Origin of the sequence: Paenibacillus sp. B2(2019), assembly GCF_008370385.1 — a bacterium.
In the GTDB taxonomy this organism is placed as follows: Bacteria; Bacillota; Bacilli; order Paenibacillales; family Paenibacillaceae; genus Paenibacillus_AQ.
The window spans coordinates 173,014-230,684 of the sequence record NZ_VTZR01000012.1; the positions used below are offsets into that span (position 1 = coordinate 173,014).

The 57,671-nt window shown below is 43.0% G+C and carries 58 protein-coding genes and 5 tRNA genes (1 of these 63 running past the window's edge); 11 read left to right on the plus strand and 52 right to left on the minus strand.

Annotated features, from left to right (window positions below; genetic code table 11):
• The first annotated feature begins 68 nt into the window (after positions 1-68).
• Both PAENI_RS10340 and PAENI_RS10345 read left to right on the plus strand, forming a co-directional pair.
• Positions 69-1,016, plus strand: coding sequence for a DMT family transporter (locus tag PAENI_RS10340; protein ID WP_149645166.1), 948 nt, complete (start codon positions 69-71; stop codon positions 1,014-1,016).
• 12 nt (positions 1,017-1,028) lie between these two features.
• The gene (locus PAENI_RS10345; RefSeq protein WP_042124947.1) at positions 1,029-1,832 is read left to right on the plus strand and encodes a Cof-type HAD-IIB family hydrolase; all 804 of its coding nucleotides are present in this window, start codon (positions 1,029-1,031) and stop codon (positions 1,830-1,832) included.
• 225 nt (positions 1,833-2,057) lie between these two features.
• On the opposite strand, the gene PAENI_RS10350 is transcribed toward PAENI_RS10345, so the two are convergent.
• A complete protein-coding gene (locus PAENI_RS10350) occupies positions 2,058-3,818 on the minus strand; it encodes an ABC transporter ATP-binding protein (RefSeq protein WP_223178931.1) in 1,761 nt (586 codons plus the stop codon).
• A 322-nt stretch (positions 3,819-4,140) separates the two neighbouring features.
• On the opposite strand from PAENI_RS10350, the gene PAENI_RS10355 reads away from it, so the two are divergent.
• Positions 4,141-5,358: a sugar efflux transporter gene (locus tag PAENI_RS10355; protein WP_076284090.1), complete on the plus strand. Its 1,218-nt coding sequence runs from the start codon at positions 4,141-4,143 to the stop codon at positions 5,356-5,358.
• Between the two features lie 29 nt (positions 5,359-5,387).
• Here the strand turns inward: PAENI_RS10355 and PAENI_RS10360 are convergent, their stop codons facing one another.
• From PAENI_RS10360 to cysT, 5 genes are all read right to left on the minus strand, one after another.
• A complete protein-coding gene (locus PAENI_RS10360; protein ID WP_149645168.1) occupies positions 5,388-6,179 on the minus strand; it encodes an MBL fold metallo-hydrolase in 792 nt (263 codons plus the stop codon).
• A 209-nt stretch (positions 6,180-6,388) separates the two neighbouring features.
• On the minus strand, positions 6,389-7,456 hold the full coding sequence (locus PAENI_RS10365; protein ID WP_149645169.1) for a sulfate ABC transporter substrate-binding protein: 1,068 nt from the start codon (positions 7,454-7,456) through the stop codon (positions 6,389-6,391).
• A gap of 319 nt (positions 7,457-7,775) precedes the next feature.
• Entirely contained in the window at positions 7,776-8,840 is a 1,065-nt protein-coding gene (locus PAENI_RS10370) for a sulfate/molybdate ABC transporter ATP-binding protein (RefSeq protein ID WP_042124940.1), read from the minus strand.
• A gap of 1 nt (position 8,841) precedes the next feature.
• Complete coding sequence (locus PAENI_RS10375) at positions 8,842-9,639, minus strand: sulfate ABC transporter permease subunit (RefSeq protein WP_149645170.1); 798 nt, start codon at positions 9,637-9,639, stop codon at positions 8,842-8,844.
• Positions 9,636-10,451 carry a sulfate ABC transporter permease subunit CysT gene (gene cysT / locus PAENI_RS10380; RefSeq protein ID WP_042185592.1) on the minus strand — a complete coding sequence of 272 codons (816 nt, stop codon included), beginning with the start codon at positions 10,449-10,451 and terminating at the stop codon, positions 9,636-9,638. Before cysT ends, PAENI_RS10375 begins: the two co-directional genes overlap by 4 nt.
• A 206-nt stretch (positions 10,452-10,657) precedes the next feature.
• Here cysT and PAENI_RS10385 point away from each other — a divergent pair, with 206 nt between their 5' ends.
• Positions 10,658-11,059 carry a secondary thiamine-phosphate synthase enzyme YjbQ gene (locus PAENI_RS10385; protein ID WP_042185590.1) on the plus strand — a complete coding sequence of 134 codons (402 nt, stop codon included), beginning with the start codon at positions 10,658-10,660 and terminating at the stop codon, positions 11,057-11,059.
• Between the two features lie 141 nt (positions 11,060-11,200).
• On the opposite strand, the gene PAENI_RS10390 is transcribed toward PAENI_RS10385, so the two are convergent.
• The 3 genes from PAENI_RS10390 to PAENI_RS10400 form a co-directional block, all read right to left on the minus strand.
• Positions 11,201-11,782, minus strand: a complete 582-nt coding sequence (locus tag PAENI_RS10390) for a TetR/AcrR family transcriptional regulator (RefSeq protein WP_076284085.1) — start codon at positions 11,780-11,782, stop codon at positions 11,201-11,203.
• 4 nt (positions 11,783-11,786) lie between these two features.
• Positions 11,787-12,419: a YigZ family protein gene (locus tag PAENI_RS10395; RefSeq protein WP_076284084.1), complete on the minus strand. Its 633-nt coding sequence runs from the start codon at positions 12,417-12,419 to the stop codon at positions 11,787-11,789.
• Between the two features lie 131 nt (positions 12,420-12,550).
• Positions 12,551-13,906 (minus strand): glucose-6-phosphate isomerase, encoded by a 1,356-nt coding sequence (locus tag PAENI_RS10400; protein ID WP_042124930.1) that lies wholly within the window; start codon positions 13,904-13,906, stop codon positions 12,551-12,553.
• Between the two features lie 234 nt (positions 13,907-14,140).
• On the opposite strand from PAENI_RS10400, the gene PAENI_RS10405 reads away from it, so the two are divergent.
• Positions 14,141-15,040 (plus strand): NAD(P)-dependent oxidoreductase, encoded by a 900-nt coding sequence (locus PAENI_RS10405; RefSeq protein ID WP_149645171.1) that lies wholly within the window; start codon positions 14,141-14,143, stop codon positions 15,038-15,040.
• Positions 15,041-15,231: 191 nt separating this feature from the next.
• On the opposite strand, the gene ppnP is transcribed toward PAENI_RS10405, so the two are convergent.
• Positions 15,232-15,549 (minus strand): pyrimidine/purine nucleoside phosphorylase, encoded by a 318-nt coding sequence (gene ppnP, locus PAENI_RS10410; protein ID WP_042185578.1) that lies wholly within the window; start codon positions 15,547-15,549, stop codon positions 15,232-15,234.
• A 33-nt stretch (positions 15,550-15,582) separates the two neighbouring features.
• Positions 15,583-17,625, minus strand: a complete 2,043-nt coding sequence (gene tkt, locus PAENI_RS10415; RefSeq protein ID WP_076298280.1) for a transketolase — start codon at positions 17,623-17,625, stop codon at positions 15,583-15,585.
• A 302-nt stretch (positions 17,626-17,927) separates the two neighbouring features.
• Here tkt and PAENI_RS10420 point away from each other — a divergent pair, with 302 nt between their 5' ends.
• Positions 17,928-18,560, plus strand: coding sequence for a hypothetical protein (locus PAENI_RS10420; protein WP_042124922.1), 633 nt, complete (start codon positions 17,928-17,930; stop codon positions 18,558-18,560).
• Positions 18,561-18,626: 66 nt separating this feature from the next.
• On the opposite strand, the gene PAENI_RS10425 is transcribed toward PAENI_RS10420, so the two are convergent.
• From PAENI_RS10425 to PAENI_RS10490, 15 genes are all read right to left on the minus strand, one after another.
• Positions 18,627-19,406 (minus strand): GNAT family N-acetyltransferase, encoded by a 780-nt coding sequence (locus tag PAENI_RS10425; protein ID WP_149645172.1) that lies wholly within the window; start codon positions 19,404-19,406, stop codon positions 18,627-18,629.
• Between the two features lie 95 nt (positions 19,407-19,501).
• Complete coding sequence (locus PAENI_RS10430) at positions 19,502-23,332, minus strand: hypothetical protein (RefSeq protein WP_149645173.1); 3,831 nt, start codon at positions 23,330-23,332, stop codon at positions 19,502-19,504.
• Positions 23,333-23,345: 13 nt separating this feature from the next.
• A complete protein-coding gene (locus tag PAENI_RS10435) occupies positions 23,346-25,610 on the minus strand; it encodes a PKD domain-containing protein (protein WP_149645174.1) in 2,265 nt (754 codons plus the stop codon).
• A gap of 5 nt (positions 25,611-25,615) precedes the next feature.
• Entirely contained in the window at positions 25,616-26,281 is a 666-nt protein-coding gene (locus PAENI_RS10440) for a hypothetical protein (protein WP_149645175.1), read from the minus strand.
• 34 nt (positions 26,282-26,315) lie between these two features.
• A complete protein-coding gene (locus PAENI_RS10445; protein ID WP_149645176.1) occupies positions 26,316-26,813 on the minus strand; it encodes a hypothetical protein in 498 nt (165 codons plus the stop codon).
• Between the two features lie 20 nt (positions 26,814-26,833).
• The gene (locus tag PAENI_RS10450; RefSeq protein WP_149645177.1) at positions 26,834-27,214 is read right to left on the minus strand and encodes a hypothetical protein; all 381 of its coding nucleotides are present in this window, start codon (positions 27,212-27,214) and stop codon (positions 26,834-26,836) included.
• 15 nt (positions 27,215-27,229) lie between these two features.
• Positions 27,230-27,373, minus strand: a complete 144-nt coding sequence (locus PAENI_RS31805; protein ID WP_156113062.1) for a hypothetical protein — start codon at positions 27,371-27,373, stop codon at positions 27,230-27,232.
• 7 nt (positions 27,374-27,380) lie between these two features.
• Positions 27,381-27,590, minus strand: a complete 210-nt coding sequence (locus tag PAENI_RS10455; protein WP_149645178.1) for a hypothetical protein — start codon at positions 27,588-27,590, stop codon at positions 27,381-27,383.
• Between the two features lie 56 nt (positions 27,591-27,646).
• Complete coding sequence (locus PAENI_RS10460; RefSeq protein ID WP_149645179.1) at positions 27,647-28,516, minus strand: hypothetical protein; 870 nt, start codon at positions 28,514-28,516, stop codon at positions 27,647-27,649.
• Positions 28,517-28,527: 11 nt separating this feature from the next.
• The gene (locus tag PAENI_RS10465; RefSeq protein ID WP_149645180.1) at positions 28,528-29,577 is read right to left on the minus strand and encodes a hypothetical protein; all 1,050 of its coding nucleotides are present in this window, start codon (positions 29,575-29,577) and stop codon (positions 28,528-28,530) included.
• A 12-nt stretch (positions 29,578-29,589) separates the two neighbouring features.
• Positions 29,590-31,035: a P-loop NTPase family protein gene (locus tag PAENI_RS10470; protein WP_149645181.1), complete on the minus strand. Its 1,446-nt coding sequence runs from the start codon at positions 31,033-31,035 to the stop codon at positions 29,590-29,592.
• Positions 31,032-32,096: a CpaE/TadZ family protein gene (locus PAENI_RS10475; RefSeq protein ID WP_149645182.1), complete on the minus strand. Its 1,065-nt coding sequence runs from the start codon at positions 32,094-32,096 to the stop codon at positions 31,032-31,034. The genes PAENI_RS10470 and PAENI_RS10475 overlap by 4 nt, the downstream gene beginning before the upstream one ends.
• A 12-nt stretch (positions 32,097-32,108) precedes the next feature.
• Positions 32,109-32,849, minus strand: a complete 741-nt coding sequence (locus tag PAENI_RS10480; RefSeq protein ID WP_149645183.1) for an SAF domain-containing protein — start codon at positions 32,847-32,849, stop codon at positions 32,109-32,111.
• A gap of 178 nt (positions 32,850-33,027) precedes the next feature.
• Complete coding sequence (purU, locus tag PAENI_RS10485) at positions 33,028-33,927, minus strand: formyltetrahydrofolate deformylase (RefSeq protein ID WP_042193405.1); 900 nt, start codon at positions 33,925-33,927, stop codon at positions 33,028-33,030.
• Positions 33,928-33,992: 65 nt separating this feature from the next.
• Positions 33,993-35,102, minus strand: coding sequence for a deoxyribonuclease IV (locus PAENI_RS10490; RefSeq protein ID WP_149645184.1), 1,110 nt, complete (start codon positions 35,100-35,102; stop codon positions 33,993-33,995).
• A 172-nt stretch (positions 35,103-35,274) separates the two neighbouring features.
• Here PAENI_RS10490 and PAENI_RS10495 point away from each other — a divergent pair, with 172 nt between their 5' ends.
• Complete coding sequence (locus PAENI_RS10495; protein ID WP_042124904.1) at positions 35,275-35,739, plus strand: DUF2621 domain-containing protein; 465 nt, start codon at positions 35,275-35,277, stop codon at positions 35,737-35,739.
• Between the two features lie 40 nt (positions 35,740-35,779).
• Positions 35,780-36,685, plus strand: coding sequence for a TIGR01777 family oxidoreductase (locus PAENI_RS10500; RefSeq protein ID WP_149645185.1), 906 nt, complete (start codon positions 35,780-35,782; stop codon positions 36,683-36,685).
• 28 nt (positions 36,686-36,713) lie between these two features.
• On the opposite strand, the gene PAENI_RS10505 is transcribed toward PAENI_RS10500, so the two are convergent.
• From PAENI_RS10505 to PAENI_RS10570, 14 genes are all read right to left on the minus strand, one after another.
• Positions 36,714-38,369: a DUF6382 and FHA domain-containing protein gene (locus PAENI_RS10505; RefSeq protein ID WP_149645186.1), complete on the minus strand. Its 1,656-nt coding sequence runs from the start codon at positions 38,367-38,369 to the stop codon at positions 36,714-36,716.
• An 18-nt stretch (positions 38,370-38,387) separates the two neighbouring features.
• On the minus strand, positions 38,388-38,897 hold the full coding sequence (locus tag PAENI_RS10510) for an A24 family peptidase (protein WP_149645187.1): 510 nt from the start codon (positions 38,895-38,897) through the stop codon (positions 38,388-38,390).
• Between the two features lie 24 nt (positions 38,898-38,921).
• A complete protein-coding gene (locus tag PAENI_RS10515) occupies positions 38,922-39,914 on the minus strand; it encodes a TadE/TadG family type IV pilus assembly protein (RefSeq protein ID WP_149645188.1) in 993 nt (330 codons plus the stop codon).
• Positions 39,915-39,932: 18 nt separating this feature from the next.
• Entirely contained in the window at positions 39,933-42,191 is a 2,259-nt protein-coding gene (locus PAENI_RS10520) for a hypothetical protein (RefSeq protein WP_149645189.1), read from the minus strand.
• A gap of 60 nt (positions 42,192-42,251) precedes the next feature.
• Entirely contained in the window at positions 42,252-42,926 is a 675-nt protein-coding gene (locus PAENI_RS10525; RefSeq protein ID WP_149645190.1) for a TadE family protein, read from the minus strand.
• Entirely contained in the window at positions 42,923-43,111 is a 189-nt protein-coding gene (locus PAENI_RS10530) for a Flp1 family type IVb pilin (RefSeq protein WP_149645191.1), read from the minus strand. Before PAENI_RS10530 ends, PAENI_RS10525 begins: the two co-directional genes overlap by 4 nt.
• A 13-nt stretch (positions 43,112-43,124) precedes the next feature.
• The gene (locus tag PAENI_RS10535; protein ID WP_410477463.1) at positions 43,125-44,000 is read right to left on the minus strand and encodes a type II secretion system F family protein; all 876 of its coding nucleotides are present in this window, start codon (positions 43,998-44,000) and stop codon (positions 43,125-43,127) included.
• A gap of 10 nt (positions 44,001-44,010) precedes the next feature.
• Positions 44,011-44,814 (minus strand): type II secretion system F family protein, encoded by an 804-nt coding sequence (locus PAENI_RS10540; protein ID WP_149645193.1) that lies wholly within the window; start codon positions 44,812-44,814, stop codon positions 44,011-44,013.
• Positions 44,815-44,836: 22 nt separating this feature from the next.
• Positions 44,837-46,078 (minus strand): TadA family conjugal transfer-associated ATPase, encoded by a 1,242-nt coding sequence (locus PAENI_RS10545; protein WP_149645194.1) that lies wholly within the window; start codon positions 46,076-46,078, stop codon positions 44,837-44,839.
• Positions 46,071-47,234 carry a P-loop NTPase family protein gene (locus PAENI_RS10550; protein ID WP_149645195.1) on the minus strand — a complete coding sequence of 388 codons (1,164 nt, stop codon included), beginning with the start codon at positions 47,232-47,234 and terminating at the stop codon, positions 46,071-46,073. Before PAENI_RS10550 ends, PAENI_RS10545 begins: the two co-directional genes overlap by 8 nt.
• Positions 47,235-47,421: 187 nt before the next feature.
• The gene (locus PAENI_RS10555) at positions 47,422-47,856 is read right to left on the minus strand and encodes a DUF6526 family protein (RefSeq protein WP_149645196.1); all 435 of its coding nucleotides are present in this window, start codon (positions 47,854-47,856) and stop codon (positions 47,422-47,424) included.
• A gap of 36 nt (positions 47,857-47,892) precedes the next feature.
• Positions 47,893-48,801, minus strand: a complete 909-nt coding sequence (locus PAENI_RS10560; RefSeq protein WP_149645197.1) for a copper amine oxidase N-terminal domain-containing protein — start codon at positions 48,799-48,801, stop codon at positions 47,893-47,895.
• A gap of 74 nt (positions 48,802-48,875) precedes the next feature.
• Positions 48,876-49,295, minus strand: a complete 420-nt coding sequence (locus tag PAENI_RS10565; RefSeq protein WP_149645198.1) for a thiol-disulfide oxidoreductase DCC family protein — start codon at positions 49,293-49,295, stop codon at positions 48,876-48,878.
• A gap of 94 nt (positions 49,296-49,389) precedes the next feature.
• Positions 49,390-49,668: a hypothetical protein gene (locus tag PAENI_RS10570; protein WP_149645199.1), complete on the minus strand. Its 279-nt coding sequence runs from the start codon at positions 49,666-49,668 to the stop codon at positions 49,390-49,392.
• A gap of 339 nt (positions 49,669-50,007) precedes the next feature.
• On the opposite strand from PAENI_RS10570, the gene PAENI_RS10575 reads away from it, so the two are divergent.
• The gene (locus PAENI_RS10575) at positions 50,008-50,487 is read left to right on the plus strand and encodes a glutathione peroxidase (protein WP_042124801.1); all 480 of its coding nucleotides are present in this window, start codon (positions 50,008-50,010) and stop codon (positions 50,485-50,487) included.
• 174 nt (positions 50,488-50,661) lie between these two features.
• Here PAENI_RS10575 and PAENI_RS10580 read toward each other — a convergent pair.
• Both PAENI_RS10580 and PAENI_RS10585 read right to left on the minus strand, forming a co-directional pair.
• Positions 50,662-50,744, minus strand: a tRNA-Leu gene (locus PAENI_RS10580).
• Positions 50,745-50,827: 83 nt separating this feature from the next.
• Positions 50,828-51,193, minus strand: coding sequence for a helix-turn-helix domain-containing protein (locus PAENI_RS10585; RefSeq protein WP_149645200.1), 366 nt, complete (start codon positions 51,191-51,193; stop codon positions 50,828-50,830).
• Between the two features lie 229 nt (positions 51,194-51,422).
• On the opposite strand from PAENI_RS10585, the gene PAENI_RS10590 reads away from it, so the two are divergent.
• Complete coding sequence (locus PAENI_RS10590) at positions 51,423-52,046, plus strand: nitrogen regulation protein NR(II) (protein WP_149645201.1); 624 nt, start codon at positions 51,423-51,425, stop codon at positions 52,044-52,046.
• A 75-nt stretch (positions 52,047-52,121) separates the two neighbouring features.
• On the opposite strand, the gene PAENI_RS10595 is transcribed toward PAENI_RS10590, so the two are convergent.
• The 10 genes from PAENI_RS10595 to PAENI_RS10640 all read right to left on the minus strand — a co-directional run bounded on the left by PAENI_RS10595 (position 52,122) and on the right by PAENI_RS10640 (position 57,195).
• Positions 52,122-52,204 (minus strand) — tRNA-Leu (locus PAENI_RS10595).
• Between the two features lie 6 nt (positions 52,205-52,210).
• A tRNA-Glu gene (locus PAENI_RS10600) sits at positions 52,211-52,282 on the minus strand.
• 451 nt (positions 52,283-52,733) lie between these two features.
• Positions 52,734-53,192 carry a DinB family protein gene (locus tag PAENI_RS10605; RefSeq protein WP_076284052.1) on the minus strand — a complete coding sequence of 153 codons (459 nt, stop codon included), beginning with the start codon at positions 53,190-53,192 and terminating at the stop codon, positions 52,734-52,736.
• Between the two features lie 234 nt (positions 53,193-53,426).
• Entirely contained in the window at positions 53,427-54,032 is a 606-nt protein-coding gene (locus tag PAENI_RS10610) for a class I SAM-dependent methyltransferase (protein WP_149645202.1), read from the minus strand.
• Between the two features lie 19 nt (positions 54,033-54,051).
• The gene (locus PAENI_RS10615; protein WP_149645203.1) at positions 54,052-54,681 is read right to left on the minus strand and encodes a DUF3885 domain-containing protein; all 630 of its coding nucleotides are present in this window, start codon (positions 54,679-54,681) and stop codon (positions 54,052-54,054) included.
• Positions 54,678-55,205, minus strand: coding sequence for a hypothetical protein (locus tag PAENI_RS10620; RefSeq protein ID WP_149645204.1), 528 nt, complete (start codon positions 55,203-55,205; stop codon positions 54,678-54,680). The genes PAENI_RS10615 and PAENI_RS10620 overlap by 4 nt, the downstream gene beginning before the upstream one ends.
• A 179-nt stretch (positions 55,206-55,384) precedes the next feature.
• Entirely contained in the window at positions 55,385-55,831 is a 447-nt protein-coding gene (locus PAENI_RS10625) for an oxidoreductase (protein ID WP_149645205.1), read from the minus strand.
• 285 nt (positions 55,832-56,116) lie between these two features.
• Positions 56,117-56,205: transfer RNA gene (locus tag PAENI_RS10630), tRNA-Ser, on the minus strand.
• Positions 56,206-56,212: 7 nt separating this feature from the next.
• Positions 56,213-56,288, minus strand: a tRNA-Asn gene (locus PAENI_RS10635).
• Between the two features lie 154 nt (positions 56,289-56,442).
• A complete protein-coding gene (locus PAENI_RS10640) occupies positions 56,443-57,195 on the minus strand; it encodes an MBL fold metallo-hydrolase (protein ID WP_149645206.1) in 753 nt (250 codons plus the stop codon).
• 126 nt (positions 57,196-57,321) lie between these two features.
• Between PAENI_RS10640 and PAENI_RS10645 the strand changes: the two genes are divergently transcribed.
• Positions 57,322-57,671 carry the 5' portion of an Lrp/AsnC family transcriptional regulator gene (locus tag PAENI_RS10645; protein ID WP_149645207.1) on the plus strand. 82 nt of this gene lie beyond the right edge of the window, so the window shows 350 of its 432 coding nt (coding positions 1-350); the start codon lies at positions 57,322-57,324; its stop codon lies beyond the right edge, outside the window.

Genomic DNA, 57,671 nt, shown 5'->3' on the forward strand with positions numbered 1-57,671 from the left:
AATTTGGACAACTTGACCTTGTCGTTCTTACAAGGACGGCATTTGCCGAAGAGAGGATGACCTAAGAAGTGAAGCATTCCCGTATGGCCGATTTTAGCCTGCTACTTGTGGCGATGATGTGGGGATGCACCTTTCTGATTGTTCAAAATGCTGTCAAAGTGCTCCCTCCACTCGCGTTTAACAGCATCCGCTTTACAGGTGCTGCCCTGTTGCTGGCTCTAATCACTTTTATTTTTTACCGCAAGGAGTGGAAACAGCTAAGTTTCCGCATGGTACGCGATTCTCTGCTGCTAGGCCTTTTTTTGTTTATGGGCTATGGCTTCCAGACCATGGGACTTCTATATACAACCACCTCCAATACCGGGTTTATTACCGGTCTATCGGTCGTATTGGTTCCGTTTCTCTCTCTGGCGCTACTAAAGCATGCCATTTCACGTTACACTTGGTTCAGCGCGGCGCTTGCCGCAGTAGGTCTTTATCTGCTGACCTTCACCGGCTCTGCTTTGTCCCTGAATAAAGGCGATGCTTTGATCTTGCTCTGCGCCATAGCTTTTGCGCTACAAGTCGCATATACTGGCGTTTATGCACCTCATTATCCGGCGTTGCCGCTGGCAACCTTGCAGCTCGCCTTCGTTGGACTGTTCAGCATTGTCGCTTCGCTTATCTTTGAAGGAGCTGCACCACTGGCACACAGCGCAGAGCTTATCAAGGACCCGGACGTTCTCTGGGCACTTTTAATCTCTATTGGTCCTACCAGCGCTTTTGCTTTCTGGATTCAAACCGCCTGCCAGAAATACACTACGCCTTCACGGGTAGCCATTATTTATGCCACAGAACCTGTATTCGCTGTTCTGACAGGCTTAGCCTTTGGCGGAGAAACGCTTGGTATGTCCGCTCTGCTCGGTTGTGGTTGTATTCTGGGAGCTATGCTTATGGCAGAGCTGAGTCCGGAACCGGGTCAGAATCAACATAAGAAGAATTATTTTTCCAAATTACATTTATTTAGAAAGAGATAAGGAGAGAGACAAATGTACAAATTGATCGCGATTGATATTGATGACACTCTAATTAACGATGACAAGGAAGTAACACCCGCTACACAGACTGCGCTTGAAGAGGCTGTAGCCGCTGGCGTTGTTGTAACCCTTGCTACAGGCCGAGCTTATGCTTCTGCACAAGCCATTGCCCGTCAAACTGGACTTAACGTGCCAATCATCACTTACCAAGGCGCACTCGTTAAGAACTTGCTCGATGAAAAGGTACTCTATGAGCGTTACGTACCACAAGATGCGGTACACAAGCTGTTCACTTACTGCGTGGAGCATAATCTGCATTTGCAAACTTACATTGACGACAAGCTGTATGCCCGTGAAGACAACCAGAAGATCAAAGATTATACAGACCTGAACAAAACGCCATATTATATTGAACCAGATTGGGAGAAGCTTGTCCCACAAAAAACACCAAAAATGCTGATTATCGATGATCCTGCATTCTTGGATGAGCTGGCTCCAATTCTACGTGAATTGCTCGGCGATTCCGTGCATATTACCAAATCCAAACCACAATTCCTAGAAATCATGCATCATGAAGGAACCAAGGGAATTGCGCTTGAATTCCTAGCCAATCATTTTGGTTGTGATCTCTCCGAGACTATGGCTATGGGTGACTCTTGGAACGACCATGAGATGCTGGAAGCTGCCGGTCTTGGCGTTGCTATGGCGAACGCTATTCCTGCGCTGAAAGAAATTGCTGATTTCGTAACCCTAAGCAACAATGAAGATGGCGTAAAATACGCGATTGATAAATTCATTCTCAATAAAGTGAACTAAATCGGCTGAACTTAATAGTTTTATATACGTTAAACTTAAGATTTTTCTATTAAGGTAAGTGCGTGACTGCGGGGAATGTTTGGACTTCCACGCAGTCACTTTTCCCTTTTTAGAATGTTTTAAAGTTCAACTTATATAGAGTTAAAGTTCTATCTATATAAATTCACTTCCTTAAGCAAAAGGGTGTTGCTACGCCATATTTTATGACGTTGCAGCACCCTTTTGTTATTTCAGCAAGCTCGGTACTCCTGTAGATGCAAACTCTAATGCCTCTTGCTCACCCGCCCCAGCCTCTTCCTCTTCCAGCTGAGAATAGTACAAATCACGATATCTTCCTTCTGCTGCAAGTAGCTCCTCGTGGGTACCACTCTCCACAATTTCACTGTTCTCCATCACTAGAATGACATCAGCGTTCTGAATCGTTGATAGACGGTGAGCGATAACGAGTGTGGTTTTGTCTCCCATTAATTTACGAATCGCTTGCTGCACCAGCTTCTCCGATTCATTATCAAGCGCAGCAGTAGCTTCATCCAGCAACAAAATTGGAGAGTTCCTAAGAATCGCTCTCGCAATCGATAGTCGCTGGCGTTGTCCACCGGACAGGCGTGAACCTTCCTCACCGATATCTGTATCGAGGCCCTCCGGCAACTCCATTACAAAATCATAAGCGTTCGCTTGTCGCAAAGCTTCCAGAATTTCATGCTCATCTGCATCTGGATTTCCATTTCGGATGTTATCACGGATACTTCCTGTATAAAGCCCGGACTCTTGCGGCACATAAGAGAAGTGACTCCTAAGTTTAGCTAAACTCATCTCGCTTGTCTTCTCATTATTTAAAAAAACTTCACCCTCATCAGGTTCATATAACCCAAGGAGTACCTTAAAAAGTGTGGATTTCCCTCCACCGCTCGGCCCCACAATTGCCATTTGAGCCCCTTTGTGAAGCTCTAAGCTGATTTTGTTCAAACTACGTCTCTCCGCTCCCGGATAAGAGAAGGATACCGAGGACATGACCATACGCTCAAATTCAGGCTGTTTCGTAGCTGCTTCGGGTAAAGCCTCCACTTCTACAGGGCTATCCAACACTTCAAAGATCCGTCCCGCCGCCCCAAGTGATTGCTGCATCGAATTGATCAGTCCTGGCAATGCCGAGAACGGCATCACTAAATAATTCATGAGCTGGATGAAAGCAATCATCGCACCGACCTCAAGTGATCCTTTTGCCACAAAATAACCAGCCACGACCAGCGCCAGAAGAAACGTAAAGTTTCCCAAAAAAGAGGAGAATGAGCCAGTAGCTCCCTCAATTCTTCCCCGTTTTAATTCTTCGGAAGTGATATTCTCACTATGTTCCTGATATTGCTTCATTAGTCTGCGTTCAATGCTAAAGGATTTAAACACCATACTACTGCCTAGAATGTCATGTAAAAAGGAAGTAATCTTGCTCATATTAGTCTGAATCTTCACACTGTTCTCACGCATCGCTGAACCGAAGATTTTTCCCGTAAGGAACATCAAAGGCCCCATTGCAAAACAGATCAATGCCAGTAGCCAGTTAATATAGAGCAAATAACCAAAAGCCGCAAGAGCAAGCAAAGGGTTACGGATTAAATCAATCATTACCTCGCCGGTAGCATTACCCACAGATTGATTATCATTAGTAAAGCGGGACAACAAATCTCCGGAGTGATTACGGTCAAAATAAGACTGAGGAAGAGCTAAAGCATGTCGCATCATATCTAGCCGCAGTTCATTTCTGATCTTGGCTGAGATTTTATTTTTGAGATAGCGATCGAAAAAACCGTTGATTGCACTCACTAATAAGTAGATTAATCCGAATACAACCAGCCCTTTAAAAGCTTTCACATCAAGTCTAACCGCCGCATCCGTAATTACTGAGAGCAGCCAAGCAATCGTTAAATCCAGAACAATCCCAAATAAAGTCGTAAATAATAAAACCGTATATAAGAGCTTGTGCCTTAACATGTATGTACTTAATCTTGAGAAAACACCTTTCTGCTTCAAAAAAAATCAGCCCTCTCCCCTATTAGCTACTTATTACTCCCTTCCTGTCGTTGATAATTATTCTATATATGTAAATATAAGACGGCAATACTTTCTGATTATAAAGTATAAACATGATTCTGAATACCGAATGCAATAGATATCACAAAAGGAACATCAACTGTCCGAGATTTGCCCGAGTGATGCCCCTTAGCCAAATCGCATATATATTGTTGCTGTCTTTTTCATGTATACTAGAACCAGTTTGACTATCTTAGCAAAAATAGAGGAGTAACTTCACAACATGATCAAAAGACTTACTGCACTATTTTCAATTCCCTCTTATGCCTTACTCTTTTTATGTATGCTACTTCAGGGAATGGGGATTTCACTCAGTTCACCCTTCTTATCCATTTATTTCACGGAACAGCTTGGCGTATCTGTCGGATTGTTTGGTGTTTTTCTCGCCACCACGTTAATTGCCGGAATATGGATCAGTACACTAATCGGAAGACGCTCTGACCTCGGCTTAAATCGAAAAAACATTTACCTTGTTGCCACACTCTGTAATGCGCTGGCTTATAGCGGGTACTTGCTCATTCAGGATTTCACGATCTTGTTCATCTACATGATTGTGTTCACCGCCCTCGGTGCACCAGGGATGCCTCAATTGTTCGCCATTGCTAGAGAAGCAGTGAATAAGAGCAATTTTACGGATACTGCGTTTGCTAATTCTACCTTGCGTTCAGCTTTCTCTCTCGGCTTTATTACAGGTCCTTTAATCGGCACCCTGCTAATCGCTGCTGTTGGATTTAAGGGGATTTTCACGGGTACGATCGGAGTATTCCTGCTTGTTGCCTTACTCGTTTTCTTCTTTCTCAAATCAAATACAGATACAGAGCTGAGCAGCAACAAGGCTGAAGTAAAAGTGAAAACTTTCCGGCTCAGTCAGAACCGCAATATTCTGCTTCCTTTTCTGATTCTGATACTCATGTATGTAGCTCACTGGACGAGCAGCATCAATACGGCCCTCTTTATTACAAACAATTTAGGGGGATCGACAAGTGATGTCGGTCTAGTCAGCAGTATATGTGCTGCGCTGGAAATTCCATTTATGATTATGCTCGGTCTACTCAGTGCGAAGTACAGTAACCGAGCATTGATGATGTGCGGGGCCATTTTAGGAGGAGCATATTATCTCGTTGTCATTTTCTCAGGCGAGATGTGGCAGATGCTTGCAGCCCAAGTTCTACTCGCCGTTTTCGTTGCTGTGATATCAGCAATTGGCATTAGCTACATCCAGGATCTGCTCCCAAACATGCCTGGGTATGCATCCACTCTTTATTCTAATTCATCCACGATCGGTAGACTGATTGGGAGTCTTGTTGGCGGGGGCTTAGCCAGTATTGTAGGTTACCGGTATTCATTTGTGCTCTGTTTTATACTCATCATTGTTTCCTTAGTCATGCTTGCGGTAAGCGGACGTCACCCTTTAAATGAACCAGAACAATTAACTGTTTAATCCGTTTATTTCTACTTGCCCATTCTCTTCTAAAGTGAAGAGAATGGGTTTTTGTATATTGGAATTCTCATACCTGTCTGGGCTAGAGTAACGTTCTCCGGTAAAATATATGCTTCTCTCATATCTACATCATGCGACATATGGGTATACACTGCCTTTTTAGGCTTCACGATTTGCAGTAGCTCCGCTGCCTCCGTCATGTCGTACACAGAGCGAGTGGATAGCTCCGCCGCTTCGTAATAGAAGCTTGTACCAAGGACCAGCAAGTCCGCCCCATGCATCAGGCGTGTCTCCTCAGCCCCAAGAGATATGGAATCAGGACAATACACCCATGTATAACCCTCCTTCTCTAGCCGAAAGGCGTACGAATATCCATTCTTACCATGGTTTACTTTCCAGGTATCTATCTTCCAGCCGTCCAGTTCTATCCCTTCATCACAGGGAATCATCTCGATGTGATTTCGCAGCCAAGGGTATTGCCGTTCGATAATAGGAATAACTTCTGCTGGAGTATAAAGTTCACCCTTAATGCCCGTCCATCGACAAGCATCTGCCCATTCCGGTAGCCCACCAATATGATCAAAATGAGCATGCGTCACCAGCAGTCTTCGCATATTCCGAACTCCCTGCGCCTCCATCTGACGTCGCCAATCTGGCCCACAATCAATCACTAGAAAGTCACTGCCATTATCTATAAGTACAGACGAACGCAGCCTTGTATTGCTCCCATACTCCCTTGCTTCTGTGCAGGTCTCGCAGCTGCAATATATCCGTGGAACACCCATGGCATCCCCAGTACCCAAAAACACCAACGTATCCATAATCTATCTCTCCTTCAGTTCCCATCAAGGAAGTCTTAAATTATCATATGTCTATCTTAAAGATGCTCACCAAAATATCCCCACAAAGTGAAGCTTTGCTTCGATGCGTACCCAGGTACTTTGCGGGGGCCCCAAATATATACTTTCGTCAAAAAAGTCATCCCTTAAGCAGTAGCCCTGCTAGGATGACTCTATTTTTACACCTCTACCTATATTCCTGCAAGTACCTGATACCAAATTCCCCGCTTGGAATAAAGCGTGCTTCGCACCTCATCCCAGCCCCCTAAATAATTGATATCGAAGAGACCCGCTGGATCGGGGTAGCGGCTTTTGTTCTCCGCATAGACCTGTTTATCTACGGGACGAAAGCCATATTTTGCAAAGATCTCTTGTGCCTGTGGGGTCATCAAGAAATCAACTAATGCTTCTGCTGCCGCGCGTGTCCCATGCTTATCCGCATACTTCTCTACGACAGCCGCTGGGTTCTCAATCAGCATTGTATTTTTAGGAATAATGACTTCATATTTAACACCCTGAGCAATCCGGGCCAGCAGTTCATTCTCATAGGTGACAATGACATCACCCACTCCATACTCGAAGGCAGCCATAGATGCACGTCCGCTCTTATCCAAAGACTCCACATTGGCATGTACACTTTCTAAAAAAGCTTTCGCTGCTGCTGGATCCTTAACGCCCTCTTGCTCCTCTGACAGCTTCAGACCAGCCCCATAGATCGCGTTAATATCCCACTGCGCACCACCGGATGTTTTGGGATTTGGGTATAACACTTTAATCCCTGGCTTGGCTAAGTCCGCAAAATCGTGAATTCCTTTTGGGTTTCCCTCACGGGTACCAAGTGCGACTACCGAACGTGTCACCATGCCTTGTTCCCCCTGCTCTTTCCACGTTGGCGCTACGAGTCCAGCCTTAACCAGCTTCTCGACATCACCTTCCATGGCTAGCAGTGTAACATCCGCTTCGAACCCGCCTACGATTGCACGTGCCTGTGTTCCGGAAGCTTCATAGGACTGCTGAAAACTAATCTCCTGTCCAGTATCCGCTTTCCACTGTGCTGCAAATAACGGCAAAATATCTTCCATCGCATCCTTAGCCACACTGTATGCGCCAACGACCAGCGTAACATCCCCTTGCTTCGAAGGATCTGCCATCGTCGTAATCGCCTTCTCATTCCCGCAACCGACTGCTGCCAGCGTGAGTATGGCCAGCATTAGGGCAGCAAAACATCCGTGCAGTTGTCTGCTCCTTTTGAAATTCATTGCGGCCCACATCCTTCGAGATAATGATTTTAATATTTCCTTGAAAGTAGCTCTTTGGCTGAACTTAAAATTCAAGTAACCGACGTTCGGTATTTGCCGTAATTACGCGGAATGTTTGGACTTCCGGCCGCTGTTATGCTCTAATTTCTTGATTGGAACCGTATTACGGTTGAAATTAGAGCATAAAGGCGGTCGCTCCGCTCCTACAGTTCCAAACTTCCACTCCATTACTTCATACCTTCACATCAGTTCCTCTAATCCTAGCTCATCACATTCGCTACTTTCAAAAAAATTGAAAATCATTTTATTTATTTTTATATTAAATAAATATCGGCATCGGATCTTCTTTCAGGTTGTTCTCCTGGATCCAGCTTCGCTCATCATTAAACAAGTAGGCGCGGTGCACAAGGACTGAGATATCCTGTCCCGGCTGCAATGTTTCTTTCTCCAAAGAACGGTAAGTGACCAGTTTATGACCATTAACTTCAACCTCAACGAGCCATTCACTTCCACGGAAATGCAGATGCTTTACGACGCCTTTTTCCGTAGCTGAAGCCATCTTGAACTCATGCAGGTTACCAACTTCAATATACTCAGGACGAATCAGTGCTTTGGTAGGCTTACCGTCTCCAGCGCCTTTAAAGCCCTTCACCTCAGAAGCATCTTCAATCAGTGTCGACTCCCCGATAAAAGTTGCCACAAATGGTGTTTTAGGCTCCTTATAAATATCCCAAGGCGTACCCTTTTGTTCCAACTGCCCTTGGTTGATGATCATAATCTCGTCCGCGACTTCAATCGCTTCGTCTTGGTCATGCGTTACGAAGATGGAAGTGATACCAACACGCTCAATCAACTCACGTAGCCAAGCGCGCAGCTCCTGACGGATCTTCGCATCAATAGCTGCAAACGGCTCATCTAAGAGTAATAGCTGTGGTTCAGGCGCGAGTGCACGAGCAAAGGCCACACGCTGGCGTTGTCCACCAGATAGCTGATGCGGATAACGCTTCTCGAAGCCTTTTAACCCCGTAAGCTCTACCAGTTCCATAACACGATCACGAATGGCGGTTTTGCTGGCCTTTTTAACTTTTAATCCAAAAGCAATATTATCAAAAACAGTCATGTGCTTAAATAATGCATAGTTCTGAAAGACAAAGCCGATCCCGCGCTCTTGAGGAGGAAGATTGTTAACTGTCTGACCATGAAAAATGATCTCGCCATTATCCGGTGTCTCCAGCCCTGCGAGCATACGAAGAATCGAAGTTTTACCGCCACCACTCGGGCCGAGCAGTCCGATCAGATGACCTTTTGTAATGGTGAAATTGACGTCCTTGACCGCATGAAAATCTCCAAAATGCTTATTTAATCCCCGCACTTCAACATGCATATTACTGCACTTCCTTTCTTCTCTTGGTCCATTCCATCAATAACAGTAGACCTGCGGAAAATGCAGCCAGAACTAGCGCTATTCCTCCAGCAGCCGTTACATTAAAATTCTCAACATCCTGATAGACTAGCGTCGTCGCCGTCTGGGTTTTGTTCATAATGTTACCCGAGACCACGAGCACTGCCCCGAACTCACCTAGTGAACGAGCCACCGTAAGGATGACCCCATACACAACCGCCCAACGAATCGAAGGCCAAGTCACCTTCCAAAAAATTGTCCAGCCACGAGCGCCCAGTGTAGAAGCAGCTTCCTCCTGCTGTGAACCAATCTCCTGAAGCACCGGCATTACCTCACGCACCATTAAAGGAAAGGTTACGAACAAGGTAGCAATGATCATTCCAGGAATGGCATAGACGATCTTCAGCCCAATTCCTTCAAAAATCGCACCCAAGGCGCTATCCGGACCCAGCAGCAGGACAATCATCAGCCCGCCAATGACAGGGGACACAGCATAAGGCAAATCAACAATACTGTTAAGCAAGCCCTTTAGACGTCTATTTATCCAGTTCGCCCGGACAAGATACAGGGCCATCATAATTCCGAACAACGTATTTAATAACGTAACTACGATCACAACAAGCCCAGTCATCATAAGCGCATGCAGCGCTTCAGGCCTAGTCAGAGCATCCCAGAAACCACCAAATCCTTCACTAAAAGCACCTATAGCCATTTTCCCTAGCGGTGCAGCGATTAGCAGAAAAAACACCAAGTAGGTGAGTCCGATCCACAATTTTCTCATGAGCGTCTCCCCCGCATCTGCAGCATATTAATGAGCCAAAGAATGAGAAAAGATAAGGTCAAGAGAATGACAGAAACCGCTGCTGCGGAAACCGGATTATCACTTTCAACTTCACCAAAAATAAAAACAGAAGATACGAGTGTACGACCTGGAATATTGCCTGCTACGAGGACTACAGCGCCGAATTCAGCAAGTGCCCGCGAGAAGGCGAGCATTCCACCGCTGATCATCCCAGGAGCCATAGAGGGGAGAATAACATGCCAGAAGACTCTAGTTCCCTTGGCACCCATTGTATATGCCGCTTCCTCTTCGGAAGGATCAAGTTCCTCCAGCAAGGGCTGAACCGCTCGAATCACGAAGGGAAAGGTTACGAAGACCATAGCAATTACGATTGCCGGTTGATGAAAAACAATTTCAAAACCAAGCGCTTCTGCAGCCTTGCCGATAAGACTACCAGGTCCGAGCAAGAGCAAAATCATCAAACCGCCAACTGCCGTCGGCAGTGCAAATGGTAAATCCACAAGACTATTAAGCAATGCTTTACCAATGAATTGATAACGAATAAGAACCCAGGCAATCATTGTTCCTAAAAAGACATTAATTAAAGTAGCGATGATCGCCAGCTTTAAGGTTAACAGCACCGACTTCCAGGCAATCGGGTCGCTTATGCTTTCCACAAAATTACCGAAACCCAGTGAAAAAGAGTTGTAATAGACCCCAAGTATAGGCAACACAATCAATACTACAAAGTAGAGCAAAATTGTAGTTCGGAAACCCCAAGTCCAACCTTTGTGTCTAAGCAGCGAATTCAATGATTTTGCCCTCCCACCTCCGGATAACCGGTCGGTATACTAACCAACATCTCCATTAATTATTCCTATTTATATACTTGGTTTTATATTATTACTACTTTACCAAATCCTTCTCGTTGTCGTCAATTACTTTCAAGTGAAATTGGGGTAAAATATATATAACAAAGGTTAGGAAAAAGTGGCACATCACAGGAAGGGGAATGATTATGCTGCATACACTGGAGATTACTACAACGAAACGGGATGAATTACGGGATATTACTCGTGAAGTCATTTCTTTTGTGAAAAAAAGCGGGGTGCGTAGCGGGGTGATCGTAGTTTATTGTCCACATACCACCGCAGGAATTGCAATCAATGAGAATGCAGATCCTGATGTGAGGCATGATGTTCTGATGCGTTTGGATGAAGTCTACCCTTGGGAGCATCCGAAGTATCGACATGCTGAAGGCAATACTGCCTCCCACCTTAAGTCTATTACATCCGGACCTTCCCAGAGCATAATCATCCATGATGGCGAACTATTACTTGGACGTTGGCAGGGTATTTATTTTTGTGAATTTGATGGACCTAGACGTAGACAATGTTTCTTAAAAATTATTGAGGGATAAACGATGAATGGCCGCTTCCGTTATTGCTACGGAGCGGCCATTAAAATATAACTAGAATTAAATATTACTTTGACCAAGCAGAGAAGTAGCGTTATACCAATGCACAGCTTTAAAGTGTGAACTTATAAAAAAAACAGCATGTTAAAGGCTGCGACATAAAACCTTGATATGAGCTGATGCTGCCTCTTTTACATCCTCAAATGATACTTTATCTTGGATATAATAAGATATAAATCCGTGAGCGGATAAGAACAAGGTTAGCGGCACGTTCTGCCAATCCTCGGACACATATCCCTCTTCCTTCATATGACGGCGTACAATACTTGAGAATAAATCAAAACATCGTCCCTGCTCTGCTCTACAATAAGCCAGCAGCTCTTCATCACGAATCATAAACATAATTTCATACTGATAAGGATGATCTATTCCAAACCTTATAAACTCCATAATTAGCTGCTCTACTCGAGTCATACCCTCTTCAGGTGGCTTATTCATTACTTGACCAAGCAAAGTAGCCACATGATTAAAATCTTCGACAACAATGGCGTAGAACAATTCCGCCTTCTCTTTGAAATGATAATAGAGAGAGCCGTGGCTGTATCCCAAATGCTGACCGATGCTTCGCATTGAAATCGCTCGATACCCTTTGGTAATAAACAGATGCCTAGCGGCCTCTAATATTCTTTCCCTCGACAACTCCTGCTCCACTGCTCTCCTTGCCATATACCTAATCCCCTTCGCTGTAGTAAATCCGCCGCCCTTCTGTTACCAAGGCTTGCCCTTGGGTTAGATCTGTTATCCATGCCATAAATGCGTCTCCCTCATCATTTCGCGGTAAACATAACAACGTTACTTTATCGGTGAACAAAGTCTCGCCGGTCTGAATACCCCTTCCCCGAAGTTCGTTCTCAACCTTGCCTAGCCAAGTGTAATCAATTTCTACGAATACCTCTCGTCTTAGCACACGGGTGATTACTTCTCCTGCTTCAAGCGCAAGCACTGCCCCATCCGTATAAGCTCTAATCAGCCCTCCGGCACCCAGCATAATGCCTCCGAAATAACGGGTAACAACAATTGCGACATTTTTAACTCCCTGGTTGCGAATTACTTCCAAAATCGGTTTGCCGGCTGTTCCACTCGGCTCCCCGTCGTCCGATTGCCTCTGGATTTCGTCTCTCTCCCCAATCACATAAGCAGAACAGTTATGCGTTGCGTCCCGATGTTTCTTCTTGATGTCTTCGATAAACAACAATGCTTCTTCTTCATTCTCAACTGGCATAACATGACCAATGAAGCGAGATTTGCGAATTACGACTTCCTTGGAACCGGAAGAGCGCACCGTTCGATATTGTTCTAACATAATTATTCCAGTCCTTATATACATATGATGTCTTCATATAATGTCAGGAGCAGCCCCGGTATTGGATTACCTATGGACTGCTCCTGGTGACTTACACTAGTATGAATGGTCTCTAAATTACTGCTGCAATACTATTCTGTAAGTCTTGCTTCCAGCTCTGCTTTTTCTTTTTCGTAACCCGGTTTGCCAAGTAGCGCAAACATATTCTTCTTGTATGCTTCAACGCCTGGTTGGTCGAATGGGTTAACACCGAGCAGGTAACCGCTGATGCCGCAAGCTTTTTCAAAGAAGTAAACCAAATAACCAAATGTGTATGGTGTTTGATCAGGAATAGTAACGATAAGGTTAGGTACTTGACCATCTGTATGCGCAAGCATTGTACCTTGGAAAGCCTTCTTATTTACGAAATCCATAGTCTTTCCTGTTAAGAAGTTCAAGCCATCCAGATCATCTGGATCATTCTCAATGGTAACATGATGAGCCACTTGATCTACTTGGATTACCGTTTCAAAGATATTACGGTTACCTTCTTGGATAAATTGACCCATGGAGTGTAGATCCGTAGAGAAATCAACGGAAGAAGGATAAATTCCTTTGAAATCCTTACCTTCGCTCTCGCCAAACAATTGTTTCCACCACTCCGATACAAAGTGTAAGGAAGGCTCATAGTTCACGAGAATTTCAGTTGTCTTACCTTTGCGATACAGAGCATTACGAACTGCAGCATATTGATAAGCTTGGTTAGTAGCTACATCTGGATTATTGAACTCATCCGCAGCGGCAGCAGCACCTTGCATCATCTCTTCAATGTTAATACCTGCTACAGCGATTGGAAGCAAGCCTACAGGTGTCAATACGGAGTAACGTCCACCTACATCGTCTGGAATGATGAAGGATTCATAACCTTCTTCAGTAGCCAATTTCTTAAGGGCACCTTTTTCCTTGTCTGTAGTAGCGTAAATACGTTTGCGAGCTTCTTCTTTACCATATTTCTTCTCCAGAGCTGCGCGGAAAATGCGGAAAGCAATGGCTGGCTCAGTCGTAGTTCCTGATTTGGAGATTACGTTCACGGAGAAGTCTTTGCCTTCTACTAGATCAAGCAAATGCGTGATGTATGTAGAACTGATGTTATTACCAGCGAAATAAACTTCTGGAGTTTTGCGCTTATCTTTAGAAAGGTTATTGTAAAAAGAATGCGAGAGCGCTTCAATCGCTGCGCGTGCTCCCAGATAAGAACCACCAATACCAATTACAATCAGTACTTCGGAATCGCTCTGGATCTTCTTTGCGGCTTGCTGAATGCGTGCGAATTCTTCCTTATCATAAGCTGATGGAAGATCAATCCATCCAAGATAGTCGGAACCTACACCAGTCTTATTATGCAACTGTTCGTGCGCTAACTTAACTGGAGCGGCAAGGTTGTCAATTTCTTGTTGGTTGAAGAAAGAAAGGGCTTTGGTGTAGTCAAAATTAATCTTCTTAGACATCGGTAATGGAAACCTCCTGTTTATCTCTTTAAATTTGAAACCGCTTGTTACAACTTTATAATTAGGATACTTTAATTTGCCTTGACTGGCAAGGTCTTAGGGCACATCCCGGGCTTTAGAACCAAGTTTTCGAAAGTTTCATGGAAGCGTTTCCCGCATCATTAGGCATGGCTGAGCTGTGGTGCTAGCCTAAGTGCCGTGATAGAATGAAGAAAACGGAAGGTGGCTAAACAAATGAAACAAATCGGTTTTATCGGACTTGGAACAATGGGCGCGCCAATGGCTTCCAACTTGCTTCGTGGCGGCTTTCAGGTGACGGTGTACAACCGTACAGCAGCTAAATGTAAACCTCTTGAAGCAGAAGGTGCCCTGACTGCCCTTACGCCACGTGCCGCCGCTGAAGGTAAGGATGTTATTATTACCATGATCAGTAATGATGATTCGGTTCGTGAAGTGTTTTATGGTCAGGATGGTATTCTTGATGCACTTAAGCCAGGCGGCTTAATTATTGATTCCAGCACAATTTCTCCAGGACTAGTTCACGAAATTGCCACTGCTGTAGAAGCTCGAGGTGGACATTTCCTTGACGCGCCAGTGACCGGAAGCAAGCCGGCAGCTATTGAAGGAACCTTGGTGTTCATGGTTGGCGGCAGTGCTGAAGTTATAGAACAGCATCGCGATATCTTCGATACTTTGGGCAAAAAGCTGATACATATGGGTGAGAACGGCAGTGGTGCTGTAGCCAAGCTGGCTCATAATGCTATGGTCGGCATTCACAACGTTGCCCTGGCTGAAGGATTCGCTATCGCTGTAAAATCAGGTGTTCCAGCTGACAAGTTCCTTGAACTAGTGCAGCTTGGTTCTGCGGGTAGCAAACAAGCAGAGCTTAAAGGCCGTAAAATCATAGAAAATGATTTCAGCAATCAGTTCTCACTTGCATTAATGTTAAAGGATTTGAAGTTAGCCTCCGCCCACAGCGATTTCACAGGCGTCCCTTCACCAATGCTGGGACTAGCCAAAAGTATGTTCCAAGCTGGGTTTACCCAAGGCTATGGCGAAGAAGACCTCTCCGCTGTAGTGAAATGCTATGAAGAGTGGATCGGACAAAAAATGAGTTCTACTGTATCCGAATAACATTTCACTTACTCATGACCGTTTCTCACATGACTTCCAATGTGAGAGGCGGTCTTTTTTAACTAATTAATTACTTATGTAGTTAAAATACACGAACGTTTGTTTGCATTAATAACACTAAATTATTCTTTGTAGTGCAAGAAAAAAAAAGAAAAAGCCCTGCTTTTCAGCAGAGCTTTCTAGTTATCTCTTTATAGAACCGGGTAAGAACAGCAATAATCAGTTACTTCAAATACTTCCAACGCAAATTTTGAGTTGCCAGGGACATTGAACGTTGCCGCTCCCTTAATCTCCTGCCATACCTCAGTGCCGGGAAGCAGCACTTTAAGATCGCCGGACAGAATCTCCATAATTTCAGGACCATCCGTGCCAAATTCATATACACCAGGCAACATGATACCAAGTGTGACCTTAGTTCCATCCTGCAAAATTACCGTACGGCTTGTTACTTGTCCGCCATAATATACATTGGCTGCTTTTTCAATCGTTGCGTTGTTAAACTGACTCATTACTTGTTCTCCCCCTAAGGATTATTCAGTTAATTACAGAAGTGCTTTCACACGGCTAACTACATTCTCAACAGTAAAGCCGTATTCTTTCATTACTCTGTCTCCAGGTGCGGAAGCTCCGAAAGTAGTGATGCCGAGGATATCGCCTTGGTCACCAGTGTAACGTTCCCAGCCAAAGGTTTGTGCCATTTCGATTGCAAGACGAGCCTTAACTCCTGGAAGAATTACGGAATCACGGTATTCTTTATCTTGTTTTTCGAACAGATCCCAGCTTGGCAAGCTGATTACACGAACATCGATACCTTCTTCAGCCAAAGCAGCTTGTGCTTTAACAGCCAATTGTACCTCAGAACCAGTAGCGATCAGTTGTGCTTGTGGAGTGCCATTCTTGGAATCAGAAACAACATAACCACCACGTTTGATGTTTTCACGAACGCCATCAACTGTTCCAGCAAGAATTGGCAAGTTTTGACGAGTCAGAACCAAAGCAACTGGATTCTCTTTGTTTTCCATAGCATAAGCCCATGCTGCAGAAGTTTCGTTAGCATCCGCCGGACGAATAACAGTCAGACCTGGGATGATACGCAGGGAAGCCAATTGTTCGATTGGTTCATGCGTAGGACCATCTTCACCAACTGCAATACTGTCATGTGTCAGTACATAGGTTACAGGCAATTTCATGATCGAAGCCAAACGGATGGCTGGACGCAGATAGTCTGTGAACACGAAGAATGTTCCTCCGAATACTTTAAGACCCGTATGCAGTGCAATACCGTTCATTGCAGCAGCCATACCAAACTCACGTACGCCGAAGTAGATGTTGCGGCCATCATAAGATTCTGGTGTGAATGATGTCAAACCATTCAAATGCGTCATAGTGGAGCTTTCCAAGTCAGCAGAACCGCCCACAAGCTGAGGAACACCAGCAGTCAGACCGTTAAGCGCACTACCGGAAGCGACACGAGTCGATACTGCTTTATCTTCAGTAGTGTAAGTTGGAAGGTTAGCATCCCAGCCTTCTGGAAGATCGCCGTTGATTACTGTTTCGAACTGTGCAGCAAGCTCTGGATATGCTTTTTTGTAAGCCGCAAATTTGTCATCCCAAGCTTTGTTAGCTGCGATTCCGTTTTTCTTCACTTCTGCAAAATGAGCACGCACTTCGTCAGGTACATAGAAATCTTCTTCGTATACCCATTTGTAGAAATCTTTGGTAAGCTTAGCTTCTTCTGCTCCAAGTGGGGAACCGTGAGTACCGCCATGGCCGCCTTTACCTTGTTTGTTAGGGCTACCATAACCAATTACAGTTTTCACTTCGATCAAAGTCGGTTTGCTAGTCTCAGCTTGAGCTTCAGCAATCGCTTTGGCAATAGCCGGAAGATCATTTCCGTCTTCAACGCGAAGTACTTGCCAACCATAAGCATCAAAACGTTGAGCCACGTTCTCGGAGAAGGAAAGGTTCAATTTACCATCAAGGGAAATATCATTTGAATCATACAATACAACCAATTTGCCCAGTTTCAAATGACCAGCGAGTGAAGCGGACTCGGAAGAGATCCCTTCCATCAGGTCACCATCACCACAAATAGCGTAAGTATAGTGGTCAACCACTTTATGTTCATCTTTGTTGTAGGTAGCTCCCAATTGAGCTTCAGCCATAGCCATACCAACAGCCATACCAATACCTTGTCCAAGTGGACCTGTTGTTGCATCGACACCAGCGGTGTGACCTACTTCTGGGTGACCCGGAGTCAAGCTGCCCCATTGACGGAAATTTTTCAATTCTTCCATAGGAAGATCATAACCACTAAGGTGCAACAAGCTGTACAGAAGCATAGAACCATGTCCTGCGGACAATACAAAACGGTCACGGTTTACCCATGTTGGATGATCAGGGTTGTGTTTCATTGTTTTTGCAAACAATTGGTAGCCCATTGGTGCAGAACCCATTGGCATACCTGGGTGGCCGGAGTTTGCTTTTTCAATGGCGTCAATCGCCAAAGTACGAATCGTTGTAATGGACAGGTTATCTACAGTTGAGTTTTCTTCCTTTTGAATCACTTGTTCTTGTTCACTCATTTAATAGTTCCTCCTCTGAAATCTCAAGAATGTCATTTTGACTCTTATTGTATCATTAGTGTGGAAGCAATTCCAATTGTTTTTAAAAACTCTTTATTTGAACAGCTTATCTTTTGCAATATCGACGTATTTATATACACACAAGAACTATGAGACAAGCCAGAATTGCACTAGTCTATGGTCTAGTTTTTAATTGCGACTAAAGATTGTTTTACAATGCTCAAATATACAGTAAGATGGAGTTAGTTAAGCATAATTTTCATTCATTACCCAACATTTCCTAGTGGAAAGGAACTTTGAACATGAGTTCGAATAAGGACATCTTTATTGTGCTTACCGGTACAGGTACGGCCTTTAGTGGTTTTATTAAGTGGTTTACAAAAGCCGATCTGAATCATGCTTCGATCGCCTTTGACTGTGAACTGCGGGAGGTATACAGCTTCGGAAGAAAAAAAATGCACAATCCATTTGTGGCAGGACTAATCCAGGAGAACTTTATCGACCCTTTTTATAGCAGTGCTAATTGTTCCATCTATCAGTTGCGTGTTAGCGCTGAGGAATACGATACGATGTACAATCACGTCCAAGGGATGATGCAAAATCAGGAGCGTTATAAATACCATCTTTTAGGATTAATCGGTGTGCTTCTGAATATTAAAATCGATAGAGAAAATGCTTATTTTTGTTCCCATTTCGTTGCCTCTTTATTTGAAGAAACTGCAGTTCAGCCTGTGAATAAGCCTTCCTGCTTCGTTACACCGGAAGATTTCGCGCTTTCACTCTGTGCACATAAGATTTTTACTGGCAAGCTATCCTATTATTTACGCAGAGCTCAGAGAGCCTCTGCGCGCCCATCCTCTTTACCATTACATACTACTTCGGTTGCCGCACGAATGATGCGAATGAATGAAGACCGGACTGAAGGGGTCGTATAAAAGGTTCTATGCTTGTGAAAAAGGACTAAGCGGATTTAAATCCGCTTAGTCCTTTTTCATTAACCATCAAATAACAAATTGGACCATGTACTGTTTGCACATAAGCTCAAAGCCGATGGATTGATATAGAGAAATTGCGCCTACATTTTCCTCAAGGACATTCAAATATACGTTAGATGTAACCCTTCCCCCCGCTCGGGTGAGCTCGGCACAGATCTTTTTCCCGTAGCCTTGCCTTCTCCATCTTACATCCGTTCCGATGTTCCCCAATTCAACGTAATCTTCGCTATAAATATGGTATCCACCTACCGCAATCAGCTCATGTTGTTCCATCACACCATAGAACGGATACTGTAATTCTTCTTTTGAGAACGCCATTGTATCTAAATCGGCCATTTTCGACTCAATGAGTTCAAAATAAGGGGGACCCAAATGTAAAACGCTTGTATCCACCGGTGGTAACGCTTCTTGATGGATATGCTTCATTAGAAGCAGTTTTTTGGGTGACTTAACAAGTTCAAGCTGTGAAGCGAGTACAGTCATAACTTCTTCATTAACGATTACATTACCGGCAGCATCGTCAGGTAAATTCAGTTGTTCTTTCATAAATGAAAGCACGGACCGGAGACAAAATGACTTCTCCACAGGGAATACGGAAAAAGCATAGAATGGAAGCCCTCTTAAAAAGGCCAATACGCCGAGCAATTCTCCCTGGTCAGTAAAATGTCCATAGTGTACCGAATTATGCTTACGAGCTGTAAGGTATGAATAGTATAAAAAATGCTGTTCCCTATTAATCGAATTCAAGATTGATTTCATTTCCGCTGGTGTTAACTCTCGAATCATGTCCCCTACCCCTATCAATGTTTGATACAATGCTTCAACATTAACATGATCCTGTGAAGTCACGCAAAAAAGATGGGGTGATATAGGCTCCTACTCTACTTAATTCGATGACTCTGGAAATACTCCGACCAATCCGATGATATAACAACGGTAACTGTATCCGTTTTGGTGTTATACGCATTCTGAGCCGTAAAGGTAAAAGTAACAGGGCCATCTGGTAGCTTTTCAAAAGAGCTATCGTACATTTCACCTGTCCAGAAGGTTTTATCGTCGTTAGTTGGGCTGAGCTGCGTAGTGAACCCTCCGTTCATGGTTACTTGCACAGTATCCGGGAGACCTGTTACTGTACCTTGCAGAACAAAACGTTCTCCTGCCCAAAATACGTTGTATCCTCTCGGACTCTCCTCATTGCCGCTCTTTTTCAGATTGTAGCCTTTACGGTTGTTGTTCCACTCTTCGGTGTGCTTAACGCCTCCTTTAATACTCAGTAAATTCACCATGAAGTATTTACGTGGAGAGATATTGCTCCAGTCGTAACCATCAAAGACTTCCACTTCAACGGCATATTTTTCATTCTCAATCAGTGAACCGACTGGAATCTGCCATTGCTTAGCGCTTGATACTTGTTCACCGGATTGGACCTTGATTGCACCAGTGGCCAAGTTAATAATTCGCACCTTATAACGTTGCTGCAGATCTTTGTCCTCATCTTGATAATCCCATTTAATGATCGGGGTAAGTGTACTTGCGATTGTCGGGTTAGATGGATCAACACTGGTTGGGTACGTTATTGTAGTCGTCGGTATCCGGTTGACTACTGTGATGTTCTGAGAAAGCTCACGTTGCAGACCCAATGAATCTGTAACGATTTGTCTAAAGGTAAAGATGCCATTACTACTAAACTGCTTCGTGAAGTCCTTTTGAGTACTTGCTAGGGCTTCTGTTCCGCTTGATTGTTTTAAAAAATACTTGTAGGTTAAAGTATCACCTTTTGGTTCGTCTGGATCACTTGCGGTACTCTTAATGTTCAGAACATCTGTCCGGTAAATCGGAACCTTTGTCGCATCTTTTCCCGTATCTGTGATCAGAGTGAATCCCGGCTTAGGTGCGTTATCGATGATGAATGTTTTTTCATTTGATACATCTGACCATGAAAATTTGGAGTATGCCCGACCTTGCACTGTAAAGTATTCAAACCGTTCAAATGTATTATTTGGGATTTGATATTGTCTTAGCAGTCCTGAAGGATCCGGATTTTCTACAGTGGAAACTAATAGATCATCCTTCGTAAAAAACTCTAATCTATATTTCTCCTGTGGATCATTTTCTGGATCTGTGTATGTCCACTTAATTAATGGATCGCCTTGGTCTGAGTCAATCACAGATGGGTTCGAAGCTGTACCTGAAGGACTAGTTAAAGTCATAGAAGGTGCCCAATTCTCTTTCACTTGGACTTGCAATCCAGCGATATTCGACTTATCGCCTATCTGATCGATTGCCCAATGTTCTAACGTATATACTCCCGGATCTGAGAAGGTAAGCGTAATATCGCGAGTAAGATATGATTTCACTTCACCATTACTGTTCGTTACTTTCCAGTAGTATTCTAATGAGCCTTGATCTGATGTATCCTCATCGATATCCCCTGAAGTATATTGTTTCGTATCATACTGATTTACGGATGAAGGTCCGTTAATCTTAGCAACAGGGACATGATTCTTAACCATAAATGTACGTGTAGCATAAGAGCTTAATTTCCCATCAGAGGCTGTGAGCTGCATTTCCCAACCATCAGAAATGGCTTTTTTATGTGATATACCGTTACGATTAATAAGATCACGAATGGTCATTGATTGATAACGATTGTTTCCTGCCCAGTAGTAGGGAGAGTCATTAAATTTTGCATTCCAGGCATAAGATAAAACATCTCCATCTTCATCCGGATCTGGTGTTAAGTTATCCATTGTGATAATCGTATCGCGGTATATTTCGTTAGGCATTGTAAATGCTGCGGCCGGTGGATGATTGACTACCTGTACATTTTGACTGTACCAATCCGACCACAAGCCACGATTATCATGTACTTGTAGATTGAGTTGATAGTTCCCTTCACCGAATGATGCGATATTCGGCGGTGTTGTCGCTCCACCCCAATGTTCCCATACTTTATTCCATCCGTCTTTGATTACAGTCCAGTAATATACATCTAATGGATCATTATCTGGATCGAAAGATTTGTCTGTAATGGTCGTAGATTTACGATAGAAAACGATATTCGGATCAACGGTAAATAATGCAACGGGTGGTAGATTAACAGACGCATTCCCCACAGTACGTTGACACCAATCACTCCATACACCGATTCCATTATCTCCATCCACATCACGGACCCTTAAACGTATGTCGTAACTGTCTTTTTCAAAAACTCCCCCAGGTGGCTGCCCGTCGATCCACATCTCATCAACGGTCTTTTTATATTGCCATTGCCACTGCATAATCCCTTTATCAGCACTTGTAATATGATCTAAATCGTAGGATGAATCTATTAATTGAACATTTCCATTGATAAGCCTTGCTGAAAAAAGCGCTATTGGCTTGCGATGGACTTTAAAACTCATCGTAGATGCGGCATCTTTACTCCACATCTGATATTCAGCAAAGCGAGCATCCTGTTTCGGTATATCCTTAGCTTGATAACTCACTACATATTGTCCGGTATACGGAAATGAAGTGTAAAGGCTCGTCCTCCATAGTCCCGAATCCCCTATAATCCCCATTGAGTTATCAAAGTAATTCGGATCATGATCATATCTCACTCGATCAGCGTACTTATCATCCCACTCATAATCTTCGTAGGTGGTGCCGCTATTCTCTATAGGACTATTAACGAGAACAAAAGCGTTTCGCTTCAGTCTGTTTGTAACCTTAAAGGTCATACTCGCGGATTCTGACATATTTGAAGGATCTGCTACTTTTACAGTCATCGTATAATCGCCCGGCGGGATCGAATCAGCCACAGCGTCTACGGGGATAGAGAAATACTGATACCCTTTCGTTTGAGATACTACCGTCTTCCTATAAAATATATTTGGTATCTCCGCACTTACGATAAGATCATCATTATCTGGATCGTGAACATATCCCTCGATGTTAAGTATGTTTCGTCCAGGCTCGTTCTGCAGGACTTGATTATTAGGTGTATTTAACGAAATGGTAGGTGGACTATTAGGTATCAAAGGAAATACCCTTTGAAAACTCCAACCAATATACGGCCCTCCATATCCTTTATCTGGACTATATCCACCAAATGGGTCCTGTTGACCTGCACCAAAACTGTAATTAATAACTAATCCTTTTGGAAGTTCACCGTAACTTAAATTCCCTATATAGTTGTAGTAAGGAACATCTGTCACTAGATTAAATGTATGATCGAATGTATTCTGGTCAAACGGTCCAGCAAAAAAGCTCCTATACAATGGGGTCCAATTGGTATTTGGATTTGACCAGTGGCTCGGACAATTATATTGGTAGACTGGTAAATCTAATGGTGCCCCCTCTGGTATTGCCGCTACACAGAGATCCGCTCGAACAACACGTCTATCTAGAGCACTGTCTGAACGATACAAGTTTACTCCTACAGTCAATGTTGCATCTGAACTAATATCAAATGTTAGTTGCTTAGTGGTACGATTATATTTAATATTCGTTAGCTTTTGGTTATTTATTGTCCCACGCATAGTACCATAATTCCAACCAGCGTCATAAAAATCACCATCAGCAGGTATATTTATATCTTTATACGTGATGAAATTTGGATCACCCGTCGCAGCCTCTGCTGTCTGAAGATACACTCCCTGACTAGGGAAAACTCCGAATAGGATAGTGATTATAATTACTAGTGAAAGTATTTCTTTTGTCTTTTTCATTTAAGCACCTCTCCTACCAGGACCAATCAACTTCTGGCGCTCGATTTTTCACTTCTACAATCCGTGAGCTTAACTTTTGTCCATCTGAATTTGTAGATTTCCGATCAGCTTCTGTCACAAACTCATCAATGGTTGGTTGACCAAACTCTTCAAACACAGTAAGTCGGACTTCATATTTCCCTACCTCGCTCAGTTCTAAATTTAAGCGATCTATGTTCTCATTACTAAAGGTCACCCATGCTTCTCCGCTAAAACTCCCGTCATTATTTGAATCATAGCGATACTCCCAGAGTCTCCGACCCACTACATCTTTATCAGGCGAATAGGAGATATCATCCAATGAAACCACCGCTTTATTACCGTAATCAGGACTTCGATATACCACTCCAGGCAGAGTAAAATAGTTGTACGGCGCTTCATCTGGCACAATATCAAAAGTAATCTCATCACTATCAGAATACCCAAGCGTATTTTCCACATAAATCGCAGCCTTATATTTTCCAGGTTTTTTAAATAAGATGTCTTTGCTTTCAAGTTCAGATAATGTACCACTATATTTAATATCTGCGTTCGTACCACCAGATACAACAGTGATGGTAACTCGTGTTTTCGATGGTATTAACGGAAAGCGTGTTGGACTCTGGCTTCTATTAAACAATGTCGTTTTACGATTTTGTTTAAGTATTCCTTCTATATTTATAATTGCTGCTGGTTTCGGCTCAATGACGGTAACTTCTGTACTTGTACTACCTATTTGTCCATCATTGTCAACGACTGTGAGAGCTATAGGAAATGTCTCTCCAACTTGCTCTATGGTATACCATACATACCCCCTTGGGACATTTCCGATTTCTCCCTGCGCTCCAGATGTGCTCCAAGCATAATCAGTAATATATCCATCCGGATCATAGGAAGCATTTCCACTAACGAGCATATCAGACCCTGCTTTTATGTATCTAGCTGTTGATATTCTTGCAATAGGTGGCTTTCCTTCAGGTTCTGTTGGAGTAGTTGGATTTGGAGGAAAAGTAACTTGAGGATTGTTTTTATAAACACCTGCTGAAATCTGTAGAGGCTGTTCCAGAGAGGTAATGGTTCCATTCTTTGTGACGATTGGCTTTTTAAAACGGACGAGAACGGTTAAAGCATATTCCTGAGTAAAATGTTCGCCCGTTACACTCGACTTTTTGATCTCAAAGTCAAATAAAGCGCTTACGTTAAATGTCTTTGCAGATTCCTTTTTCGTTTTGAGTGTATTATTTCTGTCTTTCTCTTTAGCATAGAACACCCACTCGTCAATATTTGAAGCATCACTGTATCCTTGCAGCTGCCCCATTAACGAAATTTGAACGGGTTCGTCTTTATCTCCCAATTTTGTTGGATTGGGATTAGGTTTATTTAGAGTTACCGTACCGGTAAGTGTGGGTTCTGTAGGGAGAGTGTAGTCAAAGGAGACATTGCCGCTGTATTTGTAAGATGTTACATTAGCTGAACCTGTAAAGTAGTAGATTAAATTTGTTTTATAACGTCTACCTAGCGCATGACCACTTGGATCAAAATTTGAACTTAATCGTTCAGGACCATAATTTTGCTCAGCTGCGTTAGTTTTATAATAAATAATAAATTGATTCCCATTTACGACATTATGATTAACATATGTTGCTGGAAGCGTATCTGTAGGTACAACTAATTTGACGGTGGACTCTATGATCTGCGATGAATCAATTACCGAATACACGTTTTTGTCGTACCATTTAATTCCCGAACGTGATACTGCTGATTGAGTTACCACCGTCATATCAGGGGGATCATTTCTAGGTGTACCATTACCTTGTCCATTTTTATCGTAATGTTTTTGACCATTAATATATGGGTCCCATTCATTTATCTGCCATCTTACTCCGTCTGAATATCGCCAAATAGAATTACCAGGAGTTGTTAAAAAAGGTGTTTCAAACGAAGCATTATACCCGAGTACATTATCTATTCGTTGTTTTGCTTCAACGCCCTTTAAAGTAACCTTTATTTTCCCATTCTCTATTGCAAGAGCAACTTTTTGATTAGTGCCATTATATTTAAGAGAAGAGACATCAATTGCTGAACTGGCAACTCCACTTGGAAGATCTAAGTAATAAGATTTTTGAGCATTTGCAGACCCATTAAGAATTTCTGAAGGTATTGACACTGCTTTGCTTTGCGAATTAGCTGCCTTTATGTTCTGTGGGATATATACAAAAACTAGTATAACTGTAAGCAGAACAATCCAAATTTTCTTCATATAAATTACTCCCCTGGACGTTTAACAATGTATTTTTCTTCAAAATCGCCTCCAAGATTAACGTATATAGAAATAACTGAAGGGTCTTTAATGTACCCATACATCTGATAGCTAGATAGCTTTTGACCCGGTTTCAACACCCAATCCCACAATGCTTCCTTATTGTTCAACTCTAATATTTTAGTTCCAGGTGCAGGTCCAAGAAGAATATTACCATCCACTTTTATATTCCATTTTGGATTCAAATCTACAGAACTTACTTGAATCACTTTACTACCCTTATTTTCAATGGTGAGTTTAGTCCATACCATATATTTAGTAGGTGTCTTATAAATTCGATCTGAATAACCATACATCTTCATTAGAGACTGTGCTTCTTTAGACTTTACATCGTAAAACATCAGCTTTTCTAACGTGTACGTTAATCCTCCAGCGCTGATCGTCACAGGCAGCTCCAAGTCTTTCTTCAATCCAAATTTACTCAGATTATCTCTCATAATAGGCGTTGGCGTTGCTATAGGTTTCACGGTTGCTGTGGGTACCGCGGATGTGGTTGGCTTAGCCGTAACTACTGATGTAACCGTTTCCGCTTTTGCAACCACTCCCTGCCCCAAAACCACGCTAAATAACATTGCCGATACCAAAGTCGCCTTTACAACTCTCTTCTTCATCCCAAATCTCTCCCTAGTCTCAATTGGATTTTTCCTACTTATTGAACTTATACTCCTGAACTGCTGGTACTCTGATTGGCTCTTGTGTTTTGGCTCTGGAGATCAGCAGCGGATGTTCCGTCTCAATGACGGCAATAACCGAGGGACCCTCTATGTATTTGGTAATGCCAAATTCACTATCCTCGTATAAAAGCGGAAATGTTACTCCATCGGAATCATCAACAATATCAAACTTCACGATCTTTACTTGATTTTTAAAACGGCTGCCTACTTGGGGAGAAAGGCCGTTATCAAGCCCAAGATTCGCCTGCAAGGTATGTTGAAAAGTATCGTAAGCAAGCGCGGGATCGATAATTAGACGACCTCGTGTGATTTCAGTTTCATCTAATTCCTGCGCGGCATCATGAACAGCGATATTGTTTGCATCTTTTAGCATGCTGCGCAGCATGTCCCACTCCTGATTCTGGATCTGAAAGAACCAGGAGTAGATAAAGATCAGTAGGACAAATGCCAGCTTAATAATGTAATCCATAAATTAGGCTCATCCCTTAATCAATCGAGATATTCACTCAATATTGACCCATGCCCATAATACCGGGTCGGCTGCGAAACTGCGGAAAAGTTATACGGAAACAAATTTATCCGTGGTGCTGTTACATACACATCAATTCGTTGTTTGCGTTCTTGAATGGTATCCGTACTGCTCGTAATTTCTATAGAATCCTCTGAGAACCCAATCGCCTTCAGATTTGAAATCACTTCGTTCCGCATAGACGCTGTGACCATCCCCTCCGTTGCGGCTTTTTGTGTGATGTAAGACGTATTAGCTTTGACCTGTAAATCTAGCAGATAATCAATATAGGTGAATATGGGCTGCAGGATAATAAACAGGACAAGCCACATGAGTAATGCCCGGAGGACGGTCTCCTTCAATAGAAACGCCTCCTTCTAATATTGCTCTACTTGCTTAGTATGTGTGATGATATCGTCTTGACTGCTGCCAATGATATGCGTAGCTACTGTGATAAACATCCCTGCGATCACAAAGCCAATAGCCAGAAACATTGCTATGGAGATAGAGTCTTTTTTCATAATGGAATTAAACCGAAGTATGGGTTAAGACCCGAGCAGTTGCAGATTGGCTGGAATCCAGCGGTTGAATAAAAGTCACACCCGGAATCGTCGGTTTATTATCATCCGTAGCATCAATTACATCTCGAACTACAGGAATCAAAACGGCAATTACGATGGCCACACATAAAAATCCGATAGCAATAAACAAACCTGTAGAAATAGCGTCCTTTTTCATTGTTAAAATCTCCCTTTTATTTTATATTTTTAAAATAATATTGAATATACAATTTTTCACTGGAACATGCCGACCCCATTAAAATTCCCTTTGATCAGTAAAATGTACTGCATCGCCATCGCGACGATCATCAAAAAAGTAGCAATCGATGGGATAACATTAATGATCGTAGATAGATCACCGATAAAAGACCACTTTTTCAAATACTGATCGCTGGAGATTTTGGAGATAATCTTACCTTGCTCACGCAAATAATTCGCCGCTTCTGTGTCGTCATCCATACCCTCAGTAGCCAGCAAAATAGACCGAATGTCATTAATAAAACTATGATTATCCGGAAACTTTGCACAAAACCATTCAATCGCCCCCTCCACACCCTCATCTACTGCTCGTTCTGACAACTCGTACAGATCCTGACGTATATATTGAAAATGTCCAGCCGTACTCCCGCAAAAAGTGCCAAATTGCGCATATCCGCGCTTGCGTAGCCGATTATTCTCGTATAGACGGATGAAAGAGATCAGCTCACCGTCTTTTTTAATAACCGTTTTTTGATGAAGCCATGCAAGCACCCAGCCAAACGGAAGATAGCGCATCGGACTGCTGATTACGAGAATAAGTAGAGCAATTAGAGGGTCATAAATAGAAAAAGAATTAGAACGAATGAAATCACTGACGACTTGAGTTATTAAATAAATCAGCGCTGCAGAGTAACGGAAAAGCGTAATTTTACGGGCCGCAATCGATAAACCAGAATCATTTAATAATTGCTGAAGTCTATCCCCCTGCACCCGTTCCCCAAGCTCATTCCACCGTAGTCCTAATCGGACAAGATATCTTTCCTGTTTACTACTACTGCTTACAAAGACAAGTAATGCGACATAAACAATCCCGATTACAGTAACTAATAGTAACAATCTGTCCATAGCTCATCACCTTAGTGGTAGTCCAGTTTAGGTCTGGCGAGAATAGTGCTGATCACAAAAGAAATAAAAAGACCGGAGACGATCACCATCAAAAAAGAAAGTCCTACTGTAGTCTCAAACTGCAATTGGAAATAGATATCAGGCTTCAGCATGTACATAAAGGTTCCAACCGTTGATACCAGCACCAAAAGATTCCCGTATAAGCCAAGGCTAATCGCATCTCTACTTCCCGCTTTTACAGTCAAAATGGTTTCCCTCTGTTGCTCCATAGAACGATTTAACAGCATCAGCGAGCTTTTTAAATAACGGGTCCCTTCCTTCTCGGCATAGAGCAGATCCGATATAAATTCTAGGGCGAAGGTAGTGCCAATCGCATTGGAAAATCTCCCGGCTTCCTCAACAAGCTCCTTCTCATTACTGTAATTGGAAAATGCAGCCCCTAGCAGTTTCAAAGGACCCTTCAGCACATTCTTATCCGTAAGAAAGTCCGCTGTCCGATCGAGAACGGAATCTACCGACAAGTGAGTGAATTTGGTGGAGATTTTGACTACATCGAGTAAATCATAGCTTCCATGCACCTTCCTCTGCGCGTAGATGTATCTCATACGAAAATAAGGAATCGATGCAGAAATCACAGCCATAAAAAGTGGAAATCTCCAAGCCCCCTGAATCGAACGCCCTTCGTTAAAAGTTATCCCTTCCAGAAAAGGATTGTTAAAACTCAATTGTCCAGGAAGCTCGCTTAGCGTCAGTAGACCTGATAGAAAAACCGCGATAAACACTATTGCTGTACGTGTCATAAAACGCATAACGCTAATTCCCGGCTCATATTTTCGGTGTACGAAATATAAAAGATTATCTAGATGACGGTAGAGCCATAGCCTTTTTTTTACCGAGCTAACTCTTTTGCCAAAAATACTCATTTTATGTTTAATACGAAAATCGACTTTCTGACCTACCTGTCGTAAATGCCGTTCGATTAGCGGTTTAATGAGCAACCAAATTCCCCATACAATTAACAAATGAAGGACAAAACGAAGAATATACAATAATAAATCCACGGTTTCACCTCCTCACTCGTTAAGAATGATCTTAGATTTCAAGCTTTCTTTGATAGGCTGATCCATTGGTTTTGCTGCTGCAAGCTGTCCCAGCTCTTTCTGGAGCAACTGTGTTGCCTGCTCATTTTTCCTAGTCATCTTCAGAATCAGGTTCTTCGTCAGCCTGTCATTATAGGACCAACACATCTTCTGGGGTTCCCAGCTCATCAGATCATTCGCAAATACAGAGTTCTTTTCCTCGTCATAAAAGACTTCCGATATTCGCGTTAACCGCTTCTTCCCGTTCGGAACACTTTCCAAAATAAAAACCAGCTCGCACGATTTCAGTGCAGAGATCAAATGCCCCTTAAGGCTCCCACCAATCCTTGTCGACACGGCAAAAGCGCCTTGATAAGGAATATCCTCCGAATCAACAGTGTGGAAGGTACCGGTGATGCCGTCATACCCTTTTTCCCCACTCCACAGATAAAATTCCCATTCGTTATAACGCATTTCCGTCATATACAAAATGTTTGGGTCATGCCGCAGCGATTCTACCCCTACCTCCATCAATTCCTCGTTCGCAGCCTGGATTGGAATAATTCGGTGCCCTTTAATCTGGTAAGGTAAAATCGACTCCGGATGCTTTTCTATCATTACTACACCCATACAGGATGAAGATCCGAGCAGTTGCTCACCGACGATCGTATTTGCAAAGGTTGTTTTTCCCGAGCCTACAGCGCCCGCAATAATGGTATTGCGAAAGGTAGACGATAACGCCCGAATCATTTCAACCGCTTCCGCAGGAATACATTCCGTACCCGCCTGATCTTCTAGACTCAAAAACTCTACAACCTGCCGCCGCAGAGATATGGTAGTAAAGCCATCCCAAACTCTCGGTGATACCCATATCGCAAGCCGGATAAATCGCCCAGGCCAGAGTGGATCATCCATTTTAAACTCCACCGAAGGATTATCCTTATTCAGCTTTTTATTAGGATCACTTTTTAACAAGGAACGTTTCAACTGCTCGACTCGATCTAACGATGGCATCTCATATGGATAAGCTACAAACTCACCTTTATGGTTATAAAAGATCTGCTTTCCGATCATCTGTAGCCCGGTTGATTCACTGTATGCACGATCAGTAAACCAACGATACGCCGGACCAAAACCCTTCCATTCATGATAGAGCGCTTCTGCAGCCGTTCTGTATGCTTCTGGAACCTTGCCCGTAAAGGGTGTCTTCCTCAAGTATTTCTCTATCTCATTCATAAAAAAGCTAACCGCCTGCGGATCTCCAATTAGCGCCTTCGCATTTAACTCGAAGTAAGCATCATCCTCACGTTCCAGCCCTTCGTTCATATCGTTTTTCATTTTTTGTAAAAATGCATAAAAGTCTTCCTTGCCCGGTTTGCTCATGCGTAGGATACTTTGTTTTAAAGAGAACAACGGACGGCTCGGTTGATTTCCATTCATAGGAATATACCTTTCTTTTTAGCTTCTGGCGCCAGGCTTATGGACACGAGCAAAGAATGTACCTTATCATCCACATGCTGCAGCTCTTTTTTGCCTAAAGGTAAGCTTTCCTGCAAGGGCTGGTAATACGGCAGCTCCAGCAAGATTTCAGTCCCGAAGCGAAGCGCTAGATTTTTAGGAGAAGATATTTCTTCCACATTACTGCGGTTAATAATCAGTTGAAAATCATGTGGACGTAGATCCATATGCCCAGCAAGCTCTAGTAGAGGTTCGAGTCTGTATTCATGCTTTGGATGAGTGACGATCATACGCAGTGCCGATTTGTGCATTCCGACATACCATGCTGCACTTTCCGGAATAGAGCCGAAGTCAGCAATAACCACATCTGCATTTGCCCCAGCTCTAGCCAAAAAATATTCAATCTCATCCTCCTGATAATCTTGTGCACTCAAGTAATCGTAATTGCCTGGGAGATACGAGTAACCATCTTGCTTAATCAATTGCTCAAAATCCTCATCATGAATCATCTTCCCTGTGAGCCTTGATCGAAGCCTATCCAGACTAATGGTCGCTTTGCGGTCATATCCGGGATCATATAAATCAAGTCCAAGGACAATAACACGAAGGCCTGCCGCGGCAATTCGTCTTGCGAACAGTTTGGCTACACTAGTGCAGCCGATCCCCGGACCAGATCCAAAAAAACCAACCAGATTACTTCGTTCCTCCCCGTCCTCGTCTAGAATAAAGCGAATCTTCTCTATCACCACTGACGAGGTAGAACGAGGAGGGATAAAATAGATCCCTAAGCTTTCACACAGCATATGTACAGCTTGGTAACCACTGATTCCCTTTTGCAAATATACATATAGGATCATTGAGCTCGGATAATTCCGGCGCAGTTCGCTAAGTGACTGAGCTTGAATCTGGTCACTGGTAACCATTAGCATATGGCCCTCTGCATGAGATGGATCAGGAAGTACGCTTTGTGTAATTACAATAAATCCTGCATTTTTGATATCATTAATGGTTAACTGATCTATGCCTAGACTAAATATTTTCAAGACTCTTCCCTCCTACTCGACCCGTACGATCCACAGCTTCTTTCCCTGCTCCAAAAATTGTCCGAGCCGCTCGCCATCACTTTTCTTCAGCTTCAATTCTGGTGTCGCCACCTTGCCAGTCGAAGTGAACCGATTATTGTTGTTTCCCTTTTCTGAATCCAGCACATCATTATTGTCTTCTGTTCGCACATAATTCACGGTGACTCCAGATATAAACACCTCCTTTGCAGGTTCACTAATTGAGCTCTGCACGATCAGTTCCTCCTCTTCCTTCTTGTTTGGGCTAAGCGATTCACTCTGCCTCTCTCGGTCTCCATCAACAAGATAAATATCTACCTTATCCCGGCTGCGCAGTGAACCATTGATGGCATAGATCGCTTCCTTTGGTATAGGAAAAATCCCTTCATCTTTGAGAGGTTCTAAATCACTAACATCCACTAAGGATGCCGTCAAAATACTTCCGTTGGTCAGATTTACATTCGTAATTTTGTGCTCCACTTGTGCGATTTCTGTAATTACACCTGAAGGTATATCCTTGGTCTGAACAGAATCCAGATATAAATCACTTGCTTTCAGCTCATAGTTTTTTGGAAGAAGCTCCCCGCCTTCCACCTTGATTTTGACCACAGTTCGGGATAGTACGTAGGGCTTGAAGTAGAGATCATAGCCTAGCAATCCGCCGACTCCAGTAATCAAAATGAGACTTGCGAAGAAATAATTGCGTTTCAACAGTTGCCTACGCTGTAAAGCCAAGCCTTCCACCTCCTCAAAAACACAGTTTTGAAAAACGACAAAAAGCAACTTGGCGTAAATAGCCAAGCTGCTGGTAAAATTCTTTTTTACCTGTAGAGATTTAGAGAGCTATTAGATTATAGAGTTCCGGTAAAAGCGCTCAGGTTCATACCATAGGCTCTCGCCGAAAAATAACCTTTTATTTAAACACTACGGTCTTATTTTGATGGACGAGGATCCGGTCTTCGATATGCCACTTCACCGCACGAGCCAGAACAACCCGCTCAATGGTGCGTCCAATCCGCTTCAGCTCGATGACATCATCACCGTGACTAACCCGCTGTACATCCTGTTCAATAATCGGGCCACCATCAAGCTCTTCTGTAACATAGTGAGCAGTTGCTCCGATAATCTTCACCCCGCGTTGGTACGCTTGGGCGTAAGGATTACCACCAATAAAGGCTGGCAAGAAGGAGTGATGAATATTAATAATCTGGTGGCGATAGTGCTCAATAAACGACGGAGAGATAATCTGCATATACCGAGCCAGAATTATAACATCAATGTCGTCTCCGATGACCTCAAGCTGACGTTTTTCCGCCTCAGCCTTAGTATCCGCTGTAACTGGAATATGGTGAAAAGGAATGCCGAAGGACTCGACATACGATTTCATATCCAAATGGTTGCTCACGACGAGAGCGATGTCAGCTTCTAGATCACCAGCTTGCCACTGCCAGAGCAGCTCCACAAGACAATGGTCTTCTTTAGAGACAAATATGGCTAATCTTTTTTTATGACGAACATTGAAAATTTTCCAGTTCATCTTGAAACGTTCAGCCACCCCGCCGAACAAAGAACGGATCTCTTCCAGACGATCTCCTAATTCGGGAAGGTCAAACTCAACTCTCATGAAGAACATTCCGCCATCTGGATCCATTGTGTACTGATCCGATTGCACAATATTCGCGCCATGCTGATACAGAAAGTGTGATACAGCCGCCACGATTCCCGGTCCGTCAGGACAAGAAATGAGCATACGCGCCCGGTTGGAATAAGACTCAACACCTGACGAATTGTTTCTTTTTACGTGTAATTCCATGATCCTCATCCCATCCTCTCATCTACATGTGCAATCTGAAGTCTAACTTATGCGTGAACGAGCACTTACTTGCTTGCTAACCATGCAATCAAGCGATGATTAATGGCTTCCTCGCTCAATTGCGGGAACAGCTCGGCAGCGATGACTTCATCATATAGACGCTCCAGCGGTTCACGTGGATCAGCTTTTTTAGCCTTGGCATCGTTCTTCAGCATCTCCCAGACAGTAAGCACAAATTGACGGGAATCGATCTCCTTATTAGCAAAAAACTCACGCAGTTTTTCAACATCCTCTATAAACTCCGGTCCAAATCGTTCCGCTACGTTACCACGGAGCAAAGCAATCTCTACCTCATACATCGGACGCTGTTTCTTCGCATCTTTACCAACCCATGGCGTCTCAAGAATGAATGGCAGACCTGTCAATTTCTCATGATGGACAATTTTGTTAATCGTATCAAAACCAATCCAACCGGAACCAATTGGTGTGTGACGGTCTTTACCTGCTCCACATGGATTTTTGCTGTCATTGATATGGATAACCCCAAGACGATTCAAACCGATAATCTCATCAAACTTTTTAAGAACGCCATCCAAATCATTAACGATATCATAGCCAGCATCATGAATGTGACAAGTATCAAGACATACGGACAAACGCTCGTTATGTTCAACCTTATCAATAATAGAAGCAATCTCCTCGAAGCTGCGCCCGATCTCTGTTCCCTTACCAGCCATAGTTTCTAGAGCGATATGAACTTCCGTTTCATTAGTTCCCCCAAGAACCTCATTAAGGCCATCTGCAATCCGCTGAATGCCGTATTCTGCATCCTTATCAGTGAATGCACCTGGATGTAATACGATATGCTTGACCTCAAGTGCGTGCGTACGGCGGATTTCCTCTTGTAAGAAATCAACGGCCAACTGATACGTGTTCTCTTTATAGGAAGCGAGATTAATAATGTAAGGTGCGTGGACGACAATCTCCTCCACACCGTTTTCTTTCATTGCTTGCTTTCCTTCAACCGGATACATGGCATCAATCGGCTTGCGGCGCGTGTTCTGTGGCGCTCCTGTATATATCATAAATGAGCTGGAACCATACTCATTTGCTTCATTTGCTGCGGTCAAAAGACCCTTGTCCGAGCAAGACACGTGTGAACCTATTTTCAGCATACTTCTTCCCTCTTTCCTTCACGAATTACCCCCTATTCTACCGTGATCAGAAAAATAAATCTAGACAAGGTCAATATGCTGGGTTCTGCTTCGCAAAACTTTGGAAATAAGCTATACTTTAATATGAGATTAAATTATGTGAGAATACTCATTGCCAAAAGGTGGTGTATGCATGTCTATCCAATCAGGACTTGGTTTATTATCCGCAACACCGAGCAATTGGTTCATGAACTCTATCGCTTTCTGGACATTTATGCTGCTGGGTTCCATGTGTATCGGCGGTTTTTTTATGTTCCGGAAATTCCTAAAGGTGTTGCCGAAAGCTGATGGAAAATCAAAGCTGGACTGGCAAAATTACTGGGTAGAACGCAGTCGTTCACTCTGGAGTGATGAATCAAAAGCTTTCTTAGACCAGCTTGTTCAGCCTGTGCCTAGCCCTTTTCGCGATATCGCCAAACATTCCATTGCTGCCGAGATCGGTAAGATCGCTGTGGAAAGTAATGCAAAAGAGGTAACTCGTGATCACTGCATTAAAGGTTACATAGTCGCCACACCACGGCGTGACAATCGTTTCCTCGTCAATTTTCTTGAAAAGAATAAAATCGACTACTCTGCTTACCAGCATTTGTTCAAGTGATTGATAATTTGATGTTGCGTTCAGAACGGAGGCCAACCTTATGAAATATGTGATATGTGGCGGCACCGGTTTTATTGGCAGCGAACTAGCAAAATACTGGCTACTAGCAGGCAATGAAGTTGCAATCGTCGGTCGCAATCTAACTAAGACTGCACCTTATCATCCTAAGCTGAGTTACCACACATGGGACAGCCTACACGCTGATTCAACACCCGTGGAAAATGCGGATGCTTTGATCAATCTTGCTGGAGCCTCTCTCAGCCAACGTTGGAGTCAGAGCGGCAAAAAAGCAATTATGCAATCCCGTCTTTGGGCTGTTTCCGCTACTGCTAAGCTACTCGCCCGTTTGAAACACAAACCTTCTGTAGTCATTCAGGCATCAGCTGTGGCTATTTACGGAACCTCTTTGCAAGATACCTTTAATGAATCATCACCAGCCCATGTCATGGACTTCCCTTCTGACGTGGTTAAGACATGGGAAGAAGCTTCAGATGAAGCATACAAGAATATCCGTATGATCAAGTTGCGTACTGGGGTTGTGCTCGGTAACCGAAACGGAGCATTTCCCAAGATGAAGCTTCCCTATTTACTGGGCTTTGGTGGTAACATCGGCGCGGGAAACCAGTGGGTATCCTGGATTCACCTGACCGATATCGTACGTCTAATCGATTTTTGTATTCAAAATCCCACCATCTCCGGACCTGTTAATGCGACTGCTCCACATCCGGTTACGAACGAAGAGTTCGGTAGAACGATTGGAAAAGTATACAGCCGGCCGCATTGGTTCCCACTGCCCGCCATCCTGTTAAAAACAGCAGTAGGTGAATTGTCTGAGATCTTGCTCAAAGGACAACGCGTCCTTCCATCGGCGGCATTAGAGCAGGGCTTTAACTTTACCTTCCCTACACTTCAAACCGCTTTAGAAGATTTGAAAAGCCAAAAATAGCAGAATCAACACTCTTTACTTGCACTCTTCATCCCATGTGGAATGTGTAACTTCCTTTTACAATCTTGAATACGCTCCCCTCTGACAGCGGGTACTCTTTGTAAGGGATCATGGCTTCGCCTTGAAAAAGCGTTCCATTTCTGGAGTCGAGATCCTTAAGTACGTATCCGCTTGGGCTCCTAGATATCTCCGCATGTACTCTTGAAGCTCCTTCTGATCTTTCTACATACTGAGCTACTTCTGCCGATCGGCCAATGATAAAGCTAGTTCGGTTTAACGCTATGGTTTCCGACTCTGCCTCTTCCTCATCGCTCCTTTTGAGATAAGGAACATTTCGAGCTAGCTTCTCATTTCGTTTGCCTTGCTCAGGTGTTTCCTCCCGTGATAATAAAGCGGTTGGGGCTATTGGACCTGGTGGTATTCCAGAACTATCCTCCTCTTTCCTTGATTCAGATCGCACAGACGGAATGTTAGATAAAGGGTCGGATGGATGCTGATCTCCCTTTGGAATCGATGCTGCTGGACGCACAGTGGTCACAGGATTCCTACCGAAATCCCACTCCAGTTCTCTTCGATTCGGACTCCGGTTTGTATCTTCAGAATCCTCACTCGTATGTTCCTTTTCTTCGTCACTTCCAAACCTTATCCTTTCGCTCCATACCATCCAGCTAAAAGCAGCCAAGGCAATCGTTGCGATCCCACAAACGGCTAGCCATAACGGTTTTGGGTTATTCAAATATAGGAATTTCCATAATAATGCATCAACCAATAAGCAACCTAGAATAATATAGGTTCTTGAGCTTGAGGGTTGTGAATTCGTCAACTTATTATCGTCTGTAGACCGAAGAGACCTTTCCTCTTCTTTCACCCTAAGATTCGGACTGGAATAGCTATTTAACCACGGAGCTGAATTCTGCTGCGTACGCAGACTCTTATCCTCGTTCCGCTCACTCATTTTTTTCTGGGGAGCAGCTACCTCATTCACAAACAGTTCCTTTACTCTCTCTTGCATTCGTCTTTCAGGCTCTGCCGGACGTACTTCTGTCAACTTAGGAGATGTGTATGCCATTTCTGCGTTACTACTGAATTGTCCTCTACAAGAGTCGCCCTCTGTCAACAGCTCTGAGAGAAGACCCTTTAAGCCCGCTGGTGTAAATTCTTCTTCCCCACAGTATTGCAGTACTCTTTGAACACCACTGCCAGTAAGCTCTGTGATAGAAGCCATCATCACCATGATCAGCGATTTAAGGGACTCTCCCAGCCTAGAAACAGGCTCATTCCCCTGAACAGGGATATAGGTGAGATATACCTTACCACTCTGCAATGATCCTTCAATAAAAATATAATCTTCATGCAAAGCATACTGATCCGCCCGAAGCATATATAACCTGCCATCTTCCATCCCTTGCGCAATTTGCAGAAGTAATCCAAAAAATGAGGTCATGCTCAACTTCTCACTTTTGAGCAAATGACTGAGCATTTTTTTACGCAGAACAGCATATTCCATCGTAACCTTTAAATCAATTTCCCTAAGTAACAACCTTAAATGATGAGGAATGTCAGTGTTCATCAGCATACGAGCTTGAACCATATTAAGCTTACCCACCGGCATTCCTTCTGGTTCGCCAAGCATCATATATATACCGTCCTGCTGCATAAAGTCACGGGATAATCCGTACAACAAGCATCACCACCTCCTATTTTAAAAATAAAGATAAGCGCAAATGGTACCAGGGACTACAGCAAGCATAAAGGGAAATCTCAACAGCTCATTATCTTTATTTCTTATTAGGAATGAACTCTTCAATAATATAAATCCGGAAATTGTGTTAAAGATCTTACGCGTACGCCTGCCTGTCTCCCGTCTCTTTAAGACAATTAGCCAGCCTATCAAGGCGCCAAACAGTACGGAGTACATCACGACCTGCAATGTAAATAGCATTCCTGTCCACGCCCCAATCCCGGCAAAAAGCTTAACATCCCCTGCACCAACCGCCCCTATCAAATGCATAATTAGAAGCACTGCAAATCCTGCAGCGGCACCCACACCAGACTTAAGCAGTCCATCCCAGCCGTTCATCAGCGCTTGAGCAAGCAGACCAGCAAGCAAGCCTGAGACAGTGATCCAGTTTGGTATTCTCATCGACTTTATATCCGTAATAAATGCAGCTGCCAGAAACGGCAGACATCCCCAGAAGGCCCACTCCGCCATGGATTACACTCCTTTTCCCTTCACTCATTTCACTACTGTGAACATCACCTCAATAGATCTACCGTCATCGAGCTGAATTACAAATGGCCACGAGCCCGGTGTGGTATTCACACCAATTTTCCACTCCCACTCGATATATCCGTCCGCATCCGCTTGTTTCCAGCCTAAATATTTAGCAGTGCTTCCCCCGCTTTTATAAAAAACGGATAAGCTAGCGGAAGCATTCGGCGGAATTTTAGCACGAACTTTGCCTTGCTTATTGGCTACAGCTGGATTCGGTTTCTCCAAAATCTTAATAAAATCCTCTGGTTGACCAGTGCCGTCATTGCCCTTATTTGTACCCTCTCCTGTATCCCCGATCCAAAGACGTTCTACAGCACTTGCCTCAAGTACAATGCGTTGGTTTAGAAAGGGAACCTTCATCGGCAGCTCATAGCTAACCACCAATCCAAAGTAAGGTCGGGTACCCTTCTTTAACTCAGGCACGATAATGTTGGATACATGAATTCGATCATAATCCAGTAAGTCTGATGACAGATACGGCTTTAATAGGGGTTTTATCGCTAGATCCAGTACACTTTCAGAGGTCTCAGCCTGTAGCTTCTGCAGAGGTCCCTCGCCCTTCTCTAAAGCTGACATGACCCACTCATTCAGCGGCTTAGGTAATGACATTGCATAACTACTGCCCCAATCTGTAAGTGACAAGCGAGGAATCGTCCAATTCGATTCGGCTTGATTGCCAGCGGATAGGTCGGTGCCATCCTTCACTGGATTAGCGCCAGCTTCGCTTGTTGCTCCCCATTTCTGCACAGCCAAAGCTGCCGGGTACATATGCGTTGAAATAGATTTCACAGTATCAGATGCTGTGCTTTGTAAGGCTGTTGAATACAAGGTCATCTGTACGATAGAAATTAGGAACAAAACAAACAGTAGGAAGATCGGAAGTACCATCGCCGCTTCTACTACCATGCTGCCTTCTTCCTGCGTCTTCCTCCTAATCCGGTACCCGTCCCCCATATCCTTACCAACCTCCTGCTAGTATGAAAAATCAGCCTGCACTGCTCTCATATATGTACTGCCTTGCACTTCTCCAGAATACCCAGCGCTATAATCCAATAGCTTCACAACACCCGGTAGAAACCATAGTCGCATTCCAAGCTTAATATTCGATGAGACATACGTACTTCTTTCATCTGGATTTATTCCTGTGTTCAGTCGAATGAGAGCCAGCATCCGAGATAATTGAACATTCCCGCCTCCATGCAGCATCATGAACAGACGCAAATGATCACGATAAGTCAGCTGGGCCGGTAAATATTTAGACAGTGGTATGGAATCTTTCTCACAGAGTAACAGCATGTCCTGAATAGCTTGCTGGATCCCATACAACAGTGCTGCGGCCAGAACAGCCAATGGGTTTCCTAAACTTGCCTTCTCAATAAAACCTTCCATCGTTCGAATAGACAGCCGCATGGCAAATATTTCAGCATACGCTGCGGCTACATTTCCAGCGGGATTATGAAATCCATAAAGAATGTATTCCAGCTCTTGCGCTTGAGGATTAAGCTGGTCTGTTAGTTCGACTGTGCCCTCAGAACCTTGTGCTAGAGTAGCTAACTTGGAAACATCAAAATGTTGAAAATAGAGAGCAGAATACTCCGTTTGAAAAAGTCTATCTCTAGCTCCTCCCATAATGCCACCCATCGCTGCATAGATTCCGTCCATATCCTCCATCGCCGAACTCCCAGCAGTATACGGGTTAGTGTTTATTTCAGATTTAACAAGTGGATCTGATACTAATTCCTTATTAAAAGCAATATTCTCCTCGTAATATTGACGAAGTGTTTGATAGCTTTTCAGAGAATCTGTCACTCCGTTACCCATCATGCGAATTTTATCAAGCAATGCTTTCGCTTCACCCAGCTTTGATTTTGCTTCTCTCTCCAATTGCTTACGCTCTTTATCTGAGCTACGGTGCTGTTCGATTAAAGCCAAATCACTAACGATAATACTTCCCTTCTTACCGTAATTCTGTAGATAGTTATTCACTACGCGTGAAGCTTCAAGAACAGAAGAAATCATTTGATAGGAGTCACCATATTCACTCAAAGCTTCATACAGCACACCCGACATTCCTGTTATGATAGGTTCAATGGCCTCGTAAACACTTTGCTGCATAGATATACTATTCTCCATCTGACTTAGATCAGTTGAGGAGAGAATCAGTGCATCTTCCTGCTCACGCAGCTTTTTAAGCGGGTCTGAGCTTATCTCTCCTGAGCTCGCCGGAATATCCCAGTCATTAGCAGGATCATTTGATAGATCCACCCCCTCCATTCGTGACTGTTCCAATATATTTCTCATCTCGTCATTCAATTGCTCTGCCTTCTTTAACGCTTCATTCGCTCCATCCATTGATCTTTCATGATCTTCACGAAAAGCTGTTAATAAGGCAGGCAGCCGCGATAACATTTCAGTAGTTCGACTCCGGTATAGAGACAATTGATAAGTGTACTTTGCAGGCTTTTTACTATCACGATAAAGATCATCGTAATATTTCCCAAGATAGTCACTATACTGTGCGGGAATATCCGCCGCCGATTGCATACTTCCGAGTGAACTGGCAGAAATGGACTCTGCAGGCGGATTCATAATCCATTGAAGTAACCTTCTTCCACTCTCCGCAGCCTGGCTTCTCTGCTCTAACATAAGATCCAAAGCCTCTTCTCGCTCGTCATATAACGGCTGCAGCTTACTAAGTAGTTCAGTAGCCCGTGAGGCCTCTGCCATTACTCCTGACATCGGCTTGAATTTACCTGCCAATTCCAGAGCAAAATCCACCGGAGCCTTATACTTCATTTCCTCCAGTATTTGTCGACTCACAACATCATAGCTCCCCAGCGGTCTGCTCCATTTCAAAGATGACGATTCCAAAGCGAAGGGTACAAGATTGAACGCGTCACTCCTACCACTTTTATGCATATTATCATTGAGTACCTGAGACAGCAGCATATCCCCGTCACTCTCTCCAAAGGCGAATAAACCATACTTTTCTCGTAGCTCAACATCGTAAGATGACATTACAGAGCGAACGCTAGCCCTCGCTAAACGTTCCTCCTGAACATTGAAGGCAGCAATCCGCGCATAGTCAATCAGCACAGCGGTAAACAGAAAGACGAAAGCCAACACCATAATTAAAAAAATTGAGACTGAACCTTCCGTTTTGCCCTTACCCTGCCCCTGTTTCTTTCGACTCTTACCGCTAATAAGGCAACTGGTAAAGATGCTCCTCATCAAAACCTCCCTCCTTATCCCTACCTTCAATAGATACAAGATCCATTAGCAATGAAATATTCAATTATCCTGAAGCTTGGTCATCATCGCGGATGCATCCTTCTTCTCCATGTGGACTCCAGACCCACTAGTACCCTCTGAGCCTCCCTTGAACTTAGCCCCGAAGTAACGCATCAGGTCGACCGTACGGATAAACTCAACAGGCTCAGCGATGATAGATTGAGTTTTTACAGTTGGCTTTGCCTCATCAGTCAAAACTTCATCAAGTACAGGTAAGTGCAGTAGACGATTTAATTCAGCACTTACTTTCCGTCCTGCAAGTGAATATGCGTAGTTCAAATTTCCCGGCATATTATTCGGAATCATAGAGGACGAATGTCTGAGTTTAAGCACTGGTAGATCACTTTCCTCTGACACTTCACCAGGTAGCTCTATTGTCGCGCCATCACTTCCAGCTTCTCCGCCGAATAAAGAGGCTAGCAAAGCATCGTCTCCAATTCTCCAATAAAGGGAGTCATACTCACCAGCAGCATAGGAGCCAGAAACCTCTTTATGGCTGTTGTCCCAATTGTAAGCCGCACGCTCAGTAGCCCCTGAGGCCACTTGCAGAAGCATAGACTTCTGGTAGCTATACAAACAGAAGAACAGAAGAAGCATTGTAATACACATGACCATTGGTAGTAGAATTGAAGCTTCAATAGTAAAGCTGCCTCGATCCTCCTTAAGCTTATTCACTCGAATACTTCCTGGCTCTTTTCTCCCGCAGTTTTAATCAAAGCCTCCACTACTTCCTGAATTTTGTCCTTAAACAAAAGAACGACCGCAATCAGCACTGCAATAATCAGAATCATTTCCAGTGTCCCCAGGCCTTCCTCGTCCTTCCAAAAACTCTTCACGCTACCCAACATTGTCGTCATCATTAGTTTCACCCTCCTACATTTTTAACATCATGAATGCTGGCGTTCCCACCAGTACGATTACTATTAAAAAGATAACTACCATCGGAAAGACTAGTTTAGAGGAAGCTTGCTCCCCTCGCGTTCGGCTGATAGCTTTCCGTTTATCCCACAGCATCCGCGAGAGATCGCGTAGCGATAACACAAAATCCGCTCCACCTCTGCGATAATTCAGAAGAACCGTCGTCGTGAACAACGATACCTCCTGCACTGCACATCTCTTGCTAAAATTCTCGAATGCCTGCTGAAATGAATACCCTCCTTCCCATTCACTGGTCATGATCCTAAGCTCCTTATACAATGGGTGATTAACATCACCTCGGTGGCTCTCCACACAGCGGATAATCGCCCGTTGTACAGTCTCACCTGCTCCTACCAGCAATACAATGCTGTTCAGAAGTTCTGGTAGCTCGAGCATAATATTCTGTTCTCTCACCCTCACCTTTTTATGTAAATCACTCACCATAGCAGCTGGTAGAGCTACCGCCAAGAAAAAACCTAGAATCAGACCTGTCTGATCGCCGCTAAACCCTGTGATCAAACTTCCACCCACAAGCAACAACCAACTGTAGCTAAGCATCTCACCCATGAACAACAGGGTTCGTTCTGCACTGTAACGCACCCCATAACTTCGCTGCAGGGAACGTTGAATCCTGAACATCAATGATGGAAAACGACTGACAATGCCGGTTTTCTCAATGAGCAGCAACAGCGGTTCACCCAGCTTCCGAAGTCGTAATCCTTCCATAGGAAGTTCTCTTAATCCGTCATATCTTTTTCCACATTTAATTCGTAACAGAGCCCAGACAACAAGTAAAAATATAGTGACTACTGCACATAGCCATCGCATGATTTCTTCCCCTTCACAGCGGAATGTCCATTATTTTAGTAGTCCAGAGATAACATAAAAACAAAGCTACTAATGCAAGCGTCGATATGGCTATACCCGCTCCTGTGTACATGGGCTGCATATAGTCTCCTGACGTCAAACTCATAAAGATCACCATAATTAGTGGAGATATTAACAGCGCTTTCGCTTCGAATTTCTTCTGTGAAATGCTTACAGTAATATCTTGCTGAATATCCAGCTTCTCTCCAATAATCGTAGACGTACGGCGCACTACTTCTACCAGATCGCCGCCTGTACGTTTACATACAGTGAACACGTCAGCGAACCGCTCAATATCTTCCATTCCTGCTCTTTCACTGAAATCCCGAAGCGCTTCCTCCACTGGCTGACCGTATTCCATGCGCGTACAGATAATATTTAGCTCCGAGATCATATCGCCGCCCCCCTCCGGGTCCAGCATACGTAAGTCTTGGACCGCTTCCCGGAAAGCATTCTCGACAGATCGCCCTGCTGAGAGTGAGGAAGACAATGAAAATAACGTCTGTTTAAACTGTAAATTAAGCATACTCCGGCGTCTTTTCAGCAAATAATTACGCAGCATACGAGGTGCATACAGCCCACCTGGCATAAGTAGTAACGACAGTATCCAATGATGATAAAAAAGATATCCCACTCCAAACAGCAGCAAACCACCTACTGCAATAGCCAGAGTTTTCTGTACCAAGGTCAACTCGTATACCGTATAATCCGGCAATAATGAATGGCCTCTGGAATCAGCTTTCTTAGGTTTTCCAGCAGCAAACTTAATCTTAAGCACTACCTCTTCCCCCTTTTAGAATTCAGAATCCAGCCTGTGATAACGGGTAGGAGGTTACACCAGCCATTCTAAGCTTTGCTGTATGCATAAGCGGGTTTGCGCAAGAAACCAGCCCTCCTTGTACCCGTCCATCTCGTTCACCGGACTCTCGAAATTCGTATAGAGGATTCAAGACCACTTCTCCATCTTTCAGGCCTGCAACCTCACTAATCTCCATCACTCGCCTAGAACGATCACGGAGCCTGGACAAATGTACGAAAATATCAATCGCCGATGAGATCTGCTGACGAACAACCGTTACCGGCAGGTCCGCAGCACTTAACACCATCGTCTCCAGTCGACTGACCATATCGTGCGCGCTGTTACTATGCCCTGTGGACAAGCTTCCATCGTGCCCAGTGTTCATCGCCTGTAGCATATCGAGGCATTCCGCTCCCCGTACCTCACCCACAACAATTCGATTGGGTCTCATCCGCAGCGAAGAACGAATCAAATCTCGAATAGAAATCTCCCCCCTACCTTCCGTATTCGCGTTCCTAGTCTCCAGGGAAACCAGATTTGGTACCGTTACAATCTGTAGCTCAGCAGAATCTTCTATTGTGATGACCCTCTCCTGTGAAGGGATAAACTGAGATAATGCATTTAGAAAGGTGGTCTTCCCCGAGCCCGTTCCCCCGCTTATAAAAATGTTGTATTTAGCAGCTACTAAGATTTGCAGTAGCTCTGCTGCTTCCAGGCTTAAAGCTTCACGGCTCACCAATTCATTCATCGTCATCGGCTTCTCCGGGAATTTACGTATGGTCATCGCTGGTCCCTTCAGTGAGACTGGCGGAAGTACAATATTCACACGGGATCCATCCTTCAACCGGGCATCAACGATAGGAGAGGAGTCATTTACTACCCTGTTAACACCGGATACTACCGTTTGGATAATGTCTTCCAGCCTGCTGCTGGACTCAAATTCCAAAGGAAGACGACGAATCTGACCCTCCTCTTCTATAAAAATCTCAGTATGACTATTGATCATAATCTCCGTGATCGCCGGATTATCCACTAATGGCTGAAGCACATCCAACCCTCGGAAGGAGTCAAATAGTCTCTTAACTAACTCATGCTTCTCCTGTGCTGTTAAGAAACGGAGGCTTTCACTTTCTAGAATCGTTCGTTCGATAAACCCAGTAAGTTCACGGTTTCCTACTGCAGAAGTCACATCAAGCCCTGCACGAATCTCACTACGCAGCGCCCTGAACATCTCCTCATTCATGGATATTCTTCCCTGTAAAAACTAATGGGAGTGCTGGCTCTACAATCCGCTTGCACAACTGCAAGATCTCCTGCTGAAATTGTGGAGAGTTCAAAAAGAGCTCCTCACGGTGTTGCAGCGTCCATGATGGGATAAAGGGACATACGCCTTCAATGATAATTCCTTCAGGAGGCACCCACTCTTCCAAACGATCCACTGCAAAATTCACTACAAATTTACTCTTGTCCATCACATGGGGGGACATGCCAGAGTTAGGAGCGGTGCAATGCGACAGCCATCTCATAGTCTTATACATGCTTACATCATCATTTTTCAGGACCCAAAGTAGAACCCCACTTCGCTGCAGCACAGCTTTCGCACGCTCTTCCTCGATGCTGCCGGTGTCCACAATAACAACATCAAAGTTTCTCTCCGCAACCAGCCGCTCTAACAAATCCAGCGTATCTTGCAAAGTCATCTGCAGCATTTCCTTCACATTAATCACTGGCTTGAAAGCAGCAGTTCGGAGGTGATCATATCTAATGAAATATTGCCCTATTTCAATCTTATCTGCTTCTTCCTTGCCTCGACTGGCCTTTATTTCATAGAGTAGCCGCTCTAGTCCAGGCGTATGACCTGTAGGGATTCGAAGAAACAATCCACTGCTGTCTACACTTTCAAGGTTCAGATAAAACACCGAAAGGCCCATTTCACCAAGCTGCTTAGCCATATTCAATGCTATCGTTGTTTTGCCCATGTTGCCGCTAGAAGAGACAACCCCCAGCAACAACGTTTCATCTAGCACAGAAGATCCTCTACCTCTCTGGATTTCACATAACTGGAGAAATGCTCCCAGGAGGGAAGGAAGCGCCTGATATTTGGCAATCATCACTCCCCCTCCCAGACTCTTAACACTCTTACCGAGATAACCTCCATCCTCACTCAAAACTGCCCATGGAACCGTGCTTTTCCCCTCTACTAGCCAAGCCTCGATAAAAGAAGAGTCCCCCACAACAGCATCCGGGATGTCCTCTCCCCTCATAAATTCGATAAAAGCATCCATTCGGCTAAAAGCCGTAATACGCAGCATTTCTCCGTACTCGCTGTGATGAAGATAGTGCAGTAATGGTTCGATATATTGACTTTCACGCACTGCGAGCACAATCCTTGCCGCCATGAAACCACGCTCCTTTCGATAAGAAGAAATCCATTATTTCCTCAAAAAAAGACAGCAAAAAAAGCACCGACAATAACCGTGGATACGGTAATTGAACGGTGCTTCCGTTACTATTCCTTTAATTTACAGCTATAGTAGCATATATATATGAAGGCAGCAATAAGTTTTTTCGCACACTAGCTGGATACTACACTCTCATCTTATCTTCGCGCCAGTTCTTAATGGCAGACCGAATATCAGCAGGAATGAGCTTCTCCTTCACCGCCCGTTGACACAGTGCTGGAAACTCATCATCACCCGCATAACGTAGCGCTATAATTTGGGCTATTTCAAGCTCTGGGCTCAAAGCTTCGCCTGTCAGACGGAAATAGCGAAACTGCTCTTCCACTCTCACCACGCGGTCCTGATTTTTTGTCGCATATATACGAATTCTTGTAATCGCAAAAAGTAAGCATAAGGACATCCCGAATAATAGCAATGGCACCGTTAAAGCACCATCATCACGTATCTCTTGAACAGCATAAATCGCCGACCACACAAACAAAATTAGCGCAAGCGGCATCGTCACAAAATGAAAAGGCCAATCAAAACGCATAAATCCCTTGGGCTTCCCTTTATTCATAATTCATCTCCATATTTTATATGACTTGTAGAACGCTTAAAGCTTGGTCTCGCCGGGAATAGCCACGATAAAGGGCTTGTTGTTCTCCCAGTTCAGCGACTTCCCTGATACTTTAGTTGTTCCATCTGCATTATCGATTCCGCAAATAATCTGACTTCCCCATACACTCGTATAATAATAGGCATAGGATGGTGCTAAAACAGGGGCTTTACCATATTCCTTCGCAATGGGATGTCCGAATATTGCGGTAAAATCCGTTTTATCAGCCTCTTTTGAATGGTCCAAATCTGCTTCCCATACGACTGTTCTAATGTTGTCTTTAATCTCATAATACGATACAAAATGCCCGTAGATTTTGAAATATCCATCAGATCTGCCTTCAGGAAAATAATACGACATAGACAACGCTTCATTATCACCCGTTAATTGGGACGGTTCTCTTTCTTCAACCGGGAATTGTAAAGCAGCAATGCGGGAAACTACCAAGTCCCTACTATTATAATTCTGCACAAGCTTCGCATTTGCACGTTCCTGAACCCAGACAGTATTCGTAGTAGCATCTACCGTTACTCTTGCTCCAAGAGCTTCCGCAATAAATCTCAGCGGCACCGTAACTCTTCCATCCATGATGCTAGCAGGTGCATCCAGTTGTACAGATTCGGAGTTCTTCCACGCCGTTCGAGAACCCACAGCAAGCTTAATCTTCATGGAGTCTCTAACGATCGTTACTTGCTTTGTACGGGCTTCCCACTGAATAGAAGTATTCCTGAAGCTCTCAAAAGCCTTCAGCGGAACCATCGTCTGTCCAGAGACGATTTGCACGCCGTAATTCACGCTCGAATTATTCACCATTACCTTGAGCTTAGCATCTGCGGATACCGTTCCCATCGTACCTAAAGAAGCTAGCATAACTATTAATAGATAAAGTCCTGCCTTTCGCAACATCCCTTCCCCCCTCGCTAAACGTCCTTAACTATACCAAATTATGGTTACATTATAACATCTAGCCAAATCCCGGATTACAAAAATCTTTGTTTGATCTCCGGTGTTGGGAGTAGACACTGCTCATCGCGCCCGAACCAACGGTAACGATTCCTTGCAACATAGCGGTAGAGGGTATTCCGTATTGGGCGCGGCACTATAATGAAGATATACGCAGCAGGCCAAGGCCATCTCAATCTACGTGCAATCCGCAGTACAGCAGCCGACTCTGTATAATACACACCGTTCTCCAGCAATACAACTGTGTTCAACTGCCCAGGTTGAAGTCCAGCCTCACTCATTAGCTTAGCGGCAATTTCACTTTGTAAAGGGGCGAATAGAAATTTAGCCTTGGGATCACGCGGGATGATGAAACGAATCAAACCTTGGCAAAGATGACACACCCCATCGATTAACACAATGGACTTATTTTGCATAATGTTCAGCTCCTCGTACATAGCTCCCCCTCCCTATAAAGATAAGTGTATCGCATATTTTGGGTAAACAAAAACGCGGGATAGAAATCCCGCGCCAACATGTACCGTTCTTTAATTATTCAGCAATTGCCTTTTCAATCCATTGATCGCCGATCATTTGTCCTTCGAAATCAGCAGTGAATGCCTCCATGCATTTACAGATGAAATCTTTGCGGCAAATTGGACATGGAGTTTTAAGCAGGCGGCTGATGTTCGTCATTTTCCATTCCGGAACCCGATTATAAAACGCACGGCACTCCGTTCCATCAGCAAGCTTGATAATGAACTCGTACAATCCTTCCTTATCGTTGCTGCTGGCTTTGGTCACATTCGTAATATTCGGTCTGTAAGACATCTTCATCACCCATTATTTAAATTTTTGGTTGTAAATTGCACACGCAACATATTCTCAGATACTTAGACATATTAAAGAATTTTAAGAGTGATGTCAACCAAAGACGCCTAACACGGAGGCTATTTATTGCTCTTTTCTGATCAACGCCTTTATTCAGTCATTATTTCCATAAAATATATACAGATACATTTAATTTATGATCATTCATTTTACTGTGATTTGATAAACCGAATGGGCGTTAATGGTTCATAGAATTTTCTTATTTGGCTCACCCTCATAAATAGTGTACAATTAAATTGCGATAAATTAAAATTAGGAATTACAAAGGAGGTGGCATCCATGAGTATTTATGATTTTGAGGTCAACACTCTTCGGGGTGCAGAAGAATCATTGTCCAAGTACAAAGGTAAAGTACTCCTTGTTGTGAATACAGCTAGCAAATGTGGGTTTACGCCTCAGTATAAAGGGCTTCAGGAAGTGTACGAGAAATTTAAGGATCGTGGATTCGAAGTACTTGGTTTCCCAAGCAATCAGTTTGCTGGCCAAGAGCCTGGCGAAAGTGATGAAATTGCAGAATACTGCGAGATTAACTATGGGGTAACTTTTCCAATGTTCGAGAAGATTGATGTAAAAGGTGATGAAGCACACCCATTATTCAAATACTTATCAAAGGAAGCACCTGGTGTTCTAGGCTCAAAAAGCGTGAAATGGAACTTCACCAAGTTCCTGGTGGATCAAGAAGGCCGTGTCCTTAAGCGTTTTGCTCCTAAAACTACTCCTCAGCAGATCGAATCCTATATCTCCAAGCTTCTGAAATAATCCATTCAATAAGAAATTTAAAAAAAGGATACTGGCCACATCACTCAGCCCACTAGGTGATATGCGGTCAGTATCCTTTTTGTCATTATCCAAATACGAAAATACAGCTTTCCGATTGCTCGTTAAGCATAAAAAAGAAGCCTTGCATCGCAAGGCTTCTTTCGTCATTCTGTATGCGGTAGAGAGGACTCGAACCTCCACGGGTATACACCCACTACCCCCTCAAGATAGCGTGTCTGCCATTCCACCACTACCGCGCGGTGAGATAAAACATAAAACTTTGTTTGAGGTCAACATTCATTATTATAAATGTACTTCCCCGAAATGTAAAGGCGTTGATTTAAGAATTTTCGTCGGCCCATTTCTGCTTACGATATTCAGTGAATGCTAGGTATTCTTTAATGAATTCCTTTTCCTCTGGAAGCAATTCATTCGTTCGATCTTCATTCAACTTCGCTTCTCCGAAATCATAGTCCTCATTGCTCTCTTTCAATATTTCAGATGTATTTCTACCTAAAATAAGCCAGTCCAGACTTACATGAAAAAAAGCGCCGATCTCAATTAATTTATGTGTTCCCGGAGTAGATTTGCCCCGCTTCCAATCTCCCATATTACCTGTGCTTATATTTAACTGCTCGCAGAATGATTTCTTGGTGAGACCTTTTTGCTTAATTAAGTACTCTATACGTTCGTATATGGTCTGCATCCGTAAACCGCCCTTCACAAAAAAATAAAAAAAGACTTATTTAAGTAATTACCTATTGCGAAATAACGCAAAAAAGTATATAATTGGTGTTACTATGTATTATCCGATTATATCATATGGCTAGAGTGACGATAAGAGGCGCTCAGGTGACAAGTGTCTGATGTAATGCCGTCTGACCCCCTTAATTAACATGTCATCCCGAAGGATCTCTAGGAGGGAGCGGTGACTTTTGTCAAAATGCTTATCATCTTCCATTATCCATTCACTTGAATATCTGCCGCACAATGCAGTGGTCATCAACAGCCAAGGAGTTATCCAGTTCACCAACAGGAAGTGGAAAGCATTTAGTCATGAATACGGCCTCTCCCCTCACAAACAATGGATTGGAGCTTATTATTCGGAGCTTCTGCAAGATGTGATCATCGATTCCAATCAATGGGCCAAGCTTTATGATTCGGTGAAAATTATACTCCGCAGAGAGCAACAGATTTATACCTCTGAGTTGATCATACAAACCGCCTATAAAGGGACGCGAATCTTTCGTTTGGAAATCTATCCGCTGCTCTCTGATTATTACCTAGAAGCTGCTTTTATAATTTCTCTATATGATTTGGGTGTATTTATAGAAGGAACTAAGATGTCGGGGATCACAAGCATCTGTTCGACATGTCAGCCAACACAAGAGTTAATCCCCATCTGCGCTTCCTGCAAATCCATTCGAAATTCTAAGGATGAATGGATCAACATTGAACATTTTTTAAAACATCAGCTTTCTCTGCAATTCACCCATGATATTTGCCCAGACTGTGTCAGACAGCTCTATCCCCAATATGCAAGAGCCTTCAAGAACTAATCAACTTGTCTAACCCTATAAAAAAAAGTAAGAAAACCTCTGCGAAGCAAAGGATTTCTTACTTTTTTATTTGTATGCGGTAGAGAGGACTCGAACCTCCACGGGTATACACCCACTACCCCCTCAAGATAGCGTGTCTGCCATTCCACCACTACCGCATAATATGACCCGTATGGGATTCGAACCCATGTTACCTCCGTGAAAGGGAGGTGTCTTAACCCCTTGACCAACGGGCCTTAGCAAGGTTGTCTAACGTGACAACAAAAATTATGATACCAGAAATAATAAGACATGGCAAGCACTTTTTTTTCACACCACTTCAGCCTGTAGCATTCTTCGATTCTTCAATCATCTCTATCCATCTCTATATCCCAATCAGATCTAATTCTGACCTTTATCTCCTCATATTGTTCCCTGGAGTGCTGTGTATCTCATGAACATAAAGAAGCTTCCTTCTAGGACCATGATCCTCGAAACGAATAAGTTCGATAGAAAGATTCACACCGCAAGACCGTTATAATAAGACATTTCCCCTTGATGTGTAAACGAAAGTATAGCTGTCTGTGTAAGAACGAGAGATATTAAGGAGGCTGCTAGATTGGATATAACATTTGTGTCTCATTGTTACATACAAAAAAAAAGCTTATTCCCAACCGATAAACGGAAGGAGAATAGGCTGTAAGCTGTTCACATTTTCCCTTTTAATTCTAATTCTTTAATCTGCATCATATGGTGCCGGTCATGCGATATAAAATCCTTTAAATAGGACTCAAAGGAAAACCTTCCGTCAACATATTTTCCCGAGTATTTCCCCTCTTCAAGGCTACTTATACAATCTAATAGTAAGTTACGATACTTCATAGTCAATTCTATTAATTCATCTTTGGTTTTTGTCTTACCATATGTAACAGCATCATTATTGAATTGATCGTAATCAATAAGTTGAAGTGTTATCGCTTTATCACATGCTATCGGTTCTATCGTCGATTCATAGAAGTATTTATCCCATAAAATAATATGACTAACAACATCATGAATTGTCCATTTTCCTTCAGCGATGGGTGTTTTCCAATCTAAATCAATAATTTCTAGAACAAATCCATTCCATTCCTTAAACTGATTTAGCAAATCTGATCTGTTATTCATTGGCACATCTCCTTTTTTATCATCATAACCCTCTTGAAAGTATCCACATTTAATTGCGAGCAATATTAGTAACCCGCTTTACAAGAGATGATTTAGACATTATCAGATCTCCATCGTACTTATTAATTTACGCTAATTCCCCATAGCATTGCACATTCCTGACGTTCGAACAGCGTAGATAAACGAAGCTGTCAATCCAAGAGCTTATGGTCTGCAATGTGAATGCATTATTTGCTATTTTTTATATATGTAATCGATAAATCCTTGTCGTATCCATTCGCCTTCAAACTTTCTTTCAAGCACTCGATCTTCTTTATATATTAATTGCATATCATCAAACATAGAATCCGCTTCATGATAATCATAATAAGAGTGTATTACTAATTCGTCGTCTTCCAATTGTTCATACTGATTTTCTCCCAAATCCACTCCATCGCCGACTCGAAAATCCTTAAGGGTTAAAAAATTAACAAATAATAATCCACCAGGTTTTAGCACCCGTTTCAATTCATTTATTGCTTCTTTTACATCCTGTTTTCTCATATGAAAAATAGAGTTATAAGAATACACGAAACTCATCGACTCATCACTTATTGCCAACTGTCTCATGTCGCCCTGGTGTATGTTTAAATTCTGTCCTCTTTCTGCCGCGAACTGATTAGCTCTGTTCAATTGCTCAACATTCATTTCTATTCCGTATGTAGTGTAACCATAATTCGCAAACAAACTTAGTGGAGGCGTATCCCCTCCTGCCCCACAATCTAATATGGTCTTTTCCATGCCACTTTCATTACATAATGCCAAAAATCTGTACAATGGTATTTGTTTAAAAAGCTCCATAGTTGTTTCTCTCCTTTGATTATACTTCCTTGAATAAATTATCAAAATACTCTCTATGATAATTCACTATCCAATCATTATATTTAAAATAAAGAGGTCTTAATTGATCTTTAGAACTGGCATGAATGATACATCCTCTATCATCATACATATAAAAAATAATATCCTTATCTTTACTAATAAAATATACACTTTGACCTATTGAAGGTTCTCTCCCTTGCTCATAGTGACTAATACCTTCAAGTATTTCTATGTATGGAAAAGTAGAGACTAACCCCGCAGATACTTTAACCTGATATTCATGTTTAATTTCTAATCTTTTCCCCTCATCATCCTCATCTTCATCTTCATCTACTTCGAATAATGTTCTCTCTTCAATTATCTGTCCATTCATAAGCTTGTAAATATATTTAGATGTTGTATTTCCAAACATAGGATCATTTTGGTCACCCCAATCTTTGATCAGGACATAAATAAAATCATTTTGATTAAATGTTTCTTCAAATATTTTTACCACTCTTTTGTTTACTTGTTTAATTCTTCGTTTTGATCCATTTCGGAATGGTTCACCTAACTCAAATCTAATATGTATATCACTCTCAAAATCCGGAAAATTATTATCAATATATTCAAAAATTTCTTGTATCATTTGGCATCCGGTATTTCTTCTCTATTCTCATTGCAACAGTTGCAAGCGACACTCTCACAATTTTTTTTTGAGAGCTCTATTAGTGCATTTTTTGCAGTATCACTTACATTTTGATTTTGGTGATTTTCAAACAAAATAAAAACCGGGATATATTCTTTATTAAAAGTATTACTCAATGCATATAATGCATCTGCAAGAAGTTCAAATTCTATTTCTTCTATATGATCGGCTAAATAATCCAACTTATTTTTTGAGTAGTCATTTAGTAATTGTAGAATATCTTGTTTGATTTCTTTACAATGATCAAAGAGTAGGTGCTTTTCTAGGAGTAAGATGATTTCATCAAAATAAGACAATTCATAGCCGAAATATGGATCCAAGTACATGTCCAAACAAAATAATAGACTTCTCTTTTCAGAGACATCTTTATTATTCAAAAAATCGTTAATAGCAGTTGCCCCAGTAATTATGATATCTCGGTGTTTCTGAGTATAAGTTACATAACTAACTTCTCGTTCGTTCAAAAAAGAACACCTCTTTTCGTCCTTCCCACCAAAAATTATCAAAGCTGTTTAATGATTATCTCCAATTGCAAATAATATTTCGGTCCCTTGCTTCAGGTATTGCAAACCGAATAGCCGTTAGCTTCCACAGTGTGAATGCTGTGTTATTAGAAGAATTCCCTGAAAAGCACAAAATCACTTCATTGAATCCCCGCAATCCCAAAAGTCTCATTTATAACTTTCTCGTACTCATCCCATTTAAAATAAAAAGGCCCAACATCAATAGCTTTATTGCTGGGTTCCAGTTTGAAATCTCTCCATATGATAAGATCCTCTTCTTTCTCAATAAATACGGATATAAAGCCACACTCTTCATCTCCACACCAAGGGCAGACTAATATTGGGTATCTGTAGTACATATATTCATGCATTTGGTTTAATAAAAAATAGTTAATCATTTTCCTTTGATGCTCTTCACTCCCCCACCCGAGGGATGGAACCATGTCATGTCTTTTCAGCATTTGATAAAGAGACCTGCCATCAATTATTATGTCAGCAAATTTGGTATTTTTATTTCCTTCTTGATCCGGATCAAAACTATCATATCTACTTGAAGGTTTAGTTTGTAATTGATTTATAGTTTTCATGTTCCCTCCGTTAAATTTCTTTCAGTAATATGAATGTTGCGTTAGCTGATATAGCTGGATTCATGAAACTTAACAAGTAAACATTCGCCTTTTCCACTCTATTCACCTTCCAAAATATTGAATTTGATCACTGATAATTCAGATTAAAAAAGACAAATCACACATTCGTGTGATCTGTCCCGGTACTTCCTCAATTCCATATATATCACATTTAGCAACCGAAAATAATTTTACGTAACAAAAAAAGAGCCCCCATAATGGAAGCTCTTCTTATGTAATTCAGAACGGAGAGAGTGGGATTCGAACCCACGCACCGCTTACGCAGTCTAACCCCTTAGCAGAGGGTCCCCTTATAGCCACTTGGGTATCTCTCCATAAAAATGGCTCCCCGAACAGGACTCGAACCTGTGACAACTCGATTAACAGTCGAGTGCTCTACCAACTGAGCTATCAGGGAACATTAGAAGTAAATTAGAAGTGAACATGAATTAATTTATCATGATTTCAAGGTCTAGTCAAGCAGGTAAAATAATTTTTGTGATCGTTTTCAAATTCATGCATTATTTCTGCCATTAGCTAGATTTAAGAGGGGATCACTCCCCCCCTTTAGTTTATACGTAGCACCATTCCCCGTCTTGCGGAAGCTGTACTCGATCCTGTAGCTCCTCCTTCTCCAAGTGAGCTCTTAGCTTATCCCTGGTAACAAGGCAATGGTTGATGGCGTCCATGTGTACAGCGATCACCTTAGTAGAAGAAGCATATTCGCATAAGTCTACGACATCCTGCTCATTCATTGTGATATGACCTCCAGTTAAAAACTGCGCTCCACCAGCATTAACGATCGTCACCTCAGGTTTAAAGGCATCGAGTGCAATCTTCACCTCATCACACCAAATCGTGTCTCCTGCCAAATACACAACTGGTTCGTTTTCCGCCTGAAAGACAAACCCGGATACCTTCCCCATCAGCTTGCCAATCTCTCCGGTTCCATGCTGTCCACCGGTACGTGTTATAGTTACTCCTTGGAATGTCAGCTTATCGGTGATTTCCGAGACGTTCTCAAATCCCTGCTCTACTAGGGTATCCCTGTCCCCCTCCTGACAAAATAACGGTAGATTATGCGGCAGCAAGGAAACGGCAGCGGCATCCCAATGATCTGGATGAAGATGCGTGACTATTATTGCATTAGGATTCAGCCATTTGTCTACTGATCCCGGTAACGATACAAGCGGATTCCGACGGTCATTTTCCGTATTAAAAATGGGAGGATTAGCGCCCTGCTCACTCAACATAGGATCAATAAGAAATGTACTTCCCCCATACTCCATCCATAGGGTCGCGTTGCGAATATGCTGTATTTTCATCGTAAGCCCTTCTTTCTTTCAGATATCTTCTGCTACAATTAATTATAGTTGGACCTTGAAACAGAATACATTGAGATTGGAAAGAGATTGGCCTGTTCTACTTTCACGCAGAAAGGATTTTAAATAATGACGAGTTCTTATTCCATAGATGATGTGGATTTTCGCATCCTACAGCTTCTAATTGATGATTCCACGATCAGTCACAGAGACATTGGGCAGCAAGTGCATATGACAGGCCAAGCTGTGGGCGCACGTATTCGCAAAATGCAGGACACCGGAGTAATTGAAGGCTACACTGTCCGCTGGAATCCAGATAAAGTTGGTGAGGCGATCAATGCCTTTATAACGGTCTTTCTAGGTTCGAATACAGTACATCCAGCCTTTCAAACATTCGCAAAGCAGCATGACAGCGTAAAAGAAATGCATCGCGTCAGTGGAGAAGGCTGCTATTGGATACGTGTTCGTACGGGAAGCCA

Excerpts from the sequence above, each read along its gene's own strand:
- PAENI_RS10565 (WP_149645198.1), bottom strand. The coding sequence starts at position 49,295 with ATGTACGAGGAGCTGAACATTATGCAAAATAAGTCCATTGTGTTAATC.
- PAENI_RS10370 (WP_042124940.1), bottom strand. The coding sequence starts at position 8,840 with ATGCATGTTGAAGTGCGGGGATTAAATAAGCATTTTGGAGATTTTCAT.
- PAENI_RS10385 (WP_042185590.1), top strand. The coding sequence starts at position 10,658 with ATGCTGCATACACTGGAGATTACTACAACGAAACGGGATGAATTACGG.
- PAENI_RS10530 (WP_149645191.1), bottom strand. The coding sequence starts at position 43,111 with ATGATGACGACAATGTTGGGTAGCGTGAAGAGTTTTTGGAAGGACGAG.
- PAENI_RS10550 (WP_149645195.1), bottom strand. The coding sequence starts at position 47,234 with ATGGCGGCAAGGATTGTGCTCGCAGTGCGTGAAAGTCAATATATCGAA.
- PAENI_RS10425 (WP_149645172.1), bottom strand. The coding sequence starts at position 19,406 with ATGATTCGAGAGTTAACACCAGCGGAAATGAAATCAATCTTGAATTCG.
- PAENI_RS10545 (WP_149645194.1), bottom strand. The coding sequence starts at position 46,078 with ATGAATGAGGAGATGTTCAGGGCGCTGCGTAGTGAGATTCGTGCAGGG.
- PAENI_RS10460 (WP_149645179.1), bottom strand. The coding sequence starts at position 28,516 with ATGGACAGATTGTTACTATTAGTTACTGTAATCGGGATTGTTTATGTC.
- PAENI_RS10560 (WP_149645197.1), bottom strand. The coding sequence starts at position 48,801 with ATGTTGCGAAAGGCAGGACTTTATCTATTAATAGTTATGCTAGCTTCT.
- PAENI_RS10625 (WP_149645205.1), bottom strand. The coding sequence starts at position 55,831 with ATGAAAACTATAAATCAATTACAAACTAAACCTTCAAGTAGATATGAT.
- PAENI_RS10640 (WP_149645206.1), bottom strand. The coding sequence starts at position 57,195 with ATGAAAATACAGCATATTCGCAACGCGACCCTATGGATGGAGTATGGG.
- PAENI_RS10435 (WP_149645174.1), bottom strand. The coding sequence starts at position 25,610 with ATGAAGAAAATTTGGATTGTTCTGCTTACAGTTATACTAGTTTTTGTA.
- PAENI_RS10455 (WP_149645178.1), bottom strand. The coding sequence starts at position 27,590 with ATGAAAAAGGACGCTATTTCTACAGGTTTGTTTATTGCTATCGGATTT.
- PAENI_RS10570 (WP_149645199.1), bottom strand. The coding sequence starts at position 49,668 with ATGTCTTACAGACCGAATATTACGAATGTGACCAAAGCCAGCAGCAAC.
- PAENI_RS10510 (WP_149645187.1), bottom strand. The coding sequence starts at position 38,897 with ATGGCGGAGTGGGCCTTCTGGGGATGTCTGCCGTTTCTGGCAGCTGCA.
- PAENI_RS10470 (WP_149645181.1), bottom strand. The coding sequence starts at position 31,035 with ATGAATGGAAATCAACCGAGCCGTCCGTTGTTCTCTTTAAAACAAAGT.
- PAENI_RS10575 (WP_042124801.1), top strand. The coding sequence starts at position 50,008 with ATGAGTATTTATGATTTTGAGGTCAACACTCTTCGGGGTGCAGAAGAA.
- PAENI_RS31805 (WP_156113062.1), bottom strand. The coding sequence starts at position 27,373 with ATGAAAAAAGACTCTATCTCCATAGCAATGTTTCTGGCTATTGGCTTT.
- purU (WP_042193405.1), bottom strand. The coding sequence starts at position 33,927 with ATGGAATTACACGTAAAAAGAAACAATTCGTCAGGTGTTGAGTCTTAT.
- PAENI_RS10555 (WP_149645196.1), bottom strand. The coding sequence starts at position 47,856 with ATGAATAAAGGGAAGCCCAAGGGATTTATGCGTTTTGATTGGCCTTTT.
- PAENI_RS10350 (WP_223178931.1), bottom strand. The coding sequence starts at position 3,818 with ATGTTAAGGCACAAGCTCTTATATACGGTTTTATTATTTACGACTTTA.
- PAENI_RS10390 (WP_076284085.1), bottom strand. The coding sequence starts at position 11,782 with ATGGCAAGGAGAGCAGTGGAGCAGGAGTTGTCGAGGGAAAGAATATTA.
- PAENI_RS10360 (WP_149645168.1), bottom strand. The coding sequence starts at position 6,179 with ATGGATACGTTGGTGTTTTTGGGTACTGGGGATGCCATGGGTGTTCCA.
- PAENI_RS10515 (WP_149645188.1), bottom strand. The coding sequence starts at position 39,914 with ATGGGGGACGGGTACCGGATTAGGAGGAAGACGCAGGAAGAAGGCAGC.
- tkt (WP_076298280.1), bottom strand. The coding sequence starts at position 17,625 with ATGAGTGAACAAGAACAAGTGATTCAAAAGGAAGAAAACTCAACTGTA.
- PAENI_RS10345 (WP_042124947.1), top strand. The coding sequence starts at position 1,029 with ATGTACAAATTGATCGCGATTGATATTGATGACACTCTAATTAACGAT.
- PAENI_RS10405 (WP_149645171.1), top strand. The coding sequence starts at position 14,141 with ATGAAACAAATCGGTTTTATCGGACTTGGAACAATGGGCGCGCCAATG.
- PAENI_RS10430 (WP_149645173.1), bottom strand. The coding sequence starts at position 23,332 with ATGAAAAAGACAAAAGAAATACTTTCACTAGTAATTATAATCACTATC.
- PAENI_RS10400 (WP_042124930.1), bottom strand. The coding sequence starts at position 13,906 with ATGTCTAAGAAGATTAATTTTGACTACACCAAAGCCCTTTCTTTCTTC.
- PAENI_RS10610 (WP_149645202.1), bottom strand. The coding sequence starts at position 54,032 with ATGGAGCTTTTTAAACAAATACCATTGTACAGATTTTTGGCATTATGT.
- PAENI_RS10440 (WP_149645175.1), bottom strand. The coding sequence starts at position 26,281 with ATGAAGAAGAGAGTTGTAAAGGCGACTTTGGTATCGGCAATGTTATTT.
- PAENI_RS10615 (WP_149645203.1), bottom strand. The coding sequence starts at position 54,681 with ATGATACAAGAAATTTTTGAATATATTGATAATAATTTTCCGGATTTT.
- PAENI_RS10520 (WP_149645189.1), bottom strand. The coding sequence starts at position 42,191 with ATGAGGAGCATCTTTACCAGTTGCCTTATTAGCGGTAAGAGTCGAAAG.
- PAENI_RS10365 (WP_149645169.1), bottom strand. The coding sequence starts at position 7,456 with ATGAATTTCAAAAGGAGCAGACAACTGCACGGATGTTTTGCTGCCCTA.
- PAENI_RS10445 (WP_149645176.1), bottom strand. The coding sequence starts at position 26,813 with ATGGATTACATTATTAAGCTGGCATTTGTCCTACTGATCTTTATCTAC.
- PAENI_RS10500 (WP_149645185.1), top strand. The coding sequence starts at position 35,780 with ATGAAATATGTGATATGTGGCGGCACCGGTTTTATTGGCAGCGAACTA.
- PAENI_RS10375 (WP_149645170.1), bottom strand. The coding sequence starts at position 9,639 with ATGAGAAAATTGTGGATCGGACTCACCTACTTGGTGTTTTTTCTGCTA.
- PAENI_RS10395 (WP_076284084.1), bottom strand. The coding sequence starts at position 12,419 with ATGTTAGAACAATATCGAACGGTGCGCTCTTCCGGTTCCAAGGAAGTC.
- PAENI_RS10495 (WP_042124904.1), top strand. The coding sequence starts at position 35,275 with ATGTCTATCCAATCAGGACTTGGTTTATTATCCGCAACACCGAGCAAT.
- PAENI_RS10490 (WP_149645184.1), bottom strand. The coding sequence starts at position 35,102 with ATGCTGAAAATAGGTTCACACGTGTCTTGCTCGGACAAGGGTCTTTTG.
- PAENI_RS10355 (WP_076284090.1), top strand. The coding sequence starts at position 4,141 with ATGATCAAAAGACTTACTGCACTATTTTCAATTCCCTCTTATGCCTTA.
- PAENI_RS10605 (WP_076284052.1), bottom strand. The coding sequence starts at position 53,192 with ATGAATAACAGATCAGATTTGCTAAATCAGTTTAAGGAATGGAATGGA.
- ppnP (WP_042185578.1), bottom strand. The coding sequence starts at position 15,549 with ATGAGTCAGTTTAACAACGCAACGATTGAAAAAGCAGCCAATGTATAT.
- PAENI_RS10585 (WP_149645200.1), bottom strand. The coding sequence starts at position 51,193 with ATGCAGACCATATACGAACGTATAGAGTACTTAATTAAGCAAAAAGGT.
- PAENI_RS10420 (WP_042124922.1), top strand. The coding sequence starts at position 17,928 with ATGAGTTCGAATAAGGACATCTTTATTGTGCTTACCGGTACAGGTACG.